Origin of the sequence: Priestia sp. YIM B13491, from assembly GCF_042787605.1 — a bacterium.
GTDB lineage: Bacteria > Bacillota > Bacilli > Bacillales > Bacillaceae_H > Priestia > Priestia megaterium_E.
In genome coordinates this window covers 172382-230052 of record NZ_JBHZOR010000002.1, presented here as the reverse complement: position 1 = coordinate 230052, position 57671 = coordinate 172382, and the positions used below count along the sequence as shown (strand labels likewise).

General features: G+C 38.4%; 58 protein-coding genes and 2 riboswitches (2 of these 60 running past the window's edge). Of the genes, 36 read left to right on the top strand and 22 right to left on the bottom strand.

Annotation, left to right across the window (positions count from 1 at the left end):
- Positions 1–729, bottom strand: the 5' end (the start) of a protein-coding gene (gene metH, locus ACFX4E_RS07360; protein ID WP_377257875.1) for a methionine synthase. 2715 nt of this gene lie to the left of the window's left edge; the window shows 729 of its 3444 coding nt (coding positions 1–729); its start codon is at positions 727–729; its stop codon lies beyond the left edge, outside the window.
- The gene (locus ACFX4E_RS07355; RefSeq protein WP_014461038.1) at positions 730–2568 is read right to left on the bottom strand and encodes a bifunctional homocysteine S-methyltransferase/methylenetetrahydrofolate reductase; all 1839 of its coding nucleotides are present in this window, start codon (positions 2566–2568) and stop codon (positions 730–732) included.
- 107 nt (positions 2569–2675) lie between these two features.
- Positions 2676–2782, bottom strand: a riboswitch (SAM riboswitch).
- A gap of 344 nt (positions 2783–3126) precedes the next feature.
- Here ACFX4E_RS07355 and ACFX4E_RS07350 point away from each other — a divergent pair.
- From ACFX4E_RS07350 to ptsP, 9 genes are all read left to right on the top strand, one after another.
- Positions 3127–4161, top strand: a complete 1035-nt coding sequence (locus tag ACFX4E_RS07350; protein ID WP_225049647.1) for a YkvI family membrane protein — start codon at positions 3127–3129, stop codon at positions 4159–4161.
- A gap of 107 nt (positions 4162–4268) precedes the next feature.
- Positions 4269–4419, top strand: a riboswitch (FMN riboswitch).
- A 278-nt stretch (positions 4420–4697) separates the two neighbouring features.
- On the top strand, positions 4698–5357 hold the full coding sequence (gene ribE / locus ACFX4E_RS07345) for a riboflavin synthase (protein WP_013056005.1): 660 nt from the start codon (positions 4698–4700) through the stop codon (positions 5355–5357).
- A gap of 16 nt (positions 5358–5373) precedes the next feature.
- Positions 5374–6567 (top strand): bifunctional 3,4-dihydroxy-2-butanone-4-phosphate synthase/GTP cyclohydrolase II, encoded by a 1194-nt coding sequence (locus ACFX4E_RS07340; RefSeq protein ID WP_028407917.1) that lies wholly within the window; start codon positions 5374–5376, stop codon positions 6565–6567.
- A 91-nt stretch (positions 6568–6658) separates the two neighbouring features.
- Positions 6659–7129, top strand: coding sequence for a 6,7-dimethyl-8-ribityllumazine synthase (ribH, locus tag ACFX4E_RS07335; protein WP_013056007.1), 471 nt, complete (start codon positions 6659–6661; stop codon positions 7127–7129).
- 442 nt (positions 7130–7571) lie between these two features.
- The gene (locus ACFX4E_RS07330) at positions 7572–8444 is read left to right on the top strand and encodes a hypothetical protein (protein ID WP_377237658.1); all 873 of its coding nucleotides are present in this window, start codon (positions 7572–7574) and stop codon (positions 8442–8444) included.
- A 131-nt stretch (positions 8445–8575) separates the two neighbouring features.
- A complete protein-coding gene (gene glcT / locus ACFX4E_RS07325; protein ID WP_028407919.1) occupies positions 8576–9424 on the top strand; it encodes a glucose PTS transporter transcription antiterminator GlcT in 849 nt (282 codons plus the stop codon).
- Between the two features lie 270 nt (positions 9425–9694).
- Positions 9695–11749: a glucose-specific PTS transporter subunit IIBC gene (gene ptsG / locus ACFX4E_RS07320; RefSeq protein WP_028407920.1), complete on the top strand. Its 2055-nt coding sequence runs from the start codon at positions 9695–9697 to the stop codon at positions 11747–11749.
- Positions 11750–11767: 18 nt separating this feature from the next.
- A complete protein-coding gene (locus tag ACFX4E_RS07315; RefSeq protein ID WP_013056011.1) occupies positions 11768–12034 on the top strand; it encodes a phosphocarrier protein HPr in 267 nt (88 codons plus the stop codon).
- Complete coding sequence (gene ptsP, locus ACFX4E_RS07310; RefSeq protein ID WP_013082261.1) at positions 12034–13755, top strand: phosphoenolpyruvate--protein phosphotransferase; 1722 nt, start codon at positions 12034–12036, stop codon at positions 13753–13755. Before ACFX4E_RS07315 ends, ptsP begins: the two co-directional genes overlap by 1 nt.
- Before the next feature lie 41 nt (positions 13756–13796).
- On the opposite strand, the gene ACFX4E_RS07305 is transcribed toward ptsP, so the two are convergent.
- From ACFX4E_RS07305 to ACFX4E_RS07295, 3 genes are all read right to left on the bottom strand, one after another.
- The gene (locus tag ACFX4E_RS07305; protein WP_013056013.1) at positions 13797–14483 is read right to left on the bottom strand and encodes an LrgB family protein; all 687 of its coding nucleotides are present in this window, start codon (positions 14481–14483) and stop codon (positions 13797–13799) included.
- Positions 14480–14848, bottom strand: coding sequence for a CidA/LrgA family holin-like protein (locus ACFX4E_RS07300; protein WP_013082263.1), 369 nt, complete (start codon positions 14846–14848; stop codon positions 14480–14482). Before ACFX4E_RS07300 ends, ACFX4E_RS07305 begins: the two co-directional genes overlap by 4 nt.
- 497 nt (positions 14849–15345) lie before the next feature.
- Positions 15346–16221, bottom strand: a complete 876-nt coding sequence (locus tag ACFX4E_RS07295) for a LysR family transcriptional regulator (protein ID WP_028407921.1) — start codon at positions 16219–16221, stop codon at positions 15346–15348.
- Between the two features lie 241 nt (positions 16222–16462).
- Here ACFX4E_RS07295 and ACFX4E_RS07290 point away from each other — a divergent pair, with 241 nt between their 5' ends.
- Complete coding sequence (locus ACFX4E_RS07290; protein WP_034275587.1) at positions 16463–17239, top strand: hypothetical protein; 777 nt, start codon at positions 16463–16465, stop codon at positions 17237–17239.
- A 169-nt stretch (positions 17240–17408) separates the two neighbouring features.
- On the opposite strand, the gene ACFX4E_RS07285 is transcribed toward ACFX4E_RS07290, so the two are convergent.
- Positions 17409–18104, bottom strand: coding sequence for a GNAT family N-acetyltransferase (locus tag ACFX4E_RS07285; RefSeq protein WP_060746729.1), 696 nt, complete (start codon positions 18102–18104; stop codon positions 17409–17411).
- 144 nt (positions 18105–18248) lie between these two features.
- Between ACFX4E_RS07285 and ACFX4E_RS07280 the strand changes: the two genes are divergently transcribed.
- Positions 18249–19034 (top strand): SDR family oxidoreductase, encoded by a 786-nt coding sequence (locus ACFX4E_RS07280; protein ID WP_028407924.1) that lies wholly within the window; start codon positions 18249–18251, stop codon positions 19032–19034.
- 36 nt (positions 19035–19070) lie between these two features.
- Here the strand turns inward: ACFX4E_RS07280 and ACFX4E_RS07275 are convergent, their stop codons facing one another.
- The 5 genes from ACFX4E_RS07275 to ACFX4E_RS07255 all read right to left on the bottom strand — a co-directional run bounded on the left by ACFX4E_RS07275 (position 19071) and on the right by ACFX4E_RS07255 (position 22427).
- On the bottom strand, positions 19071–19682 hold the full coding sequence (locus tag ACFX4E_RS07275) for a nitroreductase family protein (protein WP_025749407.1): 612 nt from the start codon (positions 19680–19682) through the stop codon (positions 19071–19073).
- Between the two features lie 152 nt (positions 19683–19834).
- On the bottom strand, positions 19835–20998 hold the full coding sequence (locus ACFX4E_RS07270; protein WP_377257872.1) for an aminotransferase A: 1164 nt from the start codon (positions 20996–20998) through the stop codon (positions 19835–19837).
- A 96-nt stretch (positions 20999–21094) separates the two neighbouring features.
- On the bottom strand, positions 21095–21316 hold the full coding sequence (locus ACFX4E_RS07265; RefSeq protein ID WP_028407926.1) for an IDEAL domain-containing protein: 222 nt from the start codon (positions 21314–21316) through the stop codon (positions 21095–21097).
- Positions 21317–21519: 203 nt separating this feature from the next.
- Complete coding sequence (locus ACFX4E_RS07260) at positions 21520–21714, bottom strand: hypothetical protein (protein ID WP_013056022.1); 195 nt, start codon at positions 21712–21714, stop codon at positions 21520–21522.
- A 113-nt stretch (positions 21715–21827) separates the two neighbouring features.
- Positions 21828–22427: a TetR/AcrR family transcriptional regulator gene (locus ACFX4E_RS07255; protein WP_013082269.1), complete on the bottom strand. Its 600-nt coding sequence runs from the start codon at positions 22425–22427 to the stop codon at positions 21828–21830.
- A gap of 296 nt (positions 22428–22723) precedes the next feature.
- Here ACFX4E_RS07255 and ACFX4E_RS07250 point away from each other — a divergent pair, with 296 nt between their 5' ends.
- Positions 22724–23629 (top strand): chemotaxis protein, encoded by a 906-nt coding sequence (locus ACFX4E_RS07250; protein ID WP_098525319.1) that lies wholly within the window; start codon positions 22724–22726, stop codon positions 23627–23629.
- Between the two features lie 50 nt (positions 23630–23679).
- Here the strand turns inward: ACFX4E_RS07250 and ACFX4E_RS07245 are convergent, their stop codons facing one another.
- Together ACFX4E_RS07245 and ACFX4E_RS07240 are read right to left on the bottom strand one after the other, a co-directional pair.
- A complete protein-coding gene (locus ACFX4E_RS07245) occupies positions 23680–24147 on the bottom strand; it encodes a YkyB family protein (protein ID WP_013056025.1) in 468 nt (155 codons plus the stop codon).
- A gap of 255 nt (positions 24148–24402) precedes the next feature.
- Entirely contained in the window at positions 24403–24915 is a 513-nt protein-coding gene (locus tag ACFX4E_RS07240) for a L,D-transpeptidase family protein (protein ID WP_098332283.1), read from the bottom strand.
- Positions 24916–25024: 109 nt separating this feature from the next.
- On the opposite strand from ACFX4E_RS07240, the gene ACFX4E_RS07235 reads away from it, so the two are divergent.
- Both ACFX4E_RS07235 and ACFX4E_RS07230 read left to right on the top strand, forming a co-directional pair.
- Positions 25025–26551, top strand: coding sequence for a Ppx/GppA phosphatase family protein (locus ACFX4E_RS07235; protein WP_377237666.1), 1527 nt, complete (start codon positions 25025–25027; stop codon positions 26549–26551).
- A 73-nt stretch (positions 26552–26624) separates the two neighbouring features.
- A complete protein-coding gene (locus ACFX4E_RS07230) occupies positions 26625–28748 on the top strand; it encodes an RNA degradosome polyphosphate kinase (RefSeq protein WP_136790091.1) in 2124 nt (707 codons plus the stop codon).
- Between the two features lie 39 nt (positions 28749–28787).
- Here the strand turns inward: ACFX4E_RS07230 and ACFX4E_RS07225 are convergent, their stop codons facing one another.
- Positions 28788–29081, bottom strand: coding sequence for a hypothetical protein (locus ACFX4E_RS07225; RefSeq protein ID WP_013082274.1), 294 nt, complete (start codon positions 29079–29081; stop codon positions 28788–28790).
- A gap of 145 nt (positions 29082–29226) precedes the next feature.
- Positions 29227–30093 carry a metallophosphoesterase gene (locus ACFX4E_RS07220; RefSeq protein ID WP_377237668.1) on the bottom strand — a complete coding sequence of 289 codons (867 nt, stop codon included), beginning with the start codon at positions 30091–30093 and terminating at the stop codon, positions 29227–29229.
- Between the two features lie 171 nt (positions 30094–30264).
- Between ACFX4E_RS07220 and fadH the strand changes: the two genes are divergently transcribed.
- The 3 genes from fadH (at position 30265) to ACFX4E_RS07205 (ending at position 32973) form a co-directional block, all read left to right on the top strand.
- Complete coding sequence (gene fadH, locus ACFX4E_RS07215) at positions 30265–31029, top strand: 2,4-dienoyl-CoA reductase (protein WP_028407931.1); 765 nt, start codon at positions 30265–30267, stop codon at positions 31027–31029.
- Positions 31030–31134: 105 nt separating this feature from the next.
- Positions 31135–32346, top strand: coding sequence for an EAL domain-containing protein (locus ACFX4E_RS07210; RefSeq protein WP_013056032.1), 1212 nt, complete (start codon positions 31135–31137; stop codon positions 32344–32346).
- Between the two features lie 156 nt (positions 32347–32502).
- Positions 32503–32973 carry a DUF3993 domain-containing protein gene (locus ACFX4E_RS07205; protein WP_060746737.1) on the top strand — a complete coding sequence of 157 codons (471 nt, stop codon included), beginning with the start codon at positions 32503–32505 and terminating at the stop codon, positions 32971–32973.
- Between the two features lie 41 nt (positions 32974–33014).
- On the opposite strand, the gene ACFX4E_RS07200 is transcribed toward ACFX4E_RS07205, so the two are convergent.
- The gene (locus ACFX4E_RS07200; protein WP_013056034.1) at positions 33015–33251 is read right to left on the bottom strand and encodes a glutaredoxin domain-containing protein; all 237 of its coding nucleotides are present in this window, start codon (positions 33249–33251) and stop codon (positions 33015–33017) included.
- Between the two features lie 280 nt (positions 33252–33531).
- Here ACFX4E_RS07200 and ACFX4E_RS07195 point away from each other — a divergent pair, with 280 nt between their 5' ends.
- From ACFX4E_RS07195 to ACFX4E_RS07170, 6 genes are all read left to right on the top strand, one after another.
- Positions 33532–33768, top strand: a complete 237-nt coding sequence (locus tag ACFX4E_RS07195) for a YkuJ family protein (protein WP_013056035.1) — start codon at positions 33532–33534, stop codon at positions 33766–33768.
- A gap of 382 nt (positions 33769–34150) precedes the next feature.
- Complete coding sequence (gene cbpB / locus ACFX4E_RS07190) at positions 34151–34606, top strand: cyclic-di-AMP-binding protein CbpB (protein ID WP_013056036.1); 456 nt, start codon at positions 34151–34153, stop codon at positions 34604–34606.
- Positions 34607–34705: 99 nt separating this feature from the next.
- Positions 34706–35584, top strand: coding sequence for a transcriptional regulator CcpC (locus tag ACFX4E_RS07185; protein ID WP_013056037.1), 879 nt, complete (start codon positions 34706–34708; stop codon positions 35582–35584).
- A 129-nt stretch (positions 35585–35713) separates the two neighbouring features.
- The gene (gene dapD / locus ACFX4E_RS07180) at positions 35714–36433 is read left to right on the top strand and encodes a 2,3,4,5-tetrahydropyridine-2,6-dicarboxylate N-acetyltransferase (protein ID WP_013082280.1); all 720 of its coding nucleotides are present in this window, start codon (positions 35714–35716) and stop codon (positions 36431–36433) included.
- Between the two features lie 144 nt (positions 36434–36577).
- A complete protein-coding gene (locus ACFX4E_RS07175) occupies positions 36578–37705 on the top strand; it encodes an N-acetyldiaminopimelate deacetylase (protein WP_014461009.1) in 1128 nt (375 codons plus the stop codon).
- A 56-nt stretch (positions 37706–37761) separates the two neighbouring features.
- A complete protein-coding gene (locus ACFX4E_RS07170) occupies positions 37762–38007 on the top strand; it encodes a YkuS family protein (protein ID WP_013056040.1) in 246 nt (81 codons plus the stop codon).
- 34 nt (positions 38008–38041) lie between these two features.
- Here ACFX4E_RS07170 and ACFX4E_RS07165 read toward each other — a convergent pair whose 3' ends face one another.
- The gene (locus tag ACFX4E_RS07165) at positions 38042–38905 is read right to left on the bottom strand and encodes a mechanosensitive ion channel family protein (RefSeq protein ID WP_014461007.1); all 864 of its coding nucleotides are present in this window, start codon (positions 38903–38905) and stop codon (positions 38042–38044) included.
- A 356-nt stretch (positions 38906–39261) separates the two neighbouring features.
- Between ACFX4E_RS07165 and ACFX4E_RS07160 the strand changes: the two genes are divergently transcribed.
- From ACFX4E_RS07160 to ACFX4E_RS07135, 6 genes are all read left to right on the top strand, one after another.
- Complete coding sequence (locus tag ACFX4E_RS07160; protein WP_014461006.1) at positions 39262–39810, top strand: peroxiredoxin; 549 nt, start codon at positions 39262–39264, stop codon at positions 39808–39810.
- Positions 39811–39912: 102 nt separating this feature from the next.
- On the top strand, positions 39913–40359 hold the full coding sequence (locus ACFX4E_RS07155) for a TlpA family protein disulfide reductase (protein ID WP_028414116.1): 447 nt from the start codon (positions 39913–39915) through the stop codon (positions 40357–40359).
- 187 nt (positions 40360–40546) lie between these two features.
- Positions 40547–41443 (top strand): phosphogluconate dehydrogenase (NAD(+)-dependent, decarboxylating), encoded by an 897-nt coding sequence (gene gnd, locus ACFX4E_RS07150; RefSeq protein ID WP_025749395.1) that lies wholly within the window; start codon positions 40547–40549, stop codon positions 41441–41443.
- A 259-nt stretch (positions 41444–41702) separates the two neighbouring features.
- Complete coding sequence (locus tag ACFX4E_RS07145; RefSeq protein WP_377257869.1) at positions 41703–43439, top strand: ABC transporter ATP-binding protein; 1737 nt, start codon at positions 41703–41705, stop codon at positions 43437–43439.
- A gap of 15 nt (positions 43440–43454) precedes the next feature.
- Entirely contained in the window at positions 43455–45260 is a 1806-nt protein-coding gene (locus tag ACFX4E_RS07140; protein ID WP_060746739.1) for an ABC transporter ATP-binding protein, read from the top strand.
- A gap of 151 nt (positions 45261–45411) precedes the next feature.
- Complete coding sequence (locus tag ACFX4E_RS07135; RefSeq protein WP_013056047.1) at positions 45412–46074, top strand: potassium channel family protein; 663 nt, start codon at positions 45412–45414, stop codon at positions 46072–46074.
- Between the two features lie 42 nt (positions 46075–46116).
- On the opposite strand, the gene rnjA is transcribed toward ACFX4E_RS07135, so the two are convergent.
- Both rnjA and ACFX4E_RS07125 read right to left on the bottom strand, forming a co-directional pair.
- Positions 46117–47784: a ribonuclease J1 gene (gene rnjA, locus ACFX4E_RS07130; protein WP_013056048.1), complete on the bottom strand. Its 1668-nt coding sequence runs from the start codon at positions 47782–47784 to the stop codon at positions 46117–46119.
- A 5-nt stretch (positions 47785–47789) separates the two neighbouring features.
- A complete protein-coding gene (locus ACFX4E_RS07125; RefSeq protein ID WP_013056049.1) occupies positions 47790–47999 on the bottom strand; it encodes a DNA-dependent RNA polymerase subunit epsilon in 210 nt (69 codons plus the stop codon).
- 550 nt (positions 48000–48549) lie between these two features.
- On the opposite strand from ACFX4E_RS07125, the gene ACFX4E_RS07120 reads away from it, so the two are divergent.
- Positions 48550–49332 carry a Cof-type HAD-IIB family hydrolase gene (locus tag ACFX4E_RS07120; protein WP_377237677.1) on the top strand — a complete coding sequence of 261 codons (783 nt, stop codon included), beginning with the start codon at positions 48550–48552 and terminating at the stop codon, positions 49330–49332.
- A gap of 28 nt (positions 49333–49360) precedes the next feature.
- Here ACFX4E_RS07120 and def read toward each other — a convergent pair whose 3' ends face one another.
- Together def and ACFX4E_RS07110 are read right to left on the bottom strand one after the other, a co-directional pair.
- Positions 49361–49915: a peptide deformylase gene (gene def, locus ACFX4E_RS07115; RefSeq protein ID WP_098248365.1), complete on the bottom strand. Its 555-nt coding sequence runs from the start codon at positions 49913–49915 to the stop codon at positions 49361–49363.
- 174 nt (positions 49916–50089) lie between these two features.
- On the bottom strand, positions 50090–50200 hold the full coding sequence (locus ACFX4E_RS07110) for a YjcZ family sporulation protein (RefSeq protein WP_016763434.1): 111 nt from the start codon (positions 50198–50200) through the stop codon (positions 50090–50092).
- A gap of 169 nt (positions 50201–50369) precedes the next feature.
- Here ACFX4E_RS07110 and ACFX4E_RS07105 point away from each other — a divergent pair, with 169 nt between their 5' ends.
- From ACFX4E_RS07105 to ACFX4E_RS07080, 6 genes are all read left to right on the top strand, one after another.
- On the top strand, positions 50370–51035 hold the full coding sequence (locus ACFX4E_RS07105) for a YkyA family protein (RefSeq protein ID WP_028407940.1): 666 nt from the start codon (positions 50370–50372) through the stop codon (positions 51033–51035).
- 582 nt (positions 51036–51617) lie between these two features.
- Positions 51618–52733, top strand: coding sequence for a pyruvate dehydrogenase (acetyl-transferring) E1 component subunit alpha (pdhA, locus tag ACFX4E_RS07100; RefSeq protein ID WP_013056054.1), 1116 nt, complete (start codon positions 51618–51620; stop codon positions 52731–52733).
- 3 nt (positions 52734–52736) lie between these two features.
- Positions 52737–53714: an alpha-ketoacid dehydrogenase subunit beta gene (locus ACFX4E_RS07095; protein WP_013056055.1), complete on the top strand. Its 978-nt coding sequence runs from the start codon at positions 52737–52739 to the stop codon at positions 53712–53714.
- A gap of 102 nt (positions 53715–53816) precedes the next feature.
- Positions 53817–55118 carry a dihydrolipoamide acetyltransferase family protein gene (locus ACFX4E_RS07090; RefSeq protein WP_028407941.1) on the top strand — a complete coding sequence of 434 codons (1302 nt, stop codon included), beginning with the start codon at positions 53817–53819 and terminating at the stop codon, positions 55116–55118.
- A gap of 3 nt (positions 55119–55121) precedes the next feature.
- Positions 55122–56534, top strand: a complete 1413-nt coding sequence (lpdA, locus tag ACFX4E_RS07085) for a dihydrolipoyl dehydrogenase (protein WP_028407942.1) — start codon at positions 55122–55124, stop codon at positions 56532–56534.
- Positions 56535–56783: 249 nt separating this feature from the next.
- On the top strand, positions 56784–57026 hold the full coding sequence (locus tag ACFX4E_RS07080; RefSeq protein ID WP_028407943.1) for a hypothetical protein: 243 nt from the start codon (positions 56784–56786) through the stop codon (positions 57024–57026).
- A gap of 49 nt (positions 57027–57075) precedes the next feature.
- Here the strand turns inward: ACFX4E_RS07080 and ACFX4E_RS07075 are convergent, their stop codons facing one another.
- Positions 57076–57671: the 3' end of a glycine betaine uptake BCCT transporter gene (locus ACFX4E_RS07075; protein ID WP_028407944.1), read on the bottom strand. The gene runs 925 nt beyond the window's last position; only the last 596 of its 1521 coding nucleotides appear in the window; the start codon falls outside the window, past its right edge; it ends in the stop codon at positions 57076–57078.

Below are 57671 nucleotides of genomic sequence, written 5' to 3'. Positions count from 1 at the left end.
TAGGTCTGAAAGAGAGCGAATATGATCCGTCATAAATTCAGGGCCTGTCGCGCAGTTAAGTCCGACTGAAAGAGGCTTCATGTGTTCCAGTGATAAGTAAAAAGATTCGATATCTTGACCAGCGAGAGTTGTTCCCATCGGCTCAATTGTTCCTGAAATCATAATAGGAACTTCGGTTTTGAGTTTTTCAAACGCCGCTGTAATGCCTAGAAATGCGGCTTTTACGTTCAGCATGTCTTGACAGGTTTCGACTAAAAGCAAGTCAACGCCGCCGTCTAACAAACCTCGAGCTTGCTCTTCGTACGTTTCGACTAGCTCAAGGAATGTAATACCGCCGGTAACAGAGAGTGTTTTAGTCGTAGGACCGATAGCTCCAGCTACGAACCTAGGCCATTCGGGAGTTGAATATTTATCGCGGGCTGCACAAGCAAGCTTCACAGCTTCGATATTCAATTCATACGCCAAGTGACCTAAATCGTATTCATCAAGTACGGTAGATGTTGAGCCAAACGTATTGGTTTCAATGATGTCAGCACCTGCTGCAAAGTACTCTTCATGAATGCGCTGAATCACATGAGGCGCTGTTCGAGTCAAATATTCGTTGCAGCCTTCATATTCTTCGCCGCCAAAATCTTCAGCGGTTAAATCAGCATCTTGAATCATCGTTCCCATTGCTCCATCGATGACGAGTATTCGCTTCTTTAGTTGTTGTTCGATAAGTGAGCTCATTTATATCTTCCTTTCTGATGTAACAAGTTGCTTGTCATGAATATAGCGTGTTAGAATTTCGGTCATTTCATAGCGCATAAACGGCGTAATTAAGTAAATACCGTCAAAAAGCTCATATGCTGTATCAATTAAGTTTTTTGCAATCGCAAGACCTTCGACTTCACCGCGAATTCGGTCATTTCCCGTTGCGTCCATGCGTTCTAGAATATCTTCTGATAATTTAATTCCAGGTACTTCATGGTGAATAAATCGAGCATTTCTCGCGCTTGTTAACGGCATGATCCCGATGTATACCGGTGTTGTTAAATGTTTGGTTGCTTCATATACCTCTTCAATTTGCTTAGTTGAATAGAGAGGCTGAGTAATGAAATAGTGAGCCCCGCAGTCGATTTTCTTTTCCAAACGCTGAACGGCTCGGTCTAAGTGACGCACGTTTGGGTTAAAGGCAGCTGCGATGGAAAAATTGGTTTTTTGACCAAGTGGTTTACCCGAATAAGATAGTCCTTCATTAAATTGAGCGATTAAACTAATCAAGTCAAATGAAGATAAATCGTAGACCGAAGTGGCGCCAGGGAAATCGCCAACTTTTGACGGATCACCGGTAATTGCAAGCACTTGATTCATTCCTAGCGTATGAAGTCCCATTAAATGAGATTGAAGTCCAATTAAATTTCGATCGCGACAGGTAATATGAATAAGCGGTCGTGCTTTTGTTTCTTGCTGCATCAGTGTTGCCATTGCCAAGTTGCTGATGCGAGGTGAGGCAAGAGAATTATCAGCTAATGTAATAGCATCTACGCCGACTTTATCGAGTGCTTTTGCTCCTTCTAAAAATTTCGTCGGACCCAGCTGTTTAGGCGGATCTAGCTCGACGATAACCGAGCGGCGCTTCTTCACAATTTCATGCATATGAGGTTTATCCTGCTGCTCACGCTCTTGAACCGTAACGGCTGGTCTCATTTTAACGACTTTACTTGTAATCGGAGGCAGGTCTTTTAAGGCAGATGACATAGCGCGTACGTGAGCTGGTGTTGTACCGCAGCATCCTCCAATTAAGCGAACCCCTTGTTCGCGGAATAAACGTGCGCTTTCTACAAAGTAGTCTTCATTCGTTTCATACTCCAGCTTTCCTTCCACATACGCAGGAAGGCTGGCATTAGGGTAAGCAGATAAGAAAGCACGATCAGGAAGCGGTACTTCTTCAAGAGACTGAATCATATGGTAAGGACCTAAACGGCAGTTTAGCCCGACAACATCTGCTCCTAAGTCTTCTAATTCTTTTAATGCATCTGCTAAAGGACGCCCATCTTGCAGTACGCCAATATCATGCAGGGAAACGTGGGTAATAATAGGCTTATCCGTTTCTTTTCTTGCAAGTGTAAGAACGGTTTTTAATTCTTCGAAATCATAGTATGTTTCAAACAAAAGTCCATCCACGCCTTCATTTAAAAGCCAAAACATTTGTTCACGAATGCTTCGCTTAACTTCTTCTAAACTAATAGCGTTTTTTTGGAAAGAACGAATTCCGCCGAGTGTACCAACCACGTAAGCCTGATCTTTTGCAGCTTGTTTCGCTAATTTTACACCAGCAACATTGATGTCTTTGACTGAATCTTCTAATCCATAACGGGCAAGTTTTTGATAATTAGCAGCGTACGTATTTGTTTGAATAACGTTTGCACCAGCTTCTACATAGGCTCTGTGAATACGAGAAACCTCTTCTGGTTTGGTGATGTTTAGTTCTTCAAAACAGCTGTCAATACCGTGTGAGTAAAGGAGGGTACCAGTGGCACCATCCCCAATTAAAATTTTAGACTTTAAATCTTCAAGTAACCCCATGTCAAAACCTCCTTAAATTGTTCCGCTTCTATTTCACGAGTGATTCGTTTTATGCAATATGCCGATAAAATAGAAAAAGTCTTCTTAAGAAGAAGACTTTTTTCGCCTTCTTATCTTCCAAGCAATAAATTGCTTGCTGGATTTAGCACCATGTCTCTAACGACTGGTTGCTGAGGTTTCAAAGGGCCAGTCCCTCCACCTCTCATGATAAGAATCAATTGTATATAATTGAAACATATTTTTTTAAATAGAAAGAATACTTATTTAATAATTTATCTGATTTTTAGAAATTATACAACAGTAAATTGTGAATTTCCAGCAAATATTGAGGAAAATTTAAAAGCTAAAGGGAAAATATCCGTATATTTTGTTTGGAAATGACTGTTATGTTAGGGGTTAAGGAGTTTTTTGTGAAAAATACAAAAAGAAAATGAAAAATAAAAAATAAACGAAAAGGCACAAGCGCTGGGATATGCGTAGATTTACACGTAAAAAGGCTCGTCTTTTTTTTACCGTTTCTACATATAGTGAACTATGAAGGGTAGAAGGGTGATGGGCATGAAAAGGTGGAAACTCACGCTGCAGGTTGCTGCTACGTATGTAGGCACTGTTGTAGGAGCCGGTTTTGCAACAGGCAAGGAAATCGTTCAATTTTTTACACAGTACGGGGAACTTGGAATGGTCGGGATTTTGGTCAGCGGCTTGTTTTTTATTTGGCTAGGTTCGAAAATGATGCTGCTTTCGCACGCAATTGGGGCTTCTTCTTATCAGCAGCTTAATACATATTTATTTGGTGATGTGCTTGGAAAAGCGGTAAACGGTGTAATGATTGTCATTTTATTTGGAGTAACTTCAGTCATGCTAGCGAGTACGGGAGCAATAGGAAAAGAACAGTTCGGGCTATGGCCTCCTGTTGGGATGATTTTTACAATTGTTTTAACTTATATATTTATCGCCAAAGGAATTAACGGTATTTTAATGGTTAATTCTCTTGTTGTGCCGATGATGCTTTCATTTGCTTTTATCATCTTTGTGCCAAATATCAGCTATTTCTCACTGATTCAAACGAAGCCGGATTTAACGCTCGTCACGCAGTGGAAGTGGGCGGTTAGTCCCTTTTTATATATTTCCCTAAATCTAGCTTTGGCTCAGGCTGTTTTAGTTCCATTAGGAAGCTCCGTGAAAGATAGGAGCGTGATTAAAAAAGGGGCCGTAATAGGAGGATGTGTACTTACGTTTATGCTTGTTTCTACTCATCTTGCCCTTTCCAATTTGCCTTATTCATTTCAACTTGATATTCCGATGAGTGCCGTTGTTAAAAATATCTCAGCGTGGGTGAATGTTTTATTTACGGTAGTTGTGTTAGGCGAGATTTTTACTACATTGATTGGAAATGTATTTGGAATCGCTAAGCAGATTCAGTCATTTCTTCCCCTGAATGACAAACAAGCTTTTGCATTTATTATCTTGGCTTGCTTTATTATTGGGCAATTCGGATATGCCCAGCTTCTTGAGTTTTTGTATCCGATATTTGGCTATATTGGACTAGCTTTTGTATGGATGCTATGTATTAAAAAAGAAAAAATAAGCTAAAAGCTGGATTTTAAAGAATAGATGTGAAAAAACGAAGTTAAATGATGTGACAAGTCGATTTTACTTTGCTATAATGTAAAACAAATAAGACTCTAGCAGTCGAATATATTATCCTTCGGGGTCGGGTGTAAGTCCCAACCGGCGGTGATAAAGCGTATGCTTTTAAGCCCGTGACCCGTTTTCATACGATGTATGTTAGCGGTGGATCTAGTTAAAATCTAGAGCCGACAGTAAAAGTCTGGATGGGAGAAGGATCAGGAAGCACAGTTGTTTTTTTGTGTTGAATTAATAAGGGACACGCTTGCCTTTTTTAAAGCTACCCTTGTTTTTATACACAAAATATAACTGTTTATTTCGTATACAATTAGCGGAATTTTGCATAGATAAAACTGATTCAGCTCAGCCGACCCTTTGGACATTTGTTCAAGGGGCTTTTTTATTTTCAGTGGTTGGGGGAAAGATAAATATGAAAAAAAAGCAGCTGCTATTTCAAAACGGTATAAGAAGTTGGAATAGCGCCAAGGCAGGTGAAGAAAATGTTCACGGGTATCATTGAAGAAATTGGAAAAATAAAACGTATTCAAAAGGCCACAGAAGCAATTGTTCTTACGATTGATGCGAAGACCGTGTTAGAAGATGTGAACTTAGGGGACAGTATTTCAGTTAACGGCGTGTGTTTAACCGTAACGGCTTACTCTCAAAATGAATTTACGGTCGATGTCATGCCGGAGACGATTAAAGCAAGTACCCTTCAGCTTCTAACCGTTGGATCACGTGTTAACTTAGAGCGGGCGATGGCTGCAAATGGCCGGTTTGGAGGGCATTTCGTTAGCGGACACGTTGATGGAATTGGAACCATTGTAAGCAAAACACGCAAAGGAAATGCCTTTTATTATGAAATTCAAGTCGATCCTGAACTTCGTGAATTTATGATGTTAAAAGGATCTGTTTCCGTAGACGGAACAAGTCTTACTATTTTTGATGTCAGCAACCAATCATTTACTATTTCTCTTATTCCCCATACGGTGCTTCACACAGTCGTAGGAGACAAACAGCGAGGAGACAAAGTGAATATTGAATGCGATATGTTAGCTAAATATATGCATCAGATGATGACAAATAAGTCAACTCCTGGCGCCTCGAATCGTTCAGGTAACATGAAGGATTTATTGCAGCAGCATGGTTTTACAAATTAACAGTGAGGTGAAAGAGATGTTTCATAAAGTAGAAGAAGCCATTGAAGAGTTAAAAAAGGGAAAAGTGGTTATTGTATGCGATGATGAAGATCGAGAAAACGAAGGAGATTTTATTGCATTAGCCGAAAAAACGACGCCTGAGGTTATTAACTTTATGGCTACTCATGGAAGAGGATTAATTTGTACACCTGTTAATGAAGAAATTGCACATAAATTGAATCTTCACCCGATGGTAGCGAACAATACGGATGTACATGGAACAGCATTTACAGTAAGTATTGATCATATTTCAAGTACAACAGGTATCAGTGCATACGAACGCTCTGCTACCGTTATGGCTCTTGTGAATGAAGCGACGGTACCAAGTGATTTTCAACGCCCAGGACATATTTTCCCATTGATTGCAAAAGACGGGGGCGTTCTCCAGCGTGCAGGTCATACAGAGGCTGCTGTTGATTTAGCAGTATTAGCAGGAGGAAAGCCTGCGGGTGTTATTTGTGAAATTATGAATGAAGATGGAACAATGGCACGCGTACCGGATTTAACAAAAATTGCAGAGCAATTTGATTTAAAAATGATTACAATAAAAGATTTGATTGCCTACCGCCGCAAACATGACCAGCTTATTAGCCGTGAAGTAGAAGTGAGCTTACCTACGGCATTTGGTGAGTTTAAAGCTGTAGGATATACAAATAAACTTGATAATAAAGAACATGTGGCTCTTATCAAAGGTGATATTGATCATAATAGCCCCGTTCTCGTTCGCGTTCACTCTGAGTGTTTGACTGGAGATGTGTTTGGTTCTGAACGCTGCGACTGCGGTCCTCAGCTTCACGCAGCTCTTACGCAAATTGAAGAAGAAGGACGCGGCATTCTGCTGTATATGCGTCAAGAGGGCAGAGGGATTGGCTTATTAAATAAGCTAAGAGCATATAAGCTGCAGGAAGAAGGATACGATACCGTAGAAGCGAATGAAAAACTCGGGTTTGCTGCAGATTTACGAGAGTATGGAATCGGTGCTCAAATCTTAAAAGACCTTGGAGTCAAACAAATGAAGCTTTTAACGAATAACCCTCGTAAAATTACCGGGCTAAAAGGCTACGACCTTGAAGTGGTCGAGCGAGTACCTCTTCAAATGCCGGCAGTGGATGCCAATAAAAAATACTTAGATACAAAAGCTAAAAAATTAGGTCATTTATTACATTTATAATTTTACACTTTTTTTCGTTATAACAAGTGAAGCTAATTCATGAAAAGAAATGTAAATAACTATATATTAATACTAGCAGGAGGAACAAAAGATGAATCATTTATATGAAGGAAATTTAGTAGGCACAGGATTAAAAATTGGAATCGTGGTAGGGCGTTTTAATGAATTTATTACAGGCCGTTTACTTAGTGGAGCAGAAGATGCGCTCAAACGTCACGGCGTAGCTGATGAAGACGTAGACGTGGCTTGGGTGCCGGGCGCTTATGAAATCCCATTAATCGCCAAAAAATTAGCTGAATCTAAAAAATATGATGCAGTGATTACGCTAGGAACCGTTATTCGAGGAGCTACTCCACACTTTGATTTTGTATGTAATGAAGTAGCAAAAGGCGTTGCATCTCAAAGCTTACAAACAGGCGTGCCAATTATCTTTGGTGTATTAACGACTGAAACAATTGAGCAAGCAATTGAACGTGCAGGAACAAAAGCAGGAAATAAAGGATGGGAAGCTGCAGCATCAGCTATCGAAATGGCTAACCTTTCAAAAATGATTGAAGGATAATAGATACGATTTCAGTTTTTATAAGCTGAAGAGTTAAAAGAGGCTGAAACAAAAGTATGTTAGTTAAAGAAAGATCCGAACGATGAATCGTTCGGATTTTTTCATTGGTAGGGTGAACGCAGGTTTCGTGTATGTAGTGGCTTCTAGCTGTAGATTAAAGGGTCAGGCGAAGACTTCTGCGGGAAAAGCGGAAGAAGTGTGACCCTGCAGAAGCGGAGGAGGCGAGGAGGCTTCGCGGCCGCCTGTGGAAAGCGAAGTCTTGCTCGGAAATCAACTGCAGTGTAAAAAGCGATCCATACTATCTTATGTATCCCGTTTGTTCGTCTTTAGATTGGATTGATGTAGTTATGTCTCAAGCTCTTTTAAATAGAAGCTAGCTATGTATAATTTGGCTAAAACGTCTTACTCTAAGTAATAATTAGGTCGTAAAAGGGAGACGTCTATGCCTCATTATACTGCTTTTTTTGCATTGATTATTATCAGCACAGCCGTTTTGCTTACAGTATTCATACGTAAAAAAGATAAAAAGCTAGTCGTTTTGCTTTTTTTTATCATTGGAATGGCTTATATACTAGAATATGTTGTATTTGTGTTGTTTGAAAGTTACGATTACGATCCCGATTTTATGACCAATGAATATTTTGATAATTTGTTCGGGTCCTTAACTTCTCAAGCGTTTGCTTTTCCAATCATGGCTATGGTGGTAGCTGCTTATCAATTGAAATTTCGCTATATTTTAATTACTTCAGCTATGTTTATGGGGATTGAAGAATTATTTTTACACTGGGATATTTATACACATCACTGGTGGAAAACAGTCTATACAGGCGCTTTAATGACTATAGGCTTTAGCATTTCAAAGATTTGGTATGTATGGCTAACAGAACGGTATATGACATTTGTGCATTACGCTACATTTTTTCTCGGGATGCTCGCCATTACTTCTACTATTATGTTTATGCTGTTAGCATATTTTCATAATAATTGGTTTTATACAGGATGGTTTGCGTCGGCTACTCATGATTCCGTAAATGCAACGATGATTTACGTTTGTGTTGTTACGGTTCTCCTCGTTTGGAGTGTAGCCAAAGAATTTTTTGTTGGAGCTGCAATGATTATAGCGGGGCTGCGTATAGTAGATATTTTACTGATTCACTATGGGGTTTTGCTGGTATCTATTACCACTTCACTTGTTCTTTTTACGCTTCTACAAGCGGGTGCATTCATTCTGAGCGTTATGCTTCAAAACTTTATCATGAAAAATTGTTATGGGACAAGCAAAAAAGACGTTGCGTTTCCAGCGAAGAACTACTAAGATAATACGTAACTCAAATAGTTTAGTTCAATAATATTTGAAACAAAGAAAAATGAATTGACGGTTATGCGTATTATTTGTAAGATAGGAAAGCAAATAATAGAAAGCCGAAACAGGGGAGTGAAGGATTCGTGAAAGAGTCCTTTTTTGTAGAAAAGGTACTTAATAATAATGTATTAATTGCTAAACACCTTACCTATGATGAAGTTGTGCTAATTGGGAAAGGAATAGGGTTTAATAAGAAAAAAGGCGATGAAATCGATGCAAAAGCCGTGGAGAAAATGTTTTTGTTAAAGAGTGAAGAAGAGCAAGAACAATACAAGCAGCTTTTAACGCAAGTGGATGAAGACGTGATTGAAATGATGAATGATATTGTAACGCACATTCAAAAGCGTGTTAACATTCCTTTGAATGAGCACATACACATTTCATTAACGGATCATATCGCGTTTGCGATAAAACGTTTTCAGCAGGGAATGGGGCTTAAAAATCCATTTTTACTTGAAACAAAAGCTTTATATCCAGAGGAATATACGATCGCATCTGAAGTGGTAGAAATTATTAGTCGCAAAATAGGCGTGCAGCTTCCAGTAGGAGAGATTGGTTTTATTGCGCTTCATATCCACAGTGCGCTGACTGAAAAAAACCTCCTGGAAGTGAATCAAGACTCGCAGCTTATTCAAACGATTATTAATGTGATTGAAGAATCGCTTCATCTGCGGGTAGACAAAGAATCTGTGCACTATATGAGATTGATTCGTCATTTGCATTTTGCGATTGATCGAGTAAAAACAGGAGAAAAAATAGAAGAGCCAAAAAAAATTGCTTTGCTATTGAAAGAAGAATATCCCCTGTGTTACAATGTGTCTTGGAAAGTGATAAAAGTAATGCAGCAAGCGTTACATTTACCTGTGTATGAAGCAGAAGCCGTTTACTTAACGATGCATCTGCAGCGACTTATAACAAAAACGGATTTATAAAATCATTTCAATACGTGTTACTGATACGATCAGGCATGAGTGAGAAATGAAGCGATGTGTAATTGGATGAGTGTATCCATTTATCGTTTCTTTTTCCTCATGCCTTTTTTTGTTATAAGAAAGCGCAATCATTGAAGGCTTCGCCTCAGGATACCAGGAGATGTAATAAGTTTTCTAGTTAAAGAAAGCGTTTTATGAAAGCGCGTTAATGATTCACGTATCAAATAAATAGCTTGTTGCACACTAAATATATAAAAGGAGGTAAGCGCCATGTTTAAAAAACTTTTTGGAGTATTACAAAAAGTCGGAAAAGCGCTTATGTTACCGGTTGCGATTTTACCGGCAGCAGGGATTTTACTTGGAGTAGGGACAGCGCTTCAAAACCCTACATTGTTGGATGCAGTACCGGCACTTGGTGCAGACTGGGTTCAATTGGTTTCAAATGTTTTGTCGCAAGCGGGTCAAATTGTATTTGACAACTTATCGCTATTGTTTGCCGTTGGTGTTGCCGTTGGTTTAGCTGGTGGTGACGGTGTAGCAGGTATTGCTGCAATCGTAGGCTACTTGATTATGAACAAAACGATGAGCACAATCTTAGTTGCTACAGGACAACTAGATCCTGACAAAATGGGTGCCAATCCAGCTTACACTAGCATCTTAGGAATTCCTACGTTAGCTACAGGTGTATTCGGGGGTATCATAGTAGGTATTTTAGCTTCATCCATGTATAATCGTTATTTCAATATTGAATTACCATCTTATTTAGGGTTCTTTGCAGGAAAACGATTTGTACCAATCATTACTGGGGTATTTTCAATTGTTTTAGGTGTTATTATGATTTTCATTTGGCCGCCAATTCAAAGCGGATTAAATGCTTTCTCTACTAACATGATTGATGCAAACCCAACTTTATCAGCGTTTGTATTTGGATTGATTGAACGTTCATTAATTCCATTTGGACTTCATCACATCTTCTACTCTCCGTTCTGGTTTGAGTTTGGTGATTACGTTAATAAAGCAGGTCAACATATTCACGGTGACCAAAAGATTTTCTTTGCTCAATTAGCAGATGGCGTGCCTTTAACAGCAGGAACATTCCAAGTTGGTAAATTCCCGTTCATGATGTTCGGATTGCCAGCAGCAGCTCTTGCGATTTATCACGAAGCTCGTCCTGAAAACAAAAAATATGTAGCTGGTATCATGGGTTCAGCTGCTTTAACATCTTTCTTAACGGGTATTACAGAGCCGCTTGAGTTCTCATTCTTATTCGTAGCACCAGTACTATTTGCAATTCACGCAGTATTTGCTGGTTTATCATTTATGGTTATGCAATTATTAAATGTTAAAATCGGTATGACATTCTCAGGTGGAGTTATCGATTACGTTCTATTTGGAGTTATGCAAAACCGTACAGCATGGTGGCTAGTTATTCCAGTAGGTTTAGTTCTAGCAGTTATTTACTACTTCGGTTTCCGCTTTGCAATCCGTAAATTTAACTTAAAAACACCGGGTCGTGAAGATAAAGAAGAAGGAGAAGAAGATGTAAAAGTAGAAGCAGCAGAGCTTCCAACAAATGTTTTAGCTGCACTTGGCGGTAAAGAAAACATTACACATTTAGATGCTTGTATTACGCGTTTGCGTGTATCCGTAGATGATGTAGGTAATGTTGATAAAAGCCGCTTGAAAAAACTTGGAGCAGCTGGTGTTCTTGAAGTTGGTAACAATATTCAAGCTATTTTCGGTCCGAAATCTGACACGTTAAAAGGTCAAATTCAGGACATTATGAATGGCAAAACACCGGTTGTCACAAAAGAAGAGACAAAAACAATTGAAAAACCTGTTGCAACATCTGAAGTAGGAAGCGATAATGGTAATGATATTGTTTCACCGATTGAGGGAGAATTGGTACCTTTATCGGAAGTACCAGATCAGGTATTTTCACAAAAACTAATGGGTGACGGTTTTGCGATTATTCCGAAAACAGGCACAGTAGTTGCACCAGTGGACGGAAAAATAGTAAACTTATTCCCGACGAAACATGCTTTAGGTATTGAATCAACGACTGGACGTGAAATTTTAATTCACGTTGGTATTGATACAGTTAATTTAAAAGGCGAAGGTTTTGAAGCTTTAGTTGCCCAAGGCGATGAAGTGAAAAAAGGACAGCCTCTATTGAAAATTGATTTAGACTTTGTAAAAGAAAATGCGCCATCGACGATTACGCCGATCATTTTCACGAATTTACAAGCTGATGAAAAAATTGATATCTTAAAGCAGGGCCAAGTTTCTCAACAAGAAGCAAATATTATTAACATTTCAAAGTAAAAAGGAGATTGATTTAACATGGCACAAAAAACATTTACAGTAACAGCAGACTCAGGAATTCACGCACGTCCAGCAACAACTTTAGTACAAGCAGCAAGCAAATTTGATTCTGATATCAACTTAGAATTCAACGGTAAAACTGTAAACTTAAAATCAATCATGGGCGTTATGTCTTTAGGTATTCAAAAAGGCGCTACAATCACTATCTCTGCAGAAGGTTCTGACGAAGCAGATGCACTTGCTGCTCTTGAAGATACAATGAGCAAAGAAGGATTAGGCGAATAATGACAAAGGAAATTCAAGGCATTGCCGCTTCTAGCGGCATTGCTATTGCTAAAGCATTTCGTCTAGAAAATCCAGAATTAACCGTTGAAAAAAAATCAGTAACTGAAGTTGAAGCAGAAGTAGCACGTCTAGAAGCTGCGCTAGAAAAGTCAAAATCAGAACTTGAAATTATTAGAGAGCACGCTCGTAAAGAACTTGGAGATGACAAAGCAGAAATCTTTGAAGCTCACTTATTAGTTCTAAGCGATCCTGAACTTATTAATCCAATTAAAGATAAAATTACAAATGAAAATGTAAACGCTGAACATGCACTTGATGAAGTAGCGGCAATGTTTATTAATATGTTTGAGTCAATGGACAATGAATATATGAAAGAACGTGCTGCTGATATCCGTGACGTAACAAAACGTGTATTAGCTCATCTTTTAGGTGTAAACGTTTCAAATCCAAGCTTAATCTCAGAAGAAGTTGTCATTATCGCAGAAGATTTAACGCCGTCTGATACAGCACAGTTAAATCGTAAGTTCGTAAAAGGATTTACAACAGATATTGGCGGACGTACTTCTCACTCAGCAATTATGGCGCGTTCAATGGAGATTCCAGCTGTTGTAGGTACAAAAACAGTTATGGAAGACATTCAAAACGGCGTATTAGTAATTGTTGATGGTTTAGATGGCGAAGTTATCGTTGATCCAAGCGAAGAAACAGTAAAAGCTTACGAGAAAAAAGCCGCTGAGTATGCAGAACAAAAAGCTGAGTGGGCTAAGCTTGTAAATGAAAAAACGGTTTCAGCTGATGATCATCACGTTGAACTTGCAGCTAACATTGGTACACCAGAAGATGTAAAAGGCGTATTAGAAAACGGCGGCGAAGGCGTTGGCCTTTATCGTACAGAATTCTTATATATGGGCCGCGAGGATCTTCCGACGGAAGAAGAGCAGTTTACTTCTTATAAAACAGTTCTTGAACGTATGGAAGGTAAACCAGTGGTTGTTCGTACTCTTGATATTGGTGGAGACAAAGAGCTTCCTTATTTAAATCTACCAAAAGAAATGAACCCATTCTTAGGATTCCGTGCTATTCGCTTATGTCTAGAGATGCAAGACATGTTCCGTACACAGCTTCGTGCGCTTCTACGTGCAAGCGTATACGGTAATCTGAAAATTATGTTTCCTATGATTGCTACTGTTGATGAGTTCCGTCAAGCAAAAGCTATTCTTTTAGAAGAAAAAGCTAAACTTCAACAAGAAGGCGTACAAGTTTCGGAAGACATCGAAGTAGGGATGATGGTAGAGATTCCTTCCTCAGCGGTAATCGCAGATTTATTTGCTAAAGAAGTAGATTTCTTCTCTATCGGAACAAACGATTTAATTCAATACACGCTTGCAGCTGACCGCATGAATGAGCGCGTGTCTTATTTATATCAACCGTATAACCCAGCGATTCTTCGCTTGGTGAATATGGTAATCAAAGCGGCTCACAAAGAAGGTAAGTGGGTAGGCATGTGCGGAGAGATGGCAGGAGATGAGATTGCAATCCCAATTCTTTTAGGTTTAGGCTTAGATGAATTCTCAATGAGTGCAACATCTATTCTGAAAGCTCGTTCTCAAATCCGTCAATTATCAAAAGCTGATATCGAACCTCATTTAGATACAATTCTATCAATGTCTTCTACGGAAGAAGTTATTGAGTTCGTAAAATCAACTTTTCATATTGGATAATAAAAAGGTGTGATCATATATGATCACACCTTTTTTATCTTTTAAGCGAAAATAGTAGGCAGAAGCATATTCGCAAACAGCATTGTAAGAAGTGCTGCTACGATCATGCCAAGGCTAGAAAAAGTACCTTCAATTTTTCCAAATTCAAAAGCTCTTGCTGTACCTGTCCCATGAGAAGCTACTCCTAAAAGAAGACCTCTTGCTAGAGAAGAGTGCAGTGCGAGGAGCTTAATCAGTTTTGGAGCGACCATACATCCTACTACACCGGTTATAATCACAAACATAATGGTGATATTTGGATCTCCTCCTAGCGTCTGAGATACATTAACGGCAATAGGAATCGTAACCGATCTTGGAATCAAGCTATGAACCAGCGTTGATTGTAAATGAAACACTAATGCTAACAGCATGGAAGATATCATGGCAGCAAACGTGCCGAGCCCTACGCTTAAGCTGATTTCAACACGATGTTTTTTGAGTAAATCAAAATACTTAAACATAGGAACAGCAAAAGCAACGGTTGCTGGTCCAAGCATAAAGCTAATAGCACTGGCACCTTGCTTATAATGATCATAAGAGCCATTCGTTACTAATAAGATGCCAATTAAAAGAATGGGGGCTAGTAAAATAGGGGAAACTAGCATAGACTTATATTTTTTATAGAGCACTTTTGTGCCGACATAAACGAGCAGTGTAAGCGGAAGAGCAATCCATGTGAGTAATGTCATTTTAGCGAACCTTCCTTTCTTCTTGAAATATGTTCTGCAATGATTCCCGTTATAGACATCACAATAATCGTACTGATTGTGATAATAATCACAATCTGGATTCCAAAATGCATCAATACATCTCCATAATTGATGAGTCCAACGACGGCTGGTATGAAAAATAGTAATAGTTCTCCCACTAACAGTGTTCCACCTTGTTCAACCCAGCTTAATTTAATTACTTTAAAGTACAGTAAGAAAAACAGTAAGAAAAATCCGATGATACTACCTGGCACTGGGAGGTCAAACCACTGTGAAATACTTTCTCCTATTAAAAACAGAGCCGTTAGTAATAAAATCTGTAAAATCACCATAATCAGTTTCATGATTAGCCTCCTTTATTTATGTTTTTATTCATTCATTCCTAGTTTGTTGAGACAATAATGGAGTCGTCTATGCTGAAAAGACGACTCCATCATGGGAAAAGAGAAACTATTTGGATTTTGCAAATGGGGATACAACTTGAGTAAATGAATGCTACACACTTATCTTACAAAAAAACGACTATAATATGAAATATATAATAACTATGATAACTATTCTTTTTAGTTATAGTTGAAAGAAATCTCTTTACAAATGCGTTGGTAACCTTTTCAAAAAAGAGTTTGTGAAATATAAGGTCTAATTATTTAATAAAAGGCAATAAAAAAAAGAGATGGAGACATGCTTAAATCAATTCAATCTAAAGACGAACCAATGGGATAAATGATTTAGTATGAATGACTTGTCACACCGCCATGAAAAAAATCCGAACGAGTTTGATTTTCTATCAAGAATGAAACTCATTCGGATTTTTAATTAAACTACTTTTGTCTCAGCTTTGTTAAACTGTACTTTTAATATAATCAATAAAAGCCTGTGTAGCATAAGAGATATATCGATCTTTTTTAACGATTAAAGCAATTTCCCATGGAATAGCATTCTCGAGATTAATTACTTTCACATGCTCCAAATCAAGCTTTTCACATAGTGAATAAGGGAAAAGAGCAATGCCGAGATTAGCAGCTACCAGCTCTCCAATGAAGTCCCACTGAGAGCTTTTAAAAGCAATATTAGGTGTAAATCCATTTTTTAAACATTCGTTATAGACCATTTCATGCATGGTGAAGTCTTCATGAAAGGAAATAAGCGTTTCGTCTTTTAACTCTTTTAATGAAATCGTAGAATGCTGAGCCAACGGATGAGATTTATGAACAACAAGCTGCAGTGTTTCTCGGGCTAAAGGAGTCGTAAAAAACATGTGTTCATCAACAGGAAGTAAAACTACGCCCACATCCACTTCTCCTTGTTCCACAAATTTTTGCATTCTTTTAGCGCCATATTCCACTAATTGAATATGAATCTCAGGGTATTGCTCTCGAAATGCTTTAATAATAGTAGGAAAAAACAATGTACCAATAATAGGGGGAATGCCTATTTTGATGGTTCCTCTTTTTAAATGCATTAAATCATACAGGGAATCCGATAAATCTCGGAGAGAAGATAAAATGCTTTCAGCCTGCTCGTACACGATTATTCCTGCATCGGTAAGCTGAACTTGTTTGCCAGCGCGATCAAACAAAGGTGTGCCCAGCTCTTCTTCTAATGATTTAACCATTTTACTGAGAGAAGGTTGAGAAATATGCAGCGCTTCAGAAGCTCTTGTGAAATTTTTATGTTTAGCCACTTCTGTTAAGTAATGCAAATGGCGAACATCCATTTTGTATACCTCCGTGTTCATACATGCTAATTAATAAGATACACACATTCTACCACATTCACAATCAGCTCTATACCTTTCTTTCCTATCAAATAAAATGATCAGTAGAAGAGGCAGTGAATACAAAAGAAATTGCCAACAATATATATTTACACATTGTTTATTTTAGAAGTATAATATATAAATCAGTAGAACGGTTACATATCGATCACAGAATCAATCAATAAGGTGGTTAGAACGGTTGAGTAAAGCAGATGAAATAAGAGATATCGTTTATATTAATGGCCATGTAAATAAAAAATGCTTTATTACATATGGAATTGAATTTAAAGAGTTTTATCATTCCCTTCCTACGCCGCTTGCAAATATATTATTGTTAAAGCACGGTTTTGAAGACAGTGATTACCATTACCAAACCCATATGGACTACGTAGAAGAAGAACAAATTCATCTTTTAGCAGAAGATGATGTTTATAATTATGGTGACTTTTGTTGGATTGATTTTGAGGATATATCTTCGTTGGATTTGTTAGAACCTCAAGATATTGCAGCGCTGCTGTATTTAGGTCATTTAAAAAAACCGCTCAATTCGCCATTTAATAATAAACTCGGTAATCAATTTGTTTATTTAGCTCATGATGATGGATTTTATAACAAAATCTATTTTCGAGACGTATATGATATGAAGCATATTTTAAGCCGAATCATTCCGTTAAAAATGTCAGCAATTAAGCAAAAAAGATTTGTATTTAGAAGGAAGAAGTTAGAATATCCAATACTGCCGCTCGTGTTAGCAAATACGCTTCTTACTTTAACGAATGACGGTTTGTTTATTGATTTTGAACACATGGTGCAATCCCGTAGAGATATTAAAATTCCGTTGTATACAATCGGTGACTTTGACGACATGAATGAAATGTATAATGATCGGTTTGAGCACAAAGAGATGAGTAAATTGCAGGCGCATCTAGTTCTCACTCATAAAGAGCTAGAGTGGAGCATTGAAGAAGTTCAATAATCTAAAAAGAGGTTGAGACATAACTAAATGAATTCAACTTAAAGACGAACACATGAGATAGATGAGCTGGACTGCTAGAAGGAACGAAACAGATAAAACTATATTCACCATCACAAAAAAACGAACCGTTAATCAAATATGTTGATTAACGGTTCGTTTTTCACTTGGGCTAAAATACCTTTGTTCCAGCCTCTTTTTGAATAGCCGTATAAAATGGATTTTTCCATTCCATTAGTACGGCGTAGTTGTGTGAATCTTCATCTTCAATATAGTTTGCTGCGAGACCAATAGGCATTCTGCCACAGCGCATTAAAAAGGTCATAACCGGATCGTAGAGAGTTCCGGCTGATACAAGGTTCATGTATTCAACAGGCGTGTACAAGGAAGACACTGATGCGTATCCAGGGATGCGGCACCCGCCGAGCAGCCTTTCTAACTTGTAATGAATCACGACTTCATATAAAGACTGCAAAAGCAGCTTCCCAAGCCCCATCGATCGATGCGAAGGAGTGACGCATACGTCCACTACATAAAGCGTATTACCAGAAGGATCGTGCGTATGAATATATCCGCTTCCTGTTACTTCATCCCATGTGTGAGCCTCATTTCCTTCCACTGAAACAATCGCGCTTGTGATAGATCCGCATATTGTCCCGTCTATCTCCACGCATAGCGCTCCATCCGGAAATAGGGAAACATGGTTATTTAACTGAGCTTTGCTCCATAATAATTCAAAAGGGAAAGGAGGGGGAAAACTTTCTTCTTGAATCCGAATCAGCTCATCGAAGTCATTTGATGTATATGATCGTACCGTACATGTTACAGGCTTATTTTGATGAAAGACAAAGCATTGCTTTTTATACACTGCTTTTTTGCCTCCTTTAAGAAATAATTTTCAGATAATTAAGTATACCATACGAAAAAAAGAAATTATTTCATATTTATTGAAGAATTTGACGAGAACGTGATAAAGTTAAAAAGATTCGAACTATTAGACGAGGTGAGAGAAATGGATGTTGAATTAAAAGGAAAAACAGCGCTTGTATTTGCGGCCAGCCAAGGGCTCGGTAAAGCGATTGCGGCCAGGCTCGCAGAAGAAGGCGCAAACGTTATGATTGCAAGTCGTTCAGAAGAGAAACTAATCCAAGTAGCGGAAGAGATTTCATATCTTGGAAGCGGACAAGTGTTACATAAAACGGCAGATGTCACGAAAACTCAAGACATTCAAGATGTTATTCAATATACAGTGGATACGTTTGGAACCATTGATATTTTAATTAATAATACAGGAGGTCCTAAAGCTGGGAACTTCCTTTCTTTAACAGATGATGATTGGAAGCATGCATTTGAGTTAAATCTCCTCAGCTATATTCGTATTATTCGTGAGGTAGTGCCCGTTATGAAAAAGAGCGGAGGGCGTATTGTCAATATTGCTTCTTCTTCCATTAAAGAGCCAATTGCTGGACTTATTCTGTCAAACACCTTCCGTACAGGAATCGTGGGGCTTACCAAAACACTTGCTTCAGAACTAGCAGAGGACGGTATCTTAATTAACACGGTTGCGCCAGGAAGAATTGCAACAGACCGAGTGAAAGAGCTAGATACCATTCGTGCTGAAAAAATGGGAGTAGATGTTTCAGAAATTGAAGAAGAGATGAGAAACCAAATTCCTCTTAAACGCTACGGTCAGCCTGAAGAGTTTGCTAAAGCCGTTGCTTTCTTTGTTTCGGGAGCGAATTCATATATGACAGGCCAGTCGTTTCTAATCGACGGAGGTATGGTAAAATCTATTTAGTTACATAGAAAAACCCTGCAGCTGCAGGGTTTTTTGTTAAATCCAAGTTGTAACTTGATCTAATGGTAAGCGATCGCTAGCGTGAGCTTCTTTAGCCGCTTTTCCAACTGAGATAAGCATAACCGGAATGTATCGATCCTCAATTTTAAATTCTTCTACAAATTTTTGAGCGTTAAATCCGCCCATTGAGCAAGTGTCTAATCCTTTTGCTTTTGCTGCAAGCATGAATGTCATAGATGCAAGAGAAGCATTCGTAAACGCTGCATCGCGGGCAAAAGCACCGTTTTTATAAGCACCGTTAATCTGTCCTGACAAAATATTTTTTACGTCTTCTGTCATGTGACCTGCTTCGACTAGTGGATTGTACACGTCATCTACATTTTTATTGGCTTCTAAATCACCTAAGACAGCTACTACAGCGCCTGCTTCTGTAATTTGTTTTTGGTTGTAAGCAATTGGAAGTAGACGTTCTTTCGCATCTTGGTCTGTAATAACAACGAAATGCCAGTGCTGTAAGTTCCAAGCTGATGGTGACTTCACTGTTGCTTCTAAAAGTTCCGTTAATTCTTCTTTGCTTAATTTAGCTGAAGAGTCATATTCTCGAATCGATGTACGTTCATTTACCACATCAAAAAAATCTTTTGTCATAATAAAAACCTCCGTTAAAAGTATGTATTTCTTTAGTGAATCGATGCACATTTTATAATGATACACTATTGAAGTCAATTTATATGCTTCTAGTATACCCGCTCTTATGTGCTGTCACTCACAAAAAAATGCATACACTTCTCACCATCGGCTTAACATGATTGACGAGATGTAAGATAAGCTTCAATTCGATCACAGGCTTCACGCAGTGTGTTCATGGAATACGCATACGACAGGCGTACATATCCTTCACCGTGGGAAGAAAAAGCGCTGCCGGGTACTAGTGCAACACCTGCTTCTTTGACTAACTCCAGGGCAAAATCAAATGAATTGCTGTGGAAGTTCTGAATAGAAGGGAAGATATAAAAAGCACCAGTCGGCTTTTCTACGTCAAATCCCATGTTTACTAATCGGTCATACACATAATTCAGTCTTTGTTCGTATTCTTTTTTCATATCCACCGCATCGTTTTTACCTGCTGTCAGTGCCTCGAGTGCAGCTGCTTGAGAGACAGAAGAAGCACAGCTCACGTTGTATTGATGAACTTTTAAAATATGTTTGGCTAAATAAGAAGGAGCAAATAAAAGGCCAATTCGCCAGCCCGTCATGGAATGAGACTTTGATACTCCGTTAATAACAATTGTTTTCTCTCTCATAGAGGAAATGGAGGCAATGGACTGATGTTTTTTATCAAAAACGAGCTCACTGTATATTTCATCAGATAGTACAAAAATATTTTTATCGCTTAAAAGAGCGGAAATTTCTTCTAATTCTTCCTGTGACAACGTCACGCCTGTAGGATTAGACGGATAAGGCAAGATGACGCATCTTGTTTTAGACGTCAAATGTTGTTGGATTAAATCCGCTGTTAGTCGAAATCCTGTTTCGGTTGTATCAATATGTACAGGTTTAGCGCCGTTTAACCGGATAAGCGGTTCGTATCCTGGGTAAACAGGTCCAGGTAAAATAACTTCAGAATCTTCTTCTAAAATGGTGCGAAGAGCAATATCAATTGCTTGACTAGCTCCAATGGTCACAATCACTTCATCCGCTGGGTTATAGTGCAAGTCATATTTCTCTTTGACAAATTGAGCTGCTGCCTCGCGCAGTTCTATTGTTCCAGCATTGTGAGTATAAGAAGTTTGGTTACCATCAATTGCAGATTTTGCCGCTTCTTTTACATGTTGTGGTGTTAAGAAGTCAGGTTGTCCAATTGTGAGGGATAAAACATCTTGGTATTGTGAGACCATATTATAAAATGTACGTATTCCTGATAGTTCAATTTCTTTGACACGTTTATTGATTAAGTGCTCCATGGTTTCAAATCCTTCCGCGTATTTTCAACTCATTTTATCACAATGAAAATAGGTAAAAAACCACTATTTGCGCATTTTGCAAATAGTGGTTTTAAGTTAGGTGTTATATAGCTTATTATAAGCAGTTGTTAGTTCATAAAATTGTTCTTCGTCTCTGTTATCTAACGCATCGTCGATAAGAGATTTCAAATGCTGTTTATTAAAATTTGTACTCATAGTCGTTAAAATACGATCAGCTTCTTTCGCGTAATAGTGTTGGTAAGGTGTGTACTGAGATGAGTGGGAATAGTGATTCATATTTTTTCGATAAGAACTCATAACATAAACCTCCTTTTTTAAAATAAAACGCAGCTTCTATTACTTGAAATGTACCCTTTCTATATAGTTGTTAACCCTGTTTTTAGCTGCGAATGTGCTAAGGTATGTGTTAGGAAATCAGAGGTTCCTTGCTTCACGTTCAATTCTCGATTCAAAAAAATAAGCGCATAAAAAGACCTGCATATATATGCAGGTCTTGTATATTAGTCAGTGTGTATTTGGCCTTCACGCCAATAAACAGGGGAAACGTAGCCAAAATCAACTTCATGATCGTCCAATGTTACAACGCAGTGATCAGAGCCTTCTTGTTCTTTAATATCTTGATATACAGCTTCTTCTACGTTTTCAATAATGGTCATTTCATTATCGTCATTAAAAAGAATGACGGAGCCTTTCATATTACGAACACCTTCTTTTAAGATTATTCATTCACTTTGTGTAGTATAAACCGTTTTGTCTGTAGAGTCCACAGCTATCTTTGATTTCTTGTTAAAAATTTGTGAACAGGCTTTTAGGAATGAATAAGAAACCCTCTAAATAGAAGAGTAACCGACTTATCTATTCTTTCTTGAAGGGTAGCAGAGTCGGGTTGGTTGGTACACCAGTAGAGAAGTGTGCCAAAAAAGTTAAGTATAGCAATAGAAGCCATTTCTTCGGCAGGGATATCGACTATAAGTTCACCTCGGTCTTGTCCTGTTTGAAAAACTTTTGTAAAATGAGCACGCATTTTTTCAATTTGAAGAATTTCAGATTGTTGAAAGGAACTGTTGGTAATAGCAATATGAAACCAAGAACGGATTAGGTGAGGGTTCGCTTCTTCGTTTGATTGTGCTAATAATAAAAACAGTTGTTTAACAATGGCAGCAGTTGATTCTTCTGTTTGAAGGAGCTGTTCTAATTTATAGGAGATACGGTTTGTAAAATTAATTCCAAGGTAGTGAAGAACTTCTTCTTTCGTTTTGAAGTAATTAAAAAATGTTCCCTTTGCTACACCCGCTTCATGGGTAATTTGAGACACAGTCGTTTTTTGATATCCCTGCTGTTGGAATAAAGAGATAGCTGCTTTTTGGATGCGTTTTTTTGTTTCTTCTTTTTGTAATCCTCTGTTCATAAATTACACCTCGTTCGAATAGGAGTAGTCGTTTGACTCAAGTTCATAAGCTAGTATAGAGAAGTAAAGTAGAGCAAGTAAAAAACTGAGCAGAGGATGAGATGACAGAGACCGACGCTCATGTTTTTATATAGTATATAATATTCTGTTAATTCGTAAAACAATATTTTATGTATATGTTTTAGGGAAAAAGGATAACAAAATAAGAAAATTTTTCTTTACGGATATAAGAGGCGGTCACTATAATGGGAAATATGGACTATTAGATAAGCAGGTGAGATGAGAGGAGTAAGTATATGAATCCAGATAAAGGAATTTTGTTGGAAAGTGGTACAAACGAACTGGAAATTGTCGAATTTGAGATAGGAAATGTTTGGTTTGGCATCAATGTAGTAAAAGTTAGAGAGATTATTAATCCCGTATCTATTACACCTGTTCCAAATGCGCATTCTTACATAGAAGGTATTATAGAGCTAAGAGGAGAAGTACTTCCTGTTGTTGACATAGCAAAAGCGTTAAAAATGGAGCCTTCAAATACACCGGAAAAAGATAAGTTAATTGTTACAGAGTTCAATCAGCAAAAAATTGTCTTTCATACCCATGCAGTGACGCAAATTCACCGTATTTCTTGGAAAGAAATTGAGAAGCCTTCAGATTTGTATCAAGGTTTGGAAACACAGATTACTGGAGTGGTAAAATTAAACGGTCAAATGATTCTGCTGTTAGACTTTGAAAAGTTGATTTCTGACGTGAACCCTGATGCGGGTATTAATCAGTCGAAAATAAAAAAGCTAGGGGCTAGGGAACGCTCTAATAAAAAGATTGTCGTGGCTGAAGACTCGCCGCTGCTGCGCCGAATGATTGAAGATACTCTTGCACAAGCAGGTTATGAGAACACGGAATTTTTTGAGAACGGTGAGGAAGCATGGAACTATCTAAGCTCGGTGATCGATGAAGGAGCGGAAATCAGTGATCAAGTCCAGCTGCTTATTACAGATATAGAAATGCCGCAAATGGATGGGCATCATTTAACTAAAAAAGTGAAAGAAAATCCTCAGCTTTCTATACTTCCAGTCATTATCTTCTCTTCTCTTATCACAGAAGATTTACGCCACAAGGGAAAGATGGTAGGAGCGGAAGGACAAGTAAGTAAGCCGGAAATCGGAGAGCTTGTTGAGTTGATCGATCTCTATATTTTGTAGGATCACAAAAAAGTGCCTGAAAGCAGATTGCTCCACTTCAGGCACTTTTTTTAAAAATAACTTTTACCCAGCGGTTTAAACACAGGTGCTTGCCGTTTTCTTGGAGTCGAAACAGGGCTTTTAGCCGGCTGTACGAGATGACCCGTATATTTAGATAATAAGCGCTTCGCATAAGATAATGACATAGTCGTTTTGGGATTTCGATACTGATGGTTTAAATGGCCGAGGTGTGATAACTCTTTGAAGTCTTCTTTCTTTGGAGGCATATGGAAAAAGTAGTCTCCAACTGATACAAGTACATCTGATTTTTGTTGACTTTTACCAGGGTTTGGCGAAAAGTGAAGTCCTTCTTTTTTTGCTTTTCCTTCTAAAATTAGTTGATCTAATGCAATTTTCTTTAACGTATATAACTGCTTAGGATCAGGAGCAGCTTTTGCGTGACGATTTACAGTGAAAATAGCTTGTGCAATCTCAGATACAGACGGGGTCAAAGAGCCTTGTCCATTTGCTTGAGACATACGTTCACTCCCTTTCTATCATATCAGCTGTTCAACCTATAAGGTGAAAGCTGATACGTTCATTATAGCGTGTCTTGTCCCATTTGAAAATAATTACACGAAGAAGTATTTTGGTAATTAATGAAATTTCCTATGTATAGGGTTTGTTTTGTTACGCTTCCTTATACAAGTAAAGTGGAACAGCACGCCATACTTTCTATTTTTAAAGAAATGCTGCTCACACAGTTAAACCATCATTGATTAGTAAATCCCGAACTATTGAGCCATTCGTCGAGAAGGTCGAATATAAACACCAGTCCCATTTGGCACAATTCGAGCTAGCTCATTTACTTGGGCATTATACATGCGAATGCATCCTTTGGATACGGCTTTTCCAATAGAACTTGGATCATTTGTTCCGTGAATGCCATATGACTTTTTAGACAAGCTTAGCCACATTGTGCCAAAAGGCCCCCCGGGGTTTGGCTCCCGGTTAACGATAACAAAGTCTCCAGTAGGGGTTGCGCTCAGCATTTTTCCTGCTGCAATGGGATAGACTTTTTGTATGATATTATTTTTTCGTAATTCAAGCTGTTTTTCAGCAATAAACACGTGGATCGTGTAAGGAATGAGCTCTTTATCAGGGAGGTTTGGAATGATGATTACTTGCCCAGGCTTCAGCGTGCTATGGCTTACAAAAGGATTAGCCATCCACAGGTCTTCAACCGGCATCCGGTAGTCACCTGAAACGCTTTGCCAGGTTTCACCGCGCTTTACTATATATCTCATTAGCTTCGCTCCTTTGATATATGACTATGTTGTAACAGTATACGATTGAAAAAAGTAAAAGTGACCTTTGTGAGCATAAAGTTATTTTGAAAAAGGTGTTGAAATTACATTGACTTATAAGCATGGACTGATTGATATAGGTTCAAATACGATACGCCTTGTTATTTATGAATACAAAAAAGGCAGAGGGTTTAAGCAAATTGAAAACGTGAAAGTAGCTGCACGGCTTCGAAATTATTTAAGTAAAGAAGGAGTGTTAACAGCTAAAGGAATATATACCTTGCTTGATACGCTTAAAACGTTTGGAGTTATTACCAAGCATCAGCAGCTCCCGCACGTTACCTGTGTGGCCACAGCTACCATCCGTCAAGCGGCTAATGCAAAAGAAGTTCTAGCGCTTGTAAAAAAAGAAACCGACTTTTCTATTCAACTATTGTCTGAATATGAAGAAGCGTACTACGGCTTTGTTGCCGTTATTCATTCCACTTCGATCGAAGAAGCCATTACAATTGACATTGGAGGGGGAAGTACGGAAGTTACGTATTTTAGCAATCGAGAGTTAGTGGAGTGCCACAGCTTTCCGTTCGGTGCCTTATCTCTGCGCCTGCAGTTCGTCAAAGGCAATATCCCCACTGCAGAAGAAAAAATGAAAATCCGCGATTTTGTAATCCGGCATTTCCATACTGTCCCGTGGCTTTTAAATCGCCAAGTTCCGATTGTAGCAATTGGAGGAAGTGCAAGAAGTATGGTGCAAGTGCATCAAGGTTTTATCCACTATCCTCTCGCCGGTCTGCATCAATATGAAATGAATTTAGCTGATATATTGCATGTGAAATCTGCTATAGGCTCATTGTCTTATCACAATCTTCAAAAGCTAGACCGCTTGTCAAAAGATCGTGCGGATACAATTTTGCCAGCGATTGAAGTATTTCAATCATTATATGAAACAGTGAACGCGACTCGCTTCATCTTAAGCCGCAAAGGCTTAAGAGAAGGGGTGTTATTTAAGGAAGCGTCTGATGCTAATATCCAGCCAATGTACCCCGATGTCATACAGCAAAGTTTTCAAGAAATAATGGAAGAGTTTGAAGTAAGTAAAGATTACGTCAAACAGCTTACGCGCACAGCTAGTATGATGTTTCAGCATCTTAAGGAGCAGGGACCGGTTGATTTAAAAGAGGATGACTTAGCGCTTCTTATAAAAGCTGCGCAAGTGTATGATATAGGAAAGTATATTGACGCGGAATCAAGCAGCCAGCATACGTTTTATGTGCTTGCTAATCGTACAATCGATGGTATTTCACATAGAGAACGTTTAAAGTTGGCACTTGTTTCTTCATATAAAGGGAAGTCTTCTTTTAGGCAATATGTTGCTCCTTTTAAAAAGTGGTTAACAAAAGAAGAACAAAAAAAAGTCCAGCTGCTCGGTGCGGTTTTAAAAATAGCTGACGGTTTACATGCAACAAAGCGAAATATTGTTCAACATATTGACATGAAAAGCGATGAAAACACAGTTACGATTAAACTATTATGTACAAAAACCTTTCGTGCTGAACAATATCAGGCTGAAAAACAGAAAAAGCATCTAGAAAAAGTAGTGAAAAAAAATATTGTTCTTGAATTTACTAAGCTTTAGAATAACGCTGGATCGGTTAGAATATTCAGTATAGCTAACTAGATTAAATCCATTATCCTGGAAGGTGAGGCTAATGTTAGAAAGTAATCGCACTTATAAGCAAACCATACAAGTGGCTGATTCAGCTTATTACAATAATCGTGAATTGAGCTGGCTGGCTTTTAACAAGCGGGTGCTGGAAGAAGCAGTAGATACGAAAAATCCTTTGCTTGAGCGGTTTAAATTTCTAGGAATTTTCAGTTCAAATCTGGATGAGTTTTTTATGATTCGGGTAGCCGGATTAAAAGATCAAGTGAAAGCTGGATTTAGCAAACCTGAAAACAAAGCAGGCTTAACTCCTAAACAGCAGCTATTTTCTATCTCCAAACAAAACCACGATCTAGTCAAGCAGCAGTATGAGACGTATATTCACACACTTCTTCCCGAATTACAGAAATACGGCGTGGAAATCATTACGGTTGAAAAGCTGGAGAAATCAAATCTAGATAAGCTTGAACAGTATTTTGACGAGCAAATCTTTCCCGTATTAACTCCTATGGCTATTGATACCTACCGGCCGTTTCCCATGTTGATGAATAAAAGCTTGAACTTAGCAGTCGTCCTTTCAGAAAATTTAAATGATGAGCAGCAAATTGCCGAGATAAAAGGAAGGTTAGCTATCGTTCAAGTACCTTCGATGCTAACGCGCTATATTGAAATAGCCACGTCAGATTCTACCCGTCTATTTGTATTGCTAGAGGATGTAATTGCCTATTTTATTAAAAAGTTGTTTAAGGGATACCGCGTTTCTTCCGTTTCTCGATTTCGAATTACCCGCAACGCAGATATGACTATCCACGAAGAAGACGCTCAAGATTTACTAAAAGAAATTGAAGAAGAGTTACAGAAGCGAAAATGGGGAGCGGCTGTTCGGCTTGAGATTAAGAGTCCATATGACCAGGGTGTACTAGCGTATTTAAAGTCAGTACTTGAAATTGACGATGAAGATGTGTATGAGATCGAAGGACAGCTGGATTTAACCAGTTTATTTTCGTTTTATAGATTACTTAAATCTACGCATGAAGAGTTGGCTGAAAAAGCCTTTATTCCCAAGCTTACAACAGAGTTACACCCGGATCAAAATGTTTTCGACCAAATGGTTCAAAGAGATATTTTGCTTCACCATCCTTATGAATCGTTTAAGCCGGTACTTGATTTTGTCAACGGTGCAGCAGACGATGAAAATGTGCTCGCTATTAAGCAAACGTTATACAGGGTAAGCGGAGATTCTCCCGTTATTAAAGCATTAAAACGAGCGGCTGCAAAAGGTAAGCAAGTGACGGTACTAGTTGAATTAAAGGCGAGGTTTGATGAAGAGAATAATGTGCAATGGGCTAAAGAGCTAGAGCGGGCAGGGTGCCACGTGATATATGGAATGACTCATTTAAAAACGCATGGTAAAATTACGCTCGTGGTGAGAAGAGAAGGAGAGCATATTAAACGATTTGTTCATCTTGGTACTGGGAATTACAACGATGCGACAGCAAAGATCTATACGGATATAAGTCTTTTTACTGTCAACCGAAACATCGGGATAGATGCGGCCAATTTTTTTAATTACTTAAGTGGCTATACGCAAAAACCAGTATATCATCATTTATCCGTTGCACCATTTGATATAAGAAACGATTTTTTGCATCTCATTGATCAGGAAATCCATTATCACAGACGGTATGGAAACGGAAGAATTATTGGAAAAATGAACTCGTTGACGGATAAGGTTTTAATTATGAAGCTATATGAAGCTTCTATAGCGGGTGTGACAATCGAACTCATTGTTAGAGGAGCGTGCTGCTTGCGCCCTCAAATTCAAGGCGTTAGCGAGAATATAAGAGTAAGAAGCATTGTCGGACGATTTTTAGAGCATAGCCGAATCTATTATTTTCATCATAATAAACAGGAAAAGTTTTTCTTTTCATCTGCAGATATGATGACAAGAAATATGGTGAAACGAGTAGAAATTTTATTTCCTATCTTGGATACACATTTGAAAAAAAAAGTGTGGAAGTGGCTTGAAGTTATGCTTGCTGATAATGTAAAAGCACGAGAACAAGATCAAGAAGGGAATTATCATTACGTCATAAAAAAAGAACATGACCTCTCTATTAATAGTCAAGAGATCTTTTGTCAATATGCTCTTTGCGACAATCAAGAATAACATAAAAAAAGCCGAATACTCGGCTTTTTAGTCATGTTATTATCTAGGAATGGGACCAACAGGACCGTATCCAGGTCCGTAGTATGTGTTATAAACAGGAGCACCGCCTCCATAGCCGGCACCAGGGTAGCCTCCTCCAGGAAATCCACCGCCGTAAAACGGAACTGGATAAGGATAAGGTGGTGGACAGCACCCAGGTCTGCCTCCAAAACCGCCAACAGCTAGTCCGCCAAGCAGCCCACCAGCTAAGCCAGCAACAAAAGGAAATCCAAAAAAGCGCTCGTCACCATTTGGAATATTACGATATCCTGTATAGGGATATTGATAGTACATAATTTAACCTCCTTGTCAGTTGTCTTTGTAGTGTATGGCTGAACGGAAGCTTTTGAGCCTGGTTTATTTCTTTAAGACTAGAATTAGGCGGTCATGATCAGCTAAAAAAAGACAAAAAACATAAAAACGCCCTTACGGGGCGTTTTTATGTTGATTGCAAGGTGAAAAGCGTAATTTCAGGCGTAGCTAAAAAACGAAAAGGAATGCGAGTGGTTCCTAAGCCTCTATTCACATAAAGCTTCATTTTAGAATCTCCAACTTCGTACATTCCTTCAGGGTAAACCGTCCCAAAGGGCGGTGTAATCAAAGGACCGTAAAAAGGAATTTGAATTTGGCCTCCATGACTATGGCCGGAGAGCTGAAGATCCACTGGAAAAGGAGCTGCTTTGACAGCAACGTCAGGTTCATGAATCATAGCAATAGAAAAAATGTCCGGCTGTAATTGCCCTAGCGTTCCTTCATATTGTGGGTTCCCAAGCATAATATCATCGAGTCCACAAATATGAATGTAGCTTTTATCGGGCAAGGACACCGTGTCAACTTCATTTACTAAAAGTCTAAATCCTGCGTCTTCAATGGCTTGTTTGTAGATATTTGTTCCATATCCCCCGTGATCATGATTACCATATATAGCATATTTTCCAAGAGGAGCCTGAAGCCTCTGTAAAATCGGAGGAATTCTTTCTGGATGCGGGTATTCATTAGGTACATCCATTAAATCTCCGGTAAATAATATAATAGTAGGCTTCAAATTATTTATGGTCACCATAAGCTGTTCTAGTTGTAATAAATCATAAGAGAGTCCAAGATGAATATCACTAAATTGTAAAATTTTTATTCCGTTAAAGCTTTTCGGAATGTTTTTAGAAGTAATTGTATGACGAACAATTTGCAGACGTCTAGGCTCAATATATTTGGCATATGTATACCCAAAAGACGTGGTGAGCAAAGACCCTAACGAAATAGACGCTAGTCCTTTCAAAAAAGATCGTCTTGTATACGTCTTTTTCATGCAAAATCAACCTATTCCTTATAGTTTTCAAGTTTTCATTATAGCATTGTTTTTTTTATCATCACAACGAGAAGTCTGCTTTTAAGTTAAATGGATAAAAGTTTCACTTTATTCAGAAAAAATAGTAAAATGATAGTTGTAAAACACTTATGTTTTGGGGAGGAATATAAATTGAAGAACAAGGTCGTAATTGTTACTGGCGGTTCAAGCGGAATGGGAAAACATATGGCGAAGCGATTTGCAGAACAAGGTGCTCATGTGGTAATCACAGGTAGGTCAGCCGATCGATTACAAGAGACAGAAAATGAAATTAAAACGTTTGATGGACAGGTACTTTCAGTGGTAATGGATGTACGCAATCCAGAAGATGTAGAACGAATGGTTCAAGAAACGGACAAGGCATTTGGCCAAATTGATTTTTTAGTTAATAACGCTGCAGGCAATTTTATATGTGCAGCTGAAGACTTATCCATTAATGGATGGAACAGCGTAATTAATATCGTATTAAATGGTACATTTTATTGCAGTTCCGCAGTAGGGAAATATTGGATCGATAAAGGTACAAAAGGGGCCATTACAAACATTGTGGCTACATATGCATGGAATGCAGGAGCAGGTGTTATTCATTCAGCTTGTGCCAAGTCAGGAGTTTTAACCATGACGCGCACGCTCGCGGTAGAGTGGGGAAAGAAATATGGTATACGGGTAAATGCGATTGCACCGGGGCCGATCGAGCGAACAGGAGGAGCCGATAAATTATTTGAGTCAGAAAAAATGAAAGCGCGTACATTGAATTCTGTACCACTAGGACGCCTTGGAACTCCTGAGGAAATAGCAGGATTAGCCAGTTTCTTATTCTCCGATGAAGCATCTTATATCAATGGGGAATGCATCACAATGGACGGGGGACAGTGGCTAAATCAGCATCCTTTTTAAGGTTGGATACGCACTAAAAAGTACAAAGCAAACCGAGAAGGGCTAGCAAAATTATGCTATTCGTATTATACTAACGTAAAGTGAACAAGGAGAGGGGAGAGTTGAGTGGACCCGTTAGATGTATTAACAAACATAGAGAAAACTCTTCCGTATTATCAAGCAATTTTTAGTGCAGATGGACATAGAGTAATTGGCTATGAAGTGTTGGCGAGGTTTCAAAATGAAGGGGAAATTGAAAGTCTCGGCCCATTCTTTCATGATGATGCGATTCCGGATGAATATCGCATAGAAGTTGATTATGCTGTTTTAACGCAAGCGCTCGAGCATATGTTGACCCAGGAAGAACAATTTTTAATTTTTATTAATCAGAACCCTAATTTATTAATGAACGATCATGGAGAATCCTTGCTAGAATTATTGCAACTTTTCGAAAATAAAGGATTATCGCTTGATCGAATTGTTCTCGAAATTACAGAACACAATTTTAGTGGAGATTTGGAATCACTTCAACACTTACTAAAGTATTATCAAACATATGGTATTAAGATTGCAATTGATAATATAGGAAAAGAAAGTAGTAATCTAGACAGGATTGGGTTGCTTTCACCAGATATCTTAAAAGTAGATTTACATATTCTGAGACAAACGGACATGGCGCAGTCGTATCAAGACGTATTGTATTCTTTATCTCTGTTAGCAAGAAAAATGGGTGCTACGCTTCTATACGAAGATATAGAAGCCTCCTATCAGCTGCAATATGCATGGAGAAACGGAGGCAGGTATTTTCAAGGTTATTATTTACATAAGCCGGCTGCTGAACTTGTCGATCCGAACATCTTAAAGGATAAACTAAAGGAACGTTTTGAAATGTATATCGCTCACGAAAAGAAAAAGCTGCTTGCTGTTTACCAGCTGACAGAACGCTTTCAAGATAAAATGCAGCAGGTAATGACAAAGTGCAGAAAGTTAGAAACGTATGACGATATGCTGCCTGTTATTGCAGAAGAACTATCCAACGTGTGTTTTCGCCTTTACATCTGCGATGAAAATGGATTTCAAAAGTCTTCTAACTATGTAAAGAAAAACGAGGATTGGATTCTTGAACCTGAATATGTAAAGAAAAATTGGAGCTGGCGCCCATATTTTCTTGAGAATATTATTCGAATGAGCTATGAAAAAAAAGGCATATTATCAGATTTGTATAATGATATTGAAACAGGTGAGAATATCCGAACTTTTTCGTATCCGATTGATAATATGCACTATATATTCCTTGATATTTCATATTCTTTTTTATACGAAAGAGACGTTTTGTAGAGAATAAATAAGTTGAAGTTAAACCGGCAACCAGCAAAAGTGGTTGCCGTTTTTTTATGTTTTTTTAGAAGAGAACGACAGTCGGTTATAGAGATATGCATAGGCAAAGAAAATTTCGGAATTCTAATAAAAAAGAAGTTAAGGAGCTGATTTAATTTGAAGAAAATATGCTTACTTGTCTTTTTGCTGATTGTCTTGTACTCAGGAAAGTCTGTTCATGCAGAAGTATCAGGAGAGATTAGGCATGAAATCTTTATAAATTTGCAGGACGCTTATCAGGCTCAGCTAAGAGCTGCGTCTGCTCATACTAATCAAGACGCTGTTCGTGAGCTGAAATTGTTTTTAGATGATGAGTATGCATCTGTGTTTTTTAATGAGGCTCTCTTACAAAAAGCTCAAGGATATGTCGGAGAGGGACCTGAATATTTAACACACTACATCCCTTTCTTTTCTTTCGATGAACAAACGAAGGTAGCTCTTCATTCCGACCAAAACAAAGCTTATGTCTATCAATTTTTTCCGGCTGTGCATAATGAAAGGGTAAAATACCAAGATCATTACGAAATGATCACGTTAGTAAAAAAACAAGGGAAATGGAAAGTGCAAAAGTTTATATATAGTAAGTAACACTCAAAATAGCCGAGAAAAGCTTATTTTGAGTGTTTCGGTTACCCGATGTTAAGAAGCTTCTCAAGCGCTTGAAGGTCAAATCCTCTGATAATTTCCTGGTCAACACGAATGGTCGGAGTGGAATAAGACTCTAACTCAGTAGTCATTCGTTTTCGAGCAGAAGCATCTTTAGATACGTCAAATTCTTTATAGGAAACGTGATGATGCTGTAAAAACTGTTTAACAATTTCGCAAGGTGGGCAAGCTGGTTGTGTGTACAACTCTATAGATCTCAATGAAAGCACCTCCCTATATTAAAATGAATGGTGTTAAAGTAGAATGAAGTTTTGTATGATACATAGTATATCGCTATGTTATTATAATAAAAAACGACATATATCGCTATAATAAGGCATTTTCTTATGAAAAATCACGTAAAGTACTTGTGTTTTTTTAGTATGTGGCATATAGTGAAATGGTGTCTTTTAAGTATTAGTTTAGATAAAGTATTTATTTGAATTGATATTGTAGAAAAGTCGAATGCGTAATGATGTAATAGGTGAAAGGAGAGATTATATGTCACAATTACAAGGTATTTTAACTCGTCTTGTGAATCTCCGTGAGCAAGCAAGTGGAAGTGAAGCGCCACAACGCTTCTTCGAAGTAGAGGGAAAAAGAATTTGCAGCGTGAAATATCATGCAAAAACTGAAACATACGAACTTGAAGTATATCAAGATGGTGAAAAGCCAGCCGTTTATCAATTTGATAACGTTGATATGATTGCAATTGAGATTTTTGAACTTATTCATTAAGGGATAAAGCAAAACGAATGCCGCAAAGGATTTTATACTTTGCGGCATTTTTTTGTTACTGCGTATAGAGTTTTTGCGGTGGCTTCTGTCCTATTTTCCCGAGAAATATCGACAAAGCGATAGCGGATTTTCTGATAAATGGAAGGAACGGGTCGAATGCTGTAAAAAAATCAAAATAAAAAATTCAGATAATTATGAACTTTCGTTGACACTTGTTTTAAAAAAATCTAGACTTAACATATAAGGGAAAACATCGAGTGTGTCTGCTTCTATTCCCTCTTAAAGGTTCACATTTACGTAAGCAAGCTATTTTCATTTTGTAGCTTGTTCTTTTTCTCTTTACACACGTGGAAGTTATGAGAAATGGAAGGAGAATGTATAAATGATTGATATTGATCACAATCAGTTAAATCAAATTGAACTTCGAGATTTGCTTGTCACTTCTGATAAAGTTGCTCATGTTCAAGTGGGAAATAATTTAGAACATGCTTTGCTTGTGTTAACAAAGACTGGCTATACGTCCATTCCCGTATTAAATCCAAGGTTTCAGCTGCAGGGGTTCGTGAGCATGACGCTTATTTTAGATTCGATTTTAGGATTAAAGCGCATTGAATTTGAACGATTAGAAACCATGAAAGTAGAAGAAGTTATGAATCAAAATGTCCCTCGTGTCTCCATGAAAAAATCTGTATTAAAAGTCATAAATGCCATGATTAACCATCCTTTTTTGTGCGTAGAGAATGAAGATGGCATTTTTGAAGGGATTTTAACACGAAGAAATTTGTTGAAGTCATTAAGAAGGCAGTCCATCATTCTCCCGAAAGAGTCATTTCAATAATTTTTTTAAGAAATCGTGTTTCAGCCTATCTTTCTCCGTTTTTTTCTTATATGATAAAGGTAAAATGAAAGTAAAAAGAGGCTTGAAAGGAATAACTGAATGCAATTAATAGAATGTCGAATGCTCGTTGTATTAGCTCAAGAATTAAATATGAGAAAAGCTGCAGAGAGATTATTTGTATCGCAACCAGCTTTATCACAGAGGCTGCAAACCATTGAAAAAGCATGGGATACACAAATCTTCATTCGTTCGCAAAAAGGACTGTCATTAACGCCTGCTGGAGAAAAGATTGTTCAATTTGCAAAAGAAGTGGTAGAAAAAGAAGATCGGGTTCGTGAGGACTTGCATCATTTAGATAATGAAGTATATGGTACACTCAAATTAGCGGTGGCTTCGATTATTGGACAGCACTGGCTGCCGGCGGTGTTAAAACGCTATATGGATCGCTACCCACATGCTAAAATCTCTCTTGTAACCGGCTGGAGCAGTGAAATGCTTCGCTATCTGTACGAAGATGAGGTACATATTGGAATCATACGCGGAAATCCGGATTGGAAAGGCGTCAAAGAACATTTATTTACAGATCCTCTTTACCTAGTTGATTCAGAAATTGAAAGGGCAGCGGAAGTAGTAAATACCCATCGACCATTTATTCAATTTAAAAGTGACTCAACGTATTATCAAGAAATTTTAGAATGGTGGCATCGAGAGTTTCATACTACACCGAAGCGTACGATTGTAGTGGATCAGATTGAGACGTGTAAGCAAATGGCTTTAAATGGTCTTGGCTTCGCTATTTTACCATCGATTGCTATTAAAGAAGCTGGAAGCCATATTCACCGGACGCCGCTTCTGAAAGCAAATGGAGAGCCAATTACGCGAGACACTTCTTTAGTTGGATATGAATCAGCGTTTAAACTGAAGCAAGTTCGAGCATTTGTTGATATTGTACGTGAATATGTAAGAGAAACGGTATAAAGCGAGCCTAGATGCTCGCTTTTTTTATTTGCAATCGTTATCTTTTTATTAAAACGATAATGATGCTTGTCATTGTGAAAGCATTTTGTTACATTAAATGAGACATTGCTTACTTAGGAGGAATACATAATGAAAATGATGGATGCTAATGAGATTATCTCATTTATTCAAAACAGCACAAAATCAACACCGGTAAAAGTTTACGTAAAAGGTGAAGTAGAAGGAATTGACTTTGGTTCATCTTCTAAAACATTCGTAACGGGAAACACAGGTGTAGTATTTGGTGAATGGAAAGAAATCAAAGCTGCTATTGAAGCAAACGAAGGAAAAATTGAAGACTACGTAATTGAAAACGATCGCCGCAACTCTGCGATTCCTTTATTAGATATGAAAGGAATTAAAGCTCGTATCGAGCCAGGCGCTATTATTCGCGATCAAGTTGAAATCGGCGACAACGCTGTTATTATGATGGGTGCATCGATTAACATCGGTTCTGTAATCGGTGAAGGAACAATGATCGACATGAACGTAGTACTTGGTGGTCGTGCAACAGTAGGTAAAAATTGTCATATCGGCGCAGGTTCTGTATTAGCTGGTGTTATTGAGCCACCTTCTGCAAAACCAGTTGTAGTAGAAGATGATGTAGTAATCGGTGCTAATGCTGTTGTTCTTGAAGGGGTAACAGTAGGTAAAGGTGCCGTAGTTGCTGCAGGTGCAATTGTGGTCGAAGATGTAGCTCCTTACACAGTAGTAGCAGGTACGCCAGCACGCGTTATTAAAGAAATTGACGAAAAAACAAAGTCTAAAACAGAAATCAAGCAAGAATTGCGTCAATTAAACGAAGAATAAGAAAAACGATCAGTTTGCGCTTTTTCTTTGCTGAATTAATAGGTTTTAGCGATTGGGATACTGAATCCTTAAACGTATCATATGGACAAGTTGGAAGCGTGGGCAACCACGCTTTCTTCTTTATTTCGTGAGGAGGACATACACATGGCTGAAAATGAATTTGTGAAAATAAGAAGAGAGCTACATAAAATTCCTGAATTAGGGTTTCAAGAGGTGAAAACACAGCGTTTTTTGCTTGATTATATTAACACTCTTCCGCAAGAGCGCTTAGAAGTAAAGACGTGGAAAACGGGACTCTTTGTTAAAGTACATGGTACAAACCCAACTAAAACAATAGGCTACCGAGCAGATATTGACGGTCTTCCTATCACGGAAGAAACGAATTATTCTTTTCAATCACAGCATGAAGGACTCATGCATGCCTGCGGACATGATATGCATATGGCCATTGGGCTAGGCGTACTGACTTACTTTGCTCAGCATGAAATCAAAGATAACGTACTGTTCATCTTTCAGCCGGCAGAAGAAGGTCCAGGAGGAGCACAGCCAATGCTCCAAAGCGATATCATGAAAGAATGGCTTCCAGATTTCATCTTTGCCCTTCACGTAGCTCCTGAATATCCGGTTGGGTCGATTGCACTGAAGGAAGGGTTACTATTTGCTAACACGTCTGAGCTATTTATTGATTTAAAAGGAAAAGGCGGGCATGCTGCTTATCCACATACAACAAATGATATGGTAGTCGCTGCATGTCAGCTCGTTTCACAGCTTCAAACGATTGTTGCTCGCAACGTTGATCCGCTAGACAGCGCTGTAATTACAGTAGGAAAAATTCAAGGGGGGACGGTTCAAAATATTATTGCGGAGCGAGCTCGCATAGAAGGAACCATTCGCACGCTATCTCCTGAATCAATGACGCGTGTTAAAGAACGAATTGAAGCGATTGTTAAAGGAGTAGAAGTAGGGTATCAGTGTGAAACAGCCATTGATTATGGATGTATGTATCATCAAGTATATAATCACCATGAAGTCACGCGAGAGTTTATGGAATTTGCCAAAGCGCAAACCGACGTGGATGTCATTGAATGCAAAGAAGCAATGACAGGAGAAGATTTTGGCTATATGCTAAAAGATATTCCTGGATTTATGTTTTGGCTTGGCGTTCAGTCTGAATATGGGCTTCATCATGCAAAGCTGCAGCCTCATGAAGGCGCAATAGATACGGCGATTTCACTTATTACAAAATATTTTGAACATAAAGGCAATCAATAAATCGTATAATCATTTTTCCTTATGGCTAAATTAATACCATGAGGAGGTGGGCAACGATGGCACGAATTGGTGTAGAATACGGTTTAACAGATGTACAGGCTGCACTTCAGCAGCTCGGACATGAAGTGGTACAATTACGCAACGAAAGTGATGCACAAGGGTGCGATTGCTGTGTTGTAACAGGACAGGATTCAAACGTAATGGGGATTTCTGATGCAGTAACGCAAGGCTCAGTTATTACAGCTAGCGGATTAACGGCAGAAGAAATTTGTCAGCAAGTAGGCAACAAGGTACAAGGATAAAAGAAAGCCGAAGGAATAAATCCTTCGGCTATTTTTATGCATGCTGAGGCTGCTTGGCATCTTCAGGCTGCTTTTTATCAATATTTACTTGATGAGGGAACGGAATATCAATACCGTTTGCGTCAAATGCTTCTTTAAACTCTTTGCGAAGCTGACGTTCAACCCCCCACTGCTCACCGTTTTTAGCTTTGCCAACTACACGAAGCACAACGTCCGATGCGCCTAGACCTTGAACTCCTATCACGCTTGGTCCTTCTACAATGTTTTCATTTGTTGCAGCAACGCGCTCACATACTTTTTCTAGTACGGAAATTGCTTTGTCAATATCATCATCATACGAAATGCCAATATCAATCAACGCGCGCATATTGCCTCGGGAATGATTGCTTAAGCTTGTAATTTCACGGTTAGGCACATAGTGTAAAGTTCCATCAAATCCGCGAATTTGAGTAGTACGCAGACCTACTGATTCGACAATTCCTGAAAAACTTCCGGTTGTTACATAGTCGTCAACATCCAGCTGTTTTTCAAGAAGTAAAAAGAAACCTGTTACAACGTCGCTAACTAGTCCTTGAGCACCGAACCCGATTGCTAGACCCACAACTCCGGCACCGGCTAATAGAGCTGTCGCATGGATATTTACTGCTTCAAGCAGCATGACGACAAAAATAAAAATAAGTACATATGAAAACACATTAACGGTTAAACTTTTGAGTGTGAGCATGCGTCCGCGCGTAGTATTTTCGCGCTCGCTCATTTTTTCAAAGGAACGCTCAATAACTTTTTTACCAATTGCTCGTACAAGTAAAAATACAATGGTAATGGCAATAAGTTTTAACACAATAACTCCAGCATTGGTAAGAAGCTGTTCCCAGTTGATGTCTTGCATCTTAAACATTCGTTGTTCATCCTTCCTATGTTCTGTTTCAATATTAATAAGTGGGAATTTATTCTGTGGAAAAGATTTTCTAAGAGTATGAGCACATTTGTTTATTCCCGATATTAGACATGCTAAACTGAGAAGGTAAATAAATGCAACCCTTTTATAGCATTTTTTTGCTGAAGTCAGGGTTTAATTTGCCCTAAAGGCGGGCATAACAACTATGTTACCATTATAAGATGTTGTTTAAATTCATTCTTAATTAATATTGACTAAAAAAACAATATCCATTATAATGAAAACCGTTATAACAGTACATAAGTGAGAATGTTTTATACATTTTCTCATTTAATAATTATTTGGAGGGATCATGTATGCCAGAACGTATGGTAGGTAAACAAGCTCCACGCTTTGAAATGGAAGCTGTATTATCAAACAAAGAATTCGGTAAAGTTAGCTTAGAAGAAAATATTAAAAATGACAAATGGACAGTATTATTCTTCTATCCAATGGACTTTACATTTGTATGTCCAACAGAAATCACTGCACTTTCTGACCGTTATGATGAGTTTGAAGATCTTGACGCAGAAGTAATCGGTGTTTCTACAGACACAATCCATACACACTTAGCTTGGATCAACACTGATCGTAAAGATAATGGTTTAGGTGATCTTAAATATCCATTAGCAGCTGATACAAATCACGTTGTTTCTCGTGAGTACGGCGTTTTAATTGAAGAAGAAGGTGTAGCACTTCGCGGTTTATTCATCATCAGCCCAGAAGGCGAATTACAATATTCAGTTGTAAACCACAACAATATTGGCCGTGACGTTGATGAAACTTTACGTGTTCTTCAAGCGTTACAAACTGGCGGACTTTGCCCAGCTAACTGGAAACCAGGTCAAGCTACTTTAAACGCGTAAGCACAACGTTTAAAAGGTCTAACGTCCACGTTAGGCCTTTTTTTCATCGGATAATAAAGAACATATAGTCAATAATAGTGAAAACAAGGGAGGCTTTTATTCATGAAATTACGTCAGCCAATGCCTGAGTTAACGGGCGCTACAGAATGGTTAAACGGAGAGGTTACAAAAGAGCAGCTAATTGGCGAAAAGCCAACGCTTATTCATTTTTGGTCAGTAAGCTGTCATCTATGTAAAGAAGCAATGCCTCAAGTAAATGAATTTCGCGACCAATACAAAGAACAACTAAACGTAGTAGCCGTTCATATGCCGCGCTCTGAAGATGATTTAGACTTAACAAAAATTAAAGAAGTAGCAGCAGAACACGATATTACGCAGCCAATTTTTGTAGACAGTGAACATAAATTAACGGATGCATTTGAAAATCAATATGTACCGGCATATTATGTATTTGACAAAACAGGTCAGCTACGCCACTTCCAAGCTGGTGGAAGCGGTATGAAAATGCTTGAAAAGCGCGTGAATCGTGTATTAGGCGAGAACGAATAAATACAGGCAGTTGTAACAGGTGAAAAGCATTCGATGCTTAGTAGAACTTGCATCGAATGTTTTTCTTTTTTGTGTGTAGGAAGTAACTGATAAAGGAAATATAAAAATGTGGATTTTTTCTTGTGAGTTTACACCATACTAACACTAACAACATGATACGAAACTTACTATTGGAGGTAATTTACATATGAAATTAGGTATGATTGGCTTAGGGAAAATGGGAGCAAACTTAGTATTGAATTTACTAGATCATAACCATTCTGTGGTAGCATTCGATGTGAACAACGAAGCCGTACAGAAAGTATCAGAAAAGGGAGCAGAAGGCGCTTCTTCCATTCAAGAATTAGTAAGCAAATTAGAAAAACCACGCATTGCTTGGGTAATGGTTCCAGCCGGAGAGCTCACAGAAAAAGTAATTTCTGAGCTTCAAGAATTACTTGAAGAAGGAGATATGATTATCGAAGGCGGTAATTCTAAGTATAAAGATTCCGTACGACGTGCTGCAGCTTCTGCTGAAAAAGGAATTCACTACTTCGATGTTGGAACGAGCGGCGGAATGGAAGGTGCCCGAAACGGCGCTTGTATGATGATTGGCGGAGATAAAGAAGCATTTGCTACAATCGAACCTATTTTCCGCGACATCAACGTAGAAAACGGCTATCTCTATTCAGGTGCAGCAGGAAGCGGTCACTTCTTGAAAATGGTTCATAACGGAATTGAGTACGGCATGATGCAAGCAATTGCTGAAGGTTTTGATGTGTTAGAGAAAAGTGAATTTGACTATGACTACGAAGCTGTAGCCCGCGTATGGAACAATGGCTCTGTTATTCGCTCATGGTTAATCGAATTAATGGAACGTGCATTTTCAAAAGACGCAAAACTTGACAGTATTAAAGGAGTTATGCATTCTTCCGGTGAAGGGAAATGGACGGTTGAATCAGCTTTAGATTTACAAGTGCCAACGCCAGTTATTGCTTTATCTTTAATGATGCGCTATCGCTCACTTGAAGATGATACGTTTACAGGTAAAGTAGTTGCCGCTCTTCGCAATGAGTTCGGCGGACATGCAGTGGAAAAACAATAAAAAAAGAAGCTGGGACAAAAGTATTTTAGACGAAGTGAAAAACGAACCATTGATCAATATGTTTGATTAGTGGTTCGTTTTTTTGTTTGAGTGAATAGTTTCGTCTTTAGATGGAATTCATTTAGCTATATCCCAACCTCTTTTTTATGACTATTTACCTTTTTTTGAAAAAATATCTAAAAATTATGGTAATTTATTTCGGGAACCGATATATTTAAATATGTGTGCCACATCTTTGCTAAGGGAAAGGACGGGGTATATGGGAACGTTTAAAAAACTAAAAGATTTTTATTTGCCGTACCGAATGTACTTTTTTTATTCTGCTATTTGCTTGTTATTTGTAACCTCCATCACTGTGATTTACCCGATTGTGCTGCAATATACGATTGATCATATCGTGTTAGGAAAACAATATCAGCTAGTCGATAATGTAGCATTTATTTTTATTGGACTGATGATCATCAAAGGAATCTTTACATATATTCAGCAATATTACGGCGACTTATTTGGAATTAAGTCCGTGTATACTCTTCGCAATAAACTTTATCGCAAACTTCAGTATTTACCGTTTTCTTATTATGACAATGCTAAAACAGGGGACTTGATGTCCAGGTTGACAGCTGATGTAGAAGGATTTCGTTTTTTTCTATCTTTTGGCTTCTCAGAATTAATTCGCTTCGTCATTTTACTTACTGCCAGCTTTTCCGTTATGTTCTATTACTCTATTTCACTCACTCTTGTCACAATCTGCCTGCTGCCTTTTTTGGGGGTAGCTGTTTATCGTTTTGATAAACGCGTTCATCCAGCGTTTCGCTTAATTCGCCAATCGTTTGGAGAACTTAATACAAATGTTCAAGAAAATATAAGCGGCATACAGACGGTCAAATCATTATCAAGAGAAAAATTTCAAACCTCTAAATTTAACGATTCCAACGGAGTTTATAAAAATCGAAACATTGAAACAGCGAATGTGTGGGCAACTTATTTCCCCTTAATGGAGTTTATAGGGAATTTATCTATTGTTGGTCTCCTTGCTTACGGAGGAGCGCTTGTTATGAACGGAAGCGTACGTCCTGGAGAGCTTGTTGCTTTCTTTAGCTTAACCTCTTATTTAATGTGGCCGATTATGAATCTAGGGTTTGTTATCAATATGTTTTCACAGTCTAAAGCTTCAGGTGAAAGGTTGCTAGAAATTTTAGAAGAAGAAGAAAAAGTCCATGAGCATGGGGGAAGTTTCTCTATTAATGGAACGGTCGAGTTTCAGCATGTTAGCTTATCCTATCCAAACGAGGATAAAAAATCGCTTGAGAACATATCGTTTTCTGCTTCTAAAGGGAAAGTAGTAGGTTTAATCGGTGCAACTGGAGCCGGCAAAACAAGCTTAACACAGCTGCTCACGAGGTTTTATGAACCGACTTCAGGACAGATCTTAGTTAACCATCGTCCGATTAAAGAGTATCCGCTCTCTGTTCTTCGGAAAGAAATTAGCTTTGTACTTCAAGAAACGTTTTTGTTCTCAAGCAGCATAGGAACCAACATCTCTTATGGCGTGCCGGGTATTTCTAGAGAAGACATTATTGATGCTGCAAAACGAGCGCAGGCGCATGATTTTATTATGGAGCTTCCAGATGGATATGATACGATGCTGGGAGAGAGAGGACTGGGGTTATCAGGCGGGCAAAAGCAGCGTATTGCGATTGCACGAGCGCTTATCTTAAATCCTAGTATTCTAGTATTAGATGATGCCACCAGTGCCGTTGATATGAAAACAGAAAGAGAAATTCAATTGGCTTTAAAAGAAGTGATGAAAAATCGTACGACGTTTATTATCGCGCACCGCCTTTCTTCTTTGCGACATGCCGATGAAATCTTGGTCTTACATGAAGGTCGTATAAAAGAGAGAGGAAGCCACGAAACGCTCATTCAAAAGCAAGGGATTTATAAAAACATTTACGACATTCAATATGAAAGCAGTACGTCGGTGATGAACGTATAACAGGGGAGGAATAGAATGGCAGGCGAAAAAAATAAAGTTGTGCGAGAGCGCTTTTATTATCAAACAGATCAAATCATTGATAAGACGTTTAACTGGAAGCAAATGGCCCGCTTGTTTCGTTATCTTCATCCATATCGAAAAAACTTGCTTCCTTTCTCGTTTCTTATGGTCATTATCACGACGGTCATTAGACTCGCTATTCCTATTTTGATAGGTGTCTATACGCTTGATCATGCTGTAAAAGATAAGAATAGCACGCTGCTCATGCAGTTAGTTTTCATCATTTTTAGCTTGTATATCCTATCTTATATTGCGAATGTCTTTCGGATTAAATGGATGAATCAACTCGGGCAGCACGTGATATATGATTTAAGAAAACATTTATTTACGCATGTTCAAGGGCTGTCGCACCGGTTTTTTGATACGCGTTCAGGAGGCTCTATTCTTGTAAGGATTATGAATGATATTAACTCTCTTCAAGATTTATTTACCAACGGGGTAGTTAACCTATTTATGGACCTCTTATTGTTAGTGGGAATTGTGGTTATATTATTTTCTCTCAGTCCTGCTTTGACATGTGCTGTTTTAGTCATTTTACCGATTATGTTTTTGATTTCTACAAAGCTGAGAAGAAGAATCCGCCGGTCATGGCAAGTTGTTCGTATGAAGCAGTCAGTATTAAATTCACATTTAAATGAGAGTATTCAAGGCATTCGCGTTACTCAATCATTTGCTCAAGAACAAGAAAATATGCTGTTTTTTGATCGCATAAACAGTGAAAATTACGAGAGCTGGAGGCAAGCTACTCGAAAAAATGCCATGTTTCGACCGTTTGTAGAACTCACAAATGCTGTCGGAACGGCCATTTTAATTTGGTTCGGTGCTGCACTTATTCAAGATGAGCGGCTAACAATTGGTATTTTTGTATCATTTGCTTTTTATCTCGGGATGTTTTGGGAACCGATTTCTCGTTTAGGGCAAGTGTATAATCAATTATTAATGGGAATGGCTTCATCCGAGCGTATTTTTGAATTTCTAGATGAAAAACCTCTCGTCACAGATTTGGAAACCGCTACGTCTTTAGACGGTATGAAGGGAAAAGTCGAGTTCAAGCACGTCTCATTTTCTTATGATGGGAAGCGGAAAGCTCTCAACAACGTATCAATTGACATAAAAGAAGGCCAGACGGTTGCTTTAGTGGGGCATACTGGATCTGGAAAAACGTCCATTGCTAATTTAATCACCCGTTTTTATGATGTGAACGAAGGGCAGATTTTAATTGATAATATGCCTATTCAAGATATTACGTTAGCAAGTTTACGGGCGCAAATTAGTATTGTGCTGCAAGAAACCTTTATCTTTTCAGGAACCATTATGGAAAACATACGGTTTGGAAAACCGGATGCTACTGATGATGAAGTGATTAAGGCCGCAAAAGCGGTAGGAGCTGCAGATTTTATAAAGCGTCTGAAAAAAGGCTATGATACGGAAGTAGAAGAACGAGGAAACGTCTTATCCGTGGGAGAGCGTCAACTGATTTCATTTGCTCGAACGCTGTTGGCTGATCCTCGTATTATCATTTTAGATGAAGCGACAGCAAGCATCGATACGGAAACAGAAGTGAAGATTCAACAGGCGCTTAAAACGCTGTTAAAAGACAGAACTGCCATCATGATTGCTCATCGGTTATCTACTATACGAGAGGCAGATAACATCATTGTATTAGATCACGGAAGCATTATTGAAACGGGGAATCACGGGGAACTAATGCAGCAAAAAGGCGTATATTATTACCTTGTTCAAACCCATGCTACAGCTTAAAAACAGAGGGAGCTAATCCTTCTGTTTTTCTATGAGTGTGAGAAATGGTAAATAGGTATAAGTGTTAAAGGGAAAATGAGGTTGATGCAAAAGAATTGTGGTAAAATAACGGTAGTTCAGATTTTTTCCTGTACATAATGGAGGAATTCAAATGAAAAAAGAATTTGCAGTCATCGGATTAGGTAGATTTGGAGGAAGTATTTGTAAAACATTAAGCGATCAAGGAATGGAAGTTCTGGCGATTGATATTGATGAAGAAAAGGTAAATGAGTATGCTAACGTTGCTTCGCATGCAGTAGTAGGCGATTCAATGGATGAAGGGGTTCTAAAAAGTTTAGGAATTCGTAATTTTGATCACGTTATCGTAGCTATTGGTGACAATATTCAGGCAAGTATTTTGACGACCCTTATTTTAAAAGAGCTGGGCGTTGAAAAAATAACGGTAAAAGCGCAAAATGACTATCATGCCAAAGTATTATCAAAAATTGGCGCCAATTTTATCGTGCATCCCGAACGAGATATGGGACGAAGAATTGCCAATAACATGATTTCAAACAGCGTGCTGGATTATTTAGAGCTATCTGAAGAACACAGTATTGTCGAATTAGTAGCGAGTAAAAGAATGGCTGGCAATACGCTGATTGAGTTAGACATTCGTGCGAAATATGGCATTAACATTGTAGCCATTAAGCGTGATCGAGATATCATCGTTTCTCCTCAGGCGTCCGAAACAATTCAAGAAGGGGACGTGTTGATTGTTATTGGAGCAGATGCAGATATCAACCGCTTCGAAAATAAATTTGCCAGTGCTTAATAAAAAAGAGCAGATGCAATTGCATCTGCTCTTTTTCTTTTATTAAACCTCCATAATGATTGGTAAAATCATTGGACGGCGCTTTGTTTTTTCGTAAAGGAATGGAGCCAATGTGTCTGTGATTTCATTTTTAATCTCAGACCATTGTGACGTACGACGTTCCATCACTTTGTTCAAGTGTTTTGTAATAAGAGATTGTGCATCATTAATTAAGTCACCAGATTCGCGCATATAAACAAAACCACGAGAGATAATGTCTGGACCAGCAGCGATCTTGAAGTCTTTCATATTGATGCTTACAACGACAATAACAAGACCTTCTTCAGATAAAATACGGCGGTCACGAAGTACGATATTTCCAATGTCACCAATTCCGCTTCCGTCAATATATACAGAGCCTGAAGGGATTTTGCCGGCTACTGAAGCTTCGCTGTCGCTTAAAGCTAGCACCTCTCCATTATCCATAATGAAGCAGTTTTCTTCAGGAACTCCACAGTCTGTTGCAAGTTTGATGTGCATTTTCTGCATGCGATACTCACCGTGAATTGGCATAAAGTATTTTGGTTTCATCAAACGAAGCATTAATTTTTGCTCTTCCTGTCCACCGTGTCCAGAAGTATGGATATCGTTTAGAGCACCATGAATAACCTCTGCTCCTGCACGGAATAGCATATCAATTGTTTTGCTAACACTTACTGTATTTCCTGGAATAGGTGAAGATGAGAATACAACCGTATCTCCAGGGATAATTTGAATTTGGCGGTGAGTACCATTTGCAATTCTAGATAGCGCTGCCATCGGTTCACCTTGGCTGCCTGTACATAAAATAGTCACGCGGTTAGCTGGAATTCGGTTAATTTGAGAAGGCTCAATGAACGTATCTTTTGGACATGAAATATATCCAAGCTGTTGGCCAATCTCAATAGCTGCTTCCATACTGCGTCCAAATACAGCAACTTTACGGTTATGCAATACGGCTGCTTCCACTACTTGCTGTAAGCGGTGAATATTTGAAGCAAACGTTGCAAAAATAATACGGCCGTCTACTTTACGGAAAATGTCATGAATGCTGTCACCTACGCGTCGCTCAGACATCGTAAAGTTAGGAATTTCACTGTTTGTACTGTCTGAAAGCAAGCATAGAACGCCTTCTTTACCGATTTCAGCCATTTTTGTTAAGTTAGCCGGTTCGCCCACTGGTGTAAAATCAAACTTGAAATCTCCTGTATGTACGATTTGTCCGTTTGGTGTTTTTACCACAATTCCGTAAGAATCAGGAATACTGTGAGTTGTACGGAAGAACGTTACCGATGTTTTACGGAATTTAATTACGTCATCTTCAGTAATTTCATGAAGCTGAGCTGTACGAAGCAACCCATGCTCGTCTAATTTGTTGCGAAGAAGCCCAAGGGCTAATTTCCCTGCATAAATAGGAATGTTTAATTCTCTTAATAAGTAAGGAATTCCGCCGATGTGATCTTCATGACCATGTGTAACGAAAAGGCCACGGATTTTATCTGCATTTTTTACTAAATAACTGTAGTCAGGAATAACGTAGTCAATTCCTAAAAGCTCGTCTTCAGGGAATTTAATTCCTGCATCAATAAGAATAATTTCATCTTGAAACTGTACGGCATACGTATTTTTACCGATTTCGCCTAGTCCACCCAGGGCGAAAACTGCCGTTTGATTATTTTTTACAAATTTCATTTTCATCATATCTCCAATACTTTAAAATCTTCATGCTGTTGTTCATATTCTAGATAGTCTCCAGTCACTGCTTGAACAAACTCAATATTAATTGAACGCGCTTTTAGCTTTTTACGAACGTCACGCTCAGAATCTGCGTTCACATACACTGTTTTTGTATTTTCACGTACAGCTACTTCACTCATTTTTTCTTGAAAATAAACTTTAAAAATCATAACAAAAATCTCTCCTTAATTCCGAAATTCAAATAACTTATTTTATTATATTATAAAATGTGTATGTATTTCATGTATTTTCTAAAGAAACTTGCTTTCACTACATTTTAGTCATCTAAATATAACAAGTCAATTAATTATAGAATAATATTAATAGGAAACGGATACAAGACTATATTTTCCGGGCGTATAAAAAATAAGGGCTATTCCATTGTACGATGCAGACACACACTCTGCAAATTTTACAACAGAAAGCCCTAAAAAAATCGATTATGCCATCGTTTTTTTACGCAATAATTCATTCCAGCGTTTTAGCAGCCTTTTTCGAAAATCTTTTAACATGATTTTTCAGCTCCTTTGTTTTTTTTGCGATACCTGCCTGTCTCTCTCTGTACTTTTATTATATGATGAAAAGGGAGAGGTTTCTCGTGGTTAAATATGGAAAAGTTGTAAATAGGACCGTCCATTTATAGAGAAACTAGTGCTCGTTTGATATAATTGGAAAGGCTTAACAAAGAGATAAAAAATTATAAAAAATAAGGTGATAAACGTGGAACGAAAGATTATTTTTTTTGATATTGATGGAACGTTATTGGATCATGATAAAAAACTGCCTGCTTCTACAAAAAAAGCTGTCCAGCTGTTAAAAGAGCAGGGGCATGAAGTGGCAATTGCAACTGGAAGGGCTCCTTTTATGTTTAAAGATCTGCGTGAAGAGTTGGATATTCAAACATATATTAGCTTTAATGGTCAGTACATTGTTTTAAATGGAGAAGTTCTTTACAAAAACCCGTTAAATAAAGAAGAGCTTCAAGATTTAACAGCTTTTGCTGTTGAGCATGATCACCCTGTCGTATACATGGATCATGAAGATATGAAATCAAACATTGAATTTCATGATTATATCGAATCCAGCATCAGCACGCTGAAAATTGGATTTACCCACCCTCACCACGATCCTACTTATTTCAAAGGGCGTGAAATTTATCAATCCCTCTTATTCTGTACAGCGGGAGAAGAAGCTCCTTATGAAGAAAAATTTAAGAAATTTGACTTTATTCGCTGGCATGAATTTTCAACTGATGTTCTGCCAAAAGGTGGATCAAAAGCACGAGGAATTGAGACCATGATTGAAAAGCTTGGCTTTGACAAAAAAGATGTATATGCATTCGGAGACGGCTTAAACGATATCGAAATGCTGGAATTTGTCGGAAATGGCGTAGCGATGGGGAATGCGGAAGAAGTCGTGAAAGAAGTTGCTAATTTTGTTACAAAAGATGTAGCAGAAGATGGTATTCTTCACGGATTAGAGCTAGTAGGATTATTAAAGTAAGAAAAACGCGAGCTCTAGCTCGCGTTTTTTAGCGTTCATATGGAAAAGCATTTTCAGGTTCTTGAAATGGATTTTCTTTATTAATGTAATCATAAAACATAATTCCGTCTAAATGATCAATTTCGTGCTGAAATACGACAGCAGGAAGGCCTTTCAAACGAATTTTCACTTCTTCGCCTTCAAGCGTTGTGCCTTTTACTGTGATACGTGCATATCGAGGAACAAATCCTGGGATATCTTGATCGACAGACAAGCAGCCTTCACCGCCTGTAAGGTATGTCTTTTCTACTGAGTGGCTAACGATCTTAGGGTTAAATAATGCATAGCTGTATAGCTTGCCTTTTTCATCCGTAACGTGTACCCCAATCATTCGTTTTGATACATTAATTTGAGGAGCGGCAAGCCCGATACCAGATCGCAGTCCATATTTAGCAGCAATTTCAGGATCTTGGCTGTTTTTTACATATTCTAATAAGCTATGTAAAATCTTTTTATCTTCTTCAGAAGCAGGTAACGGTACTTCTTTTGCTACTTCTCGCAGCGTTGGGTGTCCGTCTTGAATAATATCGTTCATTGTAATCAACTTTCACATCTCCCTAGGCTATTTTATAGGTATAAAGTGTACCAAATCCGTATAAAAAAGTCATTACCTCGACCTTGACCACATAAATGTTTCTACTAATTATATGTATCACACATATGGAAAAACATGCATAAGAAAAAATAAAAGCGACCGTTAGCCGCTTTTATTGTATAATTACCAGCCGCCACAGCTGCAGCCGATAATAACTAATAAAATGAACAGTACGATTAATAACACAAAACCTTTATTAGAACCGCCACAGCCATATCCACCATAACCCAACATAATGTAACCTCCCGTAGTTATCAATCCCAAGGTAAAAAGTAATAAACTCCCTTTTTTTCACGATTGGGTTAGTATAATATATTAAAAGGTGGTAAAAGGGTGTAGATAAATTGCTAATTTCCTACAAAAATTGTATAATGACCCATGAATAAGGGAGGATTTACCAGATATGAAATGCGTCGGAAGATATATAGTTATCGGCATTGCTGCTATGTCACTAGCAGGCTGTGCAGAGGGCTCATCGCCTGAGCTTGAGGTATACAATGGATTAGAAAAAGTGGTAGCGCAAGAAAAGCAATTTGCTGATCAGCAAAAACCGTTAGCTGATTTAGAACAGCAAGAAAATGCGATATACGACCAAATTATTGAGCTAGGGATTAAAGATAAAAAGAAAATAAAAAATAAAGCACAAAAAGCGCAGCAGTTATTAGATGAGCGTGAAAATAAATTACAAAAAGAAGAAAAAAGCATCAGCGCTTCGCAAAAACAGTTTGAAGCGACAGAGCCAAAGATCCAAAAGCTAGAAGATGGCAAAGCAAAAGAAGAGGCGCTTGAACTATCTTCGTTAATGAAGAAGCGTTATAAGGCCTACCAGTCCTTACATGATGCCTATCTTCATTCCATTGAATTAGATCGTCAGCTATATACGCTCTTTGAAAAAGACAATGTGAAATTAGAGAATCTTGAAACACAAATCGCTTCGATCAACGCTACTTATAAAGAAGTTGAAAAGAAAAAAGAAACGTTTAACACATTAACAGCTGACTATAACAAAGCCAAAGAGGATTTTTATAATAAAACAAAGTTAAAGGTGAAAAATAGCGAGGATAAATAAGAAGGCCTGTGAAGTTTACAGGTCTTTTTTTTTTGGCTGAAAAGGAAGGTTTTCTGAAATAAAGAAAGAGTTTCGACATGATTCAAGTAAAAATTACAAAAGGTTATTGTTTTAAAAATTCGTTTATTTGTGGCAAGATAGGAGATGTGCAGACGTAAAAAAAGAGAAGGTTATTATAAAACATATAATACAGTTTGTGTCTGTGTAATAGTACAGCATGTCTTTTTTATGTGTTTTATTTCACAAACTAAAAAAGCGTAATTTCTTGATGTAAATGCATTGACGAACTGTTTTAGTGTATTGTAAACTAGGTAGCGTAGTAAGTGTTGTATTAATCATTTTTGCAAAATAATTAATACAGTTTAACGAAACGCTCGTTTCGCTTAAACTTTCCTTTTACGTAAATGTTTGCACAGAATTCGCTGGGGAATACATAGAAATGTTAAGGATTAGCGAATTCAAAAAGCTACTCGACAAAATATGACTTTTACTTGTCCATTTGGGACATTCTAAAAGCGTGTATGTTTGTTTGATTAGTAAAATGAATTTATACGGCTTAAATGAAAGGAAGAGGTGACTTAGATGGCTGCTAAAACTAAAAAAGCTATTATTGATGTATCAAAGCAACTTGATAAAATCGCTGAGCAGTACCAAACGTTCCAAATTCTTAATGAAGAGGGCGAAGTAGTAAATAAATCAGCGTTGCCAGATTTATCTGACGAAAAATTAAAAGAGTTAATGACTCGCATGGTATACACTCGTATTCTTGATCAACGTTCAATTTCATTGAACCGTCAAGGTCGTTTAGGTTTCTATGCACCAACTGCTGGGCAAGAAGCTTCTCAAATCGCTTCACATTTCGCATTAGAAAAAGAAGACTTCATTTTACCTGGGTACCGTGATGTGCCTCAGTTAATTTGGCATGGTCTTCCACTATATCAAGCGTTCTTATTCTCTCGTGGTCATTTCCACGGTAACCAAGCGCCAGAAGGTGTAGACGTACTTTCTCCACAAATCATCATCGGTGCACAAATCGTGCAAACTGCTGGTGTGGCACTAGGTCTTAAAAAGCGCGGTAAAAAAGCAGTAGCGATCACTTATACAGGTGACGGCGGAGCTTCACAAGGTGACTTCTACGAAGGTATGAACTTCGCAGGTGCATTCAAAGCTCCAGCAATCTTTGTTGTACAAAACAACCGCTTTGCAATTTCAACACCAGTTGAAAAGCAATCTGCAGCACGTACAATCGCTCAAAAAGCAGCGGCTGTTGGTATCCCAGGCGTTCAGGTAGACGGTATGGATGCACTAGCAGTATACGTTGCAGTAAGCGAAGCTCGTGAGCGTGCAGTAAACGGTGAAGGTCCAACTTTAATTGAAACATTAACTTACCGTTATGGTCCACATACAATGGCTGGTGACGATCCAACTCGTTATCGTACAGCTGAGCTTGACACTGAGTGGGAAAAGAAAGATCCACTTGTTCGCTTCCGTAAATTCTTAGAAGCTAAAGGCATCTGGAATGAAGAAGAAGAAAACAAAGTAATCGAGCAAGCTAAAGAAGATATCAAACAAGCTATTAAGAAGGCTGACGATTATCCAAAACAAAAAGTTACAGATTTAATGGAAATCATGTACGAAACTATGCCTTCAAACTTACAAGAGCAATATGAAATCTACAAAGAGAAGGAGTCGAAGTAAGCCATGGCGCAAATGACAATGATTCAAGCGATTACTGATGCGTTACGCACAGAAATGAAAAACGACGAAAACGTATTAGTTTTTGGTGAAGACGTTGGCGTAAACGGTGGAGTATTCCGTGCGACTGAAGGTCTTCAACAAGAATTCGGCGAAGATCGCGTATTCGATACGCCATTAGCTGAATCTGGTATCGGTGGTCTTGCTGTAGGTCTATCGACTCAAGGTTTCCGTCCGGTTCCTGAAATTCAATTCTTTGGTTTCGTATACGAAGTACTTGATTCTGTATCAGGTCAAGCTGCACGTATGCGCTACCGTTCTGGCGGTCGCTGGAATGCACCAATCACATTCCGTTCACCATTTGGTGGAGGCGTTCATACACCAGAACTTCACGCTGATAGCTTAGAAGGTATCGTAGCATCTCAACCTGGTTTAAAAGTTGTAATCCCTTCAACTCCATACGATGCAAAAGGTCTTTTAATTTCATCAATTCGTGATAACGATCCGGTTGTATACTTAGAGCACATGAAGCTTTACCGTTCATTCCGTCAAGAAGTACCTGAAGAATCATACACAATTGATTTAGGTACAGCTGATGTGAAACGTGAAGGTACAGACGTAACGCTTATCGCTTACGGTGCAATGGTACACTCATCATTAAAAGCAGCTGAAGAACTAGAAAAAGAAGGTATCTCTGCTGAAGTAGTGGACTTACGTACAGTTCAACCTTTAGATATCGATACAATTCTTGCATCAGTTGAAAAAACTGGTCGCGTAGTAGTAGTTCAAGAAGCTCAAAAACAAGCTGGTATCGCAGCTAACGTTGTAGCTGAAATTAACGATCGTGCAATCTTAAGCTTAGAAGCACCAGTATTACGTGTAACAGCACCGGATACTGTGTTCCCATTCTCTCAAGCTGAGGGCGTATGGTTACCAGACCACAAAGATATCGTTGAAACAGCTAAGAAAGTACTTGAATTTTAATTAGCATTTTACTGTGATAGAAATCAGCTTTGTGCTGATTTCTGTCTTAGATAAAATAAACACTAACAAATTGAACGCAACTAACTAGGAGGGTGAAGACACGTGGCATTTGAATTTAAACTGCCGGATATCGGTGAAGGTATCCACGAAGGTGAAATTGTAAAATGGTTCGTAAAAGCTGGAGATGAAATTGATGAGGATGATGTACTAGCAGAAGTACAAAATGACAAAGCTGTTGTTGAAATCCCATCTCCTGTAAAAGGTAAAGTATTAGAAGTAAAAGTTGACGAAGGTACAGTAGCTACTGTAGGACAAGTTATCGTTACTTTTGATGCTCCTGGATACGAAGACTTAAAATTCAAAGGTGACGATCATGATGATGCACCAGCAGAAGAAGCTAAAGAAGAAGCTTCAACTGAAGAAGTGACTGAAGAAGCAACAGCTCCTGCAGCACAAGCTGATGTTGATCCTAACCGTAAAGTAATTGCTATGCCTTCAGTGCGCAAATATGCTCGTGAAAAAGGTGTAGACATTAAAGCTGTTCCTGGTTCAGGTAAAAACGGACGTATTGTTAAAGATGACATCGATAGCTTCCTATCTGGTGGTTCTACAGCTACAGCAACTGCTGAAGCTCCAGCTAAAGAGGAAACTGCTTCAGCTGAACCAAAAGCAGCAGCAGCACAAGCTATTCCTGAAGGCGACCTACCAGAAACTCGCGAGAAAATGAGCGGTATCCGCCGTGCAATCGCAAAAGCTATGGTTAACTCTAAACACACTGCTCCACACGTAACATTAATGGATGAAATCGATGTAACAGCTCTTGTTGCTCATCGTAAAAAATTCAAAACAGTTGCAGCAGATCAAGGTATTAAATTAACATTCTTACCTTACGTGGTAAAAGCGTTAACTTCAGCACTTAAGAAGTTCCCAGCTCTTAACACTTCAATCGATGACTCTACAGATGAAGTAATTCAAAAACATTACTACAACATCGGTATCGCTGCTGACACTGAAAAAGGTCTTTTAGTACCAGTTGTGAAAAATGCTGATCGTAAATCTGTGTTCGAAATTTCTGATCAAATTAACGACCTTGCTGGAAAAGCACGTGATGGTAAATTAGCTCCTGCTGAAATGAAAGGCGCTTCTTGTACAATCACAAATATCGGTTCTGCTGGTGGACAATGGTTTACTCCAGTTATCAACCACCCAGAAGTTGCAATTCTAGGTATCGGACGTATCGCTGAAAAACCAGTTGTACGCGACGGTGAAATTGTAATTGCTCCAGTATTAGCATTATCACTAAGCTTTGACCACCGTATTATCGATGGTGCAACAGCTCAAAACGCTCTTAACCAAATCAAGCGTTTATTAAATGATCCAGAATTATTATTAATGGAGGCGTAATAAATGGTAGTAGGAGATTTCCCAATCGAAACTGATACTCTTGTCATTGGTGCTGGCCCTGGTGGCTACGTTGCAGCAATTCGTGCAGCTCAATTAGGTCAAAAAGTTACAATCGTAGAAAAAGGTACTCTTGGAGGCGTATGCTTAAACGTTGGTTGTATTCCTTCAAAAGCATTAATCGCTGCAGGTCACCGTTTTGAACACGCTAAACATTCTGAAGACATGGGGATTATCGCTGAGAACGTAACAGTTGATTTCTCTAAAGTTCAAGAATTCAAAAACGGCGTTGTAAACAAACTTACTGGCGGTGTTGAAGGCCTTCTTAAAGGTAACAAAGTTGACATCGTAAAAGGTGAAGCTTACTTCGTTGACAGCGAAACTGTACGTGTAATGGATGAAAATTCAGCACAAACGTACAAATTCAAAAATGCAATCCTTGCAACTGGTTCTCGTCCAATCGAGATCCCTGGATTCAAATTCTCTGAGCGCGTAATCAACTCTACAGGTGCATTAGCGCTTAAAGAAGTTCCTAAAAAATTAGTTGTAATCGGCGGAGGTTACATCGGTACTGAGCTTGGTACTGCTTTTGCTAACTTCGGTACAGAAGTTACATTTGTAGAAGCTGCTGATGAAATCTTAGCTGGTTTTGAAAAACAAATGAGTTCACTTGTTAAACGTAACCTTAAGAAAAAAGGAAACGTTGAAATCTATACAAAAGCAATGGCTAAAGGTGTTGAAGAAACTGCTGACGGCGTACAAGTTACGTTTGAAGTAGGCGGAGAGTCAAAAGTAATCGATGCTGACTACGTATTAGTTACTGTAGGTCGTCGTCCTAACACTGATGAGCTTGGTCTTGAGCAAGTTGGCGTTAAAATGACTGACCGTGGTCTTATCGAAATCGATAACCAAACTCGTACATCTGTAAGCAACATCTTTGCAATTGGTGATATCGTAACTGGACCACCACTTGCACACAAAGCTTCTTACGAAGGTAAAATCGCAGCTGAAGTAATCGCTGGCGAACCTGCTGAAATTGACTACTTAGGAATTCCAGCAGTTGTATTCTCTGAGCCTGAGCTTGCATCTGTAGGTTATACTGAAGCACAAGCGAAAGAAGAAGGGTTAGCTGTTAAAGCTTCTAAATTCCCATTTGCTGCTAACGGACGTGCACTTGCACTTAACGCTGCAGAAGGCTTCTTGAAGCTTATCACTCGTAAAGAAGACGGAGTAGTTGTTGGTGCTCAAATCGCTGGACCTAGCGCATCTGATATGATTGCTGAGCTTGGTCTTGCTATCGAAGCTGGCGTAACAGCTGAAGATATCGCATTAACAATTCACGCTCACCCAACATTAGGTGAAATCACAATGGAAGCTGCTGAAGTAGCTATTGGAAGCCCAATTCACATTGTAAAATAATGTTTTTAAAAAGCTGATGCGTATGCATCAGCTTTTTTTTTGAAGAAAACGGTTTTCATAAAGTATTAGATGCTTGTCAGACAGTTTTTGTTGATGATGAGTAACTCCTTTAGAGGAAACGTGTAAAAAGCGCTGAGGCAGTCTTAAATGAGCTCTAGATGCATACATATGAAGTGGGACGTGCTTTCCTTATAGGTAGATAAAAAAATTGCTCTTTTGGATAACGAATGAAAAGGCGGCGAAGGAGCTATGAAGACGTATTTCGTTTGGAGCTTACACATTGTTATTTGGGTGGGTTATTCACTGGTTGAATTGCTATCAAAACGTGATCAGTTGACATCTAAAATTATTTTATTTTTAGTATTTGCTTATTTAGCTTACGGCATAGCAGAAATGAACGTCAAATCTAAAAGACTGGCGCTTATGATGACGGGTATGACTTCAGCTGTCTGCTTGACATGTTATCAACTAATTTTATTTTGCACAGCGTAAGATTGCATAAAAAAAGCGTTAGCTTATATAAGCTAACGCTTTTTTTGTCTTACACAGATTTCTTTTCTCTTTTTAATGCGCCTTCTTCTTTAAATGCTTTCATTAATGAGAAGACGGTTAGCACCAGCACAATTGAGAATGGAAGTGCTGCTATAATCGCAGCTGTTTGGAGCGCGTCCAAACCACCTGTCCAAAGCAGAATGATTGCTGTTAACGATTGAATTAATCCCCACGTAAGTTTAATAGAGCCTGAAGGATTTAGATCACCATTTGTTGTCTGCATTCCTAAAACAAATGTAGCTGAGTCAGCTGATGTAATAAAGAACGTAGCAATTAAGCAAATAGCGACAATGGACATAAACGTACCAAATGGAAACTGTTCAAGTACATAGAATAAAGCAACTTCTGTTCCTTTATTGTTGATAACATCCATAACAGGAAGATCCTTAAAAAAGTCTAAGTAGACCCCAGAACCTCCGAATACAGCAAACCATAATCCACCAAATACGGTCGGAACAGCTAGTACACCAATTAAAAATTCTCGAATGGTTCTGCCTCGTGAAATACGAGCAATGAACGTACCAACGAACGGTGCCCAAGCGATCCACCATGCCCAGTAGAAAATTGTCCAATCTTGAACCCAGG

Excerpts from the sequence above, each read along its gene's own strand:
- ACFX4E_RS07295 (WP_028407921.1), bottom strand. The coding sequence starts at position 16,221 with ATGGATGTTCGCCATTTGCATTACTTAACAGAAGTGGCTAAACATAAA.
- ACFX4E_RS07270 (WP_377257872.1), bottom strand. The coding sequence starts at position 20,998 with ATGGAGCACTTAATCAATAAACGTGTCAAAGAAATTGAACTATCAGGA.
- ACFX4E_RS07350 (WP_225049647.1), top strand. The coding sequence starts at position 3,127 with ATGAAAAGGTGGAAACTCACGCTGCAGGTTGCTGCTACGTATGTAGGC.
- ACFX4E_RS07300 (WP_013082263.1), bottom strand. The coding sequence starts at position 14,848 with ATGAAACTGATTATGGTGATTTTACAGATTTTATTACTAACGGCTCTG.
- ACFX4E_RS07095 (WP_013056055.1), top strand. The coding sequence starts at position 52,737 with ATGGCGCAAATGACAATGATTCAAGCGATTACTGATGCGTTACGCACA.
- pdhA (WP_013056054.1), top strand. The coding sequence starts at position 51,618 with ATGGCTGCTAAAACTAAAAAAGCTATTATTGATGTATCAAAGCAACTT.
- ACFX4E_RS07145 (WP_377257869.1), top strand. The coding sequence starts at position 41,703 with ATGGGAACGTTTAAAAAACTAAAAGATTTTTATTTGCCGTACCGAATG.
- ACFX4E_RS07265 (WP_028407926.1), bottom strand. The coding sequence starts at position 21,316 with ATGAGTTCTTATCGAAAAAATATGAATCACTATTCCCACTCATCTCAG.
- ACFX4E_RS07305 (WP_013056013.1), bottom strand. The coding sequence starts at position 14,483 with ATGACATTACTCACATGGATTGCTCTTCCGCTTACACTGCTCGTTTAT.
- ribE (WP_013056005.1), top strand. The coding sequence starts at position 4,698 with ATGTTCACGGGTATCATTGAAGAAATTGGAAAAATAAAACGTATTCAA.
- ACFX4E_RS07260 (WP_013056022.1), bottom strand. The coding sequence starts at position 21,714 with ATGAAAGGCTCCGTCATTCTTTTTAATGACGATAATGAAATGACCATT.
- ACFX4E_RS07160 (WP_014461006.1), top strand. The coding sequence starts at position 39,262 with ATGCCAGAACGTATGGTAGGTAAACAAGCTCCACGCTTTGAAATGGAA.
- lpdA (WP_028407942.1), top strand. The coding sequence starts at position 55,122 with ATGGTAGTAGGAGATTTCCCAATCGAAACTGATACTCTTGTCATTGGT.
- ACFX4E_RS07140 (WP_060746739.1), top strand. The coding sequence starts at position 43,455 with ATGGCAGGCGAAAAAAATAAAGTTGTGCGAGAGCGCTTTTATTATCAA.
- dapD (WP_013082280.1), top strand. The coding sequence starts at position 35,714 with ATGAAAATGATGGATGCTAATGAGATTATCTCATTTATTCAAAACAGC.
- cbpB (WP_013056036.1), top strand. The coding sequence starts at position 34,151 with ATGATTGATATTGATCACAATCAGTTAAATCAAATTGAACTTCGAGAT.
- ACFX4E_RS07175 (WP_014461009.1), top strand. The coding sequence starts at position 36,578 with ATGGCTGAAAATGAATTTGTGAAAATAAGAAGAGAGCTACATAAAATT.
- ACFX4E_RS07125 (WP_013056049.1), bottom strand. The coding sequence starts at position 47,999 with ATGATTTTTAAAGTTTATTTTCAAGAAAAAATGAGTGAAGTAGCTGTA.
- ACFX4E_RS07340 (WP_028407917.1), top strand. The coding sequence starts at position 5,374 with ATGTTTCATAAAGTAGAAGAAGCCATTGAAGAGTTAAAAAAGGGAAAA.
- ribH (WP_013056007.1), top strand. The coding sequence starts at position 6,659 with ATGAATCATTTATATGAAGGAAATTTAGTAGGCACAGGATTAAAAATT.
- ACFX4E_RS07230 (WP_136790091.1), top strand. The coding sequence starts at position 26,625 with ATGTTAGAAAGTAATCGCACTTATAAGCAAACCATACAAGTGGCTGAT.
- ACFX4E_RS07135 (WP_013056047.1), top strand. The coding sequence starts at position 45,412 with ATGAAAAAAGAATTTGCAGTCATCGGATTAGGTAGATTTGGAGGAAGT.
- gnd (WP_025749395.1), top strand. The coding sequence starts at position 40,547 with ATGAAATTAGGTATGATTGGCTTAGGGAAAATGGGAGCAAACTTAGTA.
- ACFX4E_RS07080 (WP_028407943.1), top strand. The coding sequence starts at position 56,784 with ATGAAGACGTATTTCGTTTGGAGCTTACACATTGTTATTTGGGTGGGT.
- ACFX4E_RS07195 (WP_013056035.1), top strand. The coding sequence starts at position 33,532 with ATGTCACAATTACAAGGTATTTTAACTCGTCTTGTGAATCTCCGTGAG.
- ACFX4E_RS07255 (WP_013082269.1), bottom strand. The coding sequence starts at position 22,427 with ATGAACAGAGGATTACAAAAAGAAGAAACAAAAAAACGCATCCAAAAA.
- ACFX4E_RS07250 (WP_098525319.1), top strand. The coding sequence starts at position 22,724 with ATGAATCCAGATAAAGGAATTTTGTTGGAAAGTGGTACAAACGAACTG.
- ACFX4E_RS07110 (WP_016763434.1), bottom strand. The coding sequence starts at position 50,200 with ATGTTGGGTTATGGTGGATATGGCTGTGGCGGTTCTAATAAAGGTTTT.
- ACFX4E_RS07280 (WP_028407924.1), top strand. The coding sequence starts at position 18,249 with ATGGATGTTGAATTAAAAGGAAAAACAGCGCTTGTATTTGCGGCCAGC.
- ACFX4E_RS07105 (WP_028407940.1), top strand. The coding sequence starts at position 50,370 with ATGAAATGCGTCGGAAGATATATAGTTATCGGCATTGCTGCTATGTCA.
- ACFX4E_RS07275 (WP_025749407.1), bottom strand. The coding sequence starts at position 19,682 with ATGACAAAAGATTTTTTTGATGTGGTAAATGAACGTACATCGATTCGA.
- ACFX4E_RS07225 (WP_013082274.1), bottom strand. The coding sequence starts at position 29,081 with ATGTACTATCAATATCCCTATACAGGATATCGTAATATTCCAAATGGT.
- ptsG (WP_028407920.1), top strand. The coding sequence starts at position 9,695 with ATGTTTAAAAAACTTTTTGGAGTATTACAAAAAGTCGGAAAAGCGCTT.
- ACFX4E_RS07245 (WP_013056025.1), bottom strand. The coding sequence starts at position 24,147 with ATGTCTCAAGCAAATGGACAAGGCTCTTTGACCCCGTCTGTATCTGAG.
- ACFX4E_RS07355 (WP_014461038.1), bottom strand. The coding sequence starts at position 2,568 with ATGGGGTTACTTGAAGATTTAAAGTCTAAAATTTTAATTGGGGATGGT.
- ACFX4E_RS07170 (WP_013056040.1), top strand. The coding sequence starts at position 37,762 with ATGGCACGAATTGGTGTAGAATACGGTTTAACAGATGTACAGGCTGCA.
- ACFX4E_RS07220 (WP_377237668.1), bottom strand. The coding sequence starts at position 30,093 with ATGAAAAAGACGTATACAAGACGATCTTTTTTGAAAGGACTAGCGTCT.
- ACFX4E_RS07330 (WP_377237658.1), top strand. The coding sequence starts at position 7,572 with ATGCCTCATTATACTGCTTTTTTTGCATTGATTATTATCAGCACAGCC.
- ptsP (WP_013082261.1), top strand. The coding sequence starts at position 12,034 with ATGACAAAGGAAATTCAAGGCATTGCCGCTTCTAGCGGCATTGCTATT.
- ACFX4E_RS07185 (WP_013056037.1), top strand. The coding sequence starts at position 34,706 with ATGCAATTAATAGAATGTCGAATGCTCGTTGTATTAGCTCAAGAATTA.
- rnjA (WP_013056048.1), bottom strand. The coding sequence starts at position 47,784 with ATGAAATTTGTAAAAAATAATCAAACGGCAGTTTTCGCCCTGGGTGGA.
- ACFX4E_RS07155 (WP_028414116.1), top strand. The coding sequence starts at position 39,913 with ATGAAATTACGTCAGCCAATGCCTGAGTTAACGGGCGCTACAGAATGG.
- ACFX4E_RS07165 (WP_014461007.1), bottom strand. The coding sequence starts at position 38,905 with ATGTTTAAGATGCAAGACATCAACTGGGAACAGCTTCTTACCAATGCT.
- ACFX4E_RS07240 (WP_098332283.1), bottom strand. The coding sequence starts at position 24,915 with ATGAGATATATAGTAAAGCGCGGTGAAACCTGGCAAAGCGTTTCAGGT.
- ACFX4E_RS07315 (WP_013056011.1), top strand. The coding sequence starts at position 11,768 with ATGGCACAAAAAACATTTACAGTAACAGCAGACTCAGGAATTCACGCA.